Below are 42,452 nucleotides of genomic sequence, written 5' to 3'. Positions count from 1 at the left end.
CTCGGTCGCGGTGCTGGTCGCCGCCGTCGTCATCGCTACCACCGGGTGGCTTCGCGCGGACGCGGTCGTCTCCCTGCTCATCGGTGCCCTGATCCTGCCGCGCACCATCAAGCTGCTGCGTGAGACCACCGAGGTCCTGCTGGAGTCCACCCCGCGCGGGCTGGACCTGGATTCAGTGCGCGAGCACCTGCTGGCCTTGCCGCACGTGCGGGGGGTGCACGACCTGCACGCCAGCCAGATCACCTCCGGCCTGCCCGTGCTGTCCGCGCGCACGTCGTCCTCGACGACGGCTGCTTCCACGACGGGCACACCCCGCAGATGCTCGACGCCCTGCAGGCCTGCGCGGCCGAGCACTTCCCGGTCAGCATCGAGCACTCCACCTTCCAGCTCGAGCCGGCAGACCACGCCGGACACGAAGGCGCGAACCATCACTGATGTTCGCCTCTAGCGGACAGGCCGGGGATCACCGAGCCGCCTCTGGCCGAGGTGACCGGTGCCGCCTGGCTGGGCTCGGTGACGGGTCCGTCAGTACTGCCTCGGCCAATCTAGCCGCTACCCAGATGTAGCAAACTACCTAGCAGGTCGACGGTTCAACTTCAGGGCCCTCGCCTCCGCGAGCCACCTCAAGATCCCCCAGACCGCCAAGGTCGCCCAGATGAGCCAGATACTCGCCTCCACGGCCTGAGTTTTCTGTACCGGACGGGCGGCTAGCGGCCCGCGAACCGCGTGTCGCGGGCCGCCAGTGCGTCTTCGACCGCCTAAAGCGGTACCGTCCCGGGGTATACATTCAGCATCAAGCAGGACCTGACCAGCTCGCCCGGCGACTTTAAGCATCCGCTCCATCACCGCATGTCCGTCCCAATACACGTGGGAGTGAGGGTCTGTCGGAGTATTTGAACAGTTCGCGTTTCGAGAACCGTAGTTCAAGCTGCGAGAGCGGGGCGTGAAGCCACTCTCACGTGTGCCAGGCAAAGGACCAATCATCGTCAGCCAAAGTGGGTTACCGCCCACATCACACGCGCCAGATGCCTGCCGTCGGCGCGCGGCAGTCTCCTCGCACACGGGACGCCACTTTGGCCTAGATCAGGACAAACAGACAACGACGCCCGTACTGACGTGGCCGAGGCAGGAACGAGTAAGAAGGGCCCTTGGGGATGGGCACAGAAGGTGAAGTTCGAGCTCAATCCTCAGTCACGAGACGGCTGGACGAGAACATCATCGGCATAATGAGGGGCTGGGTGGCCGAGAAGAGAGCAGAGCTCGCCTCTCCACTGAATGACTACTACATCCTGACTTTTGCTACCCTCTTCTTGGTGGTCGTCGGATTGGTGATGGTACTTTCCGCCTCCAGCGTAGAGTCTTTTCGCAAGTACGGATCGTCCTTCACTGAGTTCTTCGGGCAGGCGCAGTTGTGTGCTGTGGGGCTCATCGCTCTGGTTGTATGTTCGAGAATTTCTCCAGGGGCCTGGCGACGATTTACCGTGCCCATCTTCCTACTCTCCGCTGCACTGAATATGCTGGTGTTTGTACCAGGGCTAGGTGTCTCTGTGGGGGGTAATCAGAACTGGCTCGCGGTGGGACCCGTGCAGGGTCAACCCTCCGAGCTCGCGAAGTTGGCGATGATTCTGATGGTGGCATTGACGGTGGCCCGCAGGGAGAAGGGCATCCGAAGTTTCAAGGTCTTGATGGCCGCAACGGCTCCCGCCACAGCATCGACCATCGGCATCGTGATCATGCAGCGCGACTTGGGGACAGCGATGGTCATGCTGATCGTGCTCGGCGCCGTGCTGTGGGTAGGCGGCGTCCCAGTGAGGTTCTTCGGCTTAGCCGCCGTGAGCGGCGCTTGTCTGACCCTGGTCATGGTGCTGACGAGTCCCAACCGCATGCGTCGGGTCGAGTACTGGCTATCTGGCGGAGGCTCGTCGACCGACATCCAGGGGACAGCGTGGCAGGCCATTCAAGGTAAGTACGCACTGGCGACCGGGGGCATCTTTGGGATCGGCCTTGGTGCCAGTCGAGAAAAGTGGCAGTGGCTACCTGCAGCGAAGGACGACTTCATCTTTGCCGTCACCGGCGAGGAATTGGGTCTACTCGGGACCGTCCCGATCCTGCTTCTCTTCTTCGCAATCGCCATTTCGGGCGCTAGATTGGCTCGCCGAGCTACGGACCTGGGCTCCAGACTCACCATCATCGGTATAGTAACGTGGATCATTGCGCAGGCCAGCGTCAACATCGCGGTAGTCCTCGGACTCCTGCCCGTGCTGGGCGTGACGCTGCCGTTCATTTCCATGGGTGGTTCTTCACTTGTCCTCTCTCTTGTCGGAATGGGGATCTTGCTGTCCTTCGCGCGACATGAGCCCGATGCGGCAGAGGCACTCAAAGCGAACCGCAGGTGGAGGGGGACTGCTGCTATCCACGCGGGCCCCCGGCAGCCACGTCAGAACGACTCGACGATCGAGATTGCCACGTCGTCGACCCTGGCGGGAACGGCCGAAGAAGGTTGAGTCTGTGGTCGGCTAGATCGACTTCGCGCAACCGGTGGACATGTTCCAGCCAGTTCCTCGACCGTGCCACCACCGCCGAGGCTTGGCGGACACGGTGGGGGCTCGTCTTGGCTCGTCACGGTTTTTGAGCCCGAATGTCTTGCCGGCGGCGGGCGATGGCCACTTGCGGCTTCTCACCCCTAGGGTCCTGTGAGCCACTCCAGACCATCGGCCGTGGCTGAACAGCCTCTCCCACTGATGCGCTCGTTCGTGTTAGTGAGTCAACGCATCACTCAGATCCCGCCGTGGCGATACCTGACCATTCGGGCCGAATGCCGGCGCCGTCGCTGACGGGCTAGCGGAAGATGGTGCACATGTGCAAGGTGGAGTGGTGGACAGCAGACACCCAGTGAGGAGTGGCGCGGCCGCCCGACCGAAGGACTTGGTGGCGTGGTTGGCCACCGATCCAAACCTGGACGAGCTGCGCTCCGCCTTCCCGCAGGAGTGGAAGACCGTCCAAGCCCAGACCCATGCTCTCGTCTCCGCCGGGGACGTCGAGGCGTTGCGATCGCACTTGAAGGCTGCGCAGAAGCCGACCAGCTTCTCACCGGACCGGTGGGCGCCTCGCGACTTCCTGGTCAAGGCGGAGGTGCGCCGGCACATGACCCTGCGCGCGGTGCAGCAGGCCATCCTCTCGGCGACCACAGGTGTCACCGAAGGCCGGGTCCGGTTCACCCTCGTCAACGGCTGGCTGATGCAGAAGCTGCTCTTCCGCCGCGACCTCGAGCGCAAGCCCGTCTCCTTGCCGGCCTTCCGAGCCATGTGGCCGCTGCTGGGCCAGCGCCAGCTCCTGATGCCCCTGGTACGCCCCAAGGGCGTGTACTGCTTCTACTCCGCCGCGCTGCTCAAGGAGCTCGCCCGGCTGATCGGCGATCGCTCCTGCGTGGAGATCGCCGCCGGCGACGGCACCCTGACCCGCTTCCTGCGCCACTACGGCGTGGACATCACCGCCACCGACGACTACAGCTGGTCCAAGGCCGTCGACTACCCCGCCGACGTCGTGCGCCAGGACGCCCGGACCGCGCTGCGCACCCACCGCCCGCAGGTGGTCCTGTGCTCCTGGCCCCCGACCGACAACGACTTCGAACGTCACGTCTTCACCACCCCCAGCGTCGAGCTCTACGTGGTGTTGAGCAGCACCGCGGAGATCAGCGCAGGTGCGTGGGCGGACTACCGCAAGCAGGACACCTTCGAGCTGAGCACCGACGCCCGGCTCAGCCGGCTGCTCCTGCCCCCGGAGACCTCCCCGGCCGTGCACGTCTTCCGCCGCCACCACCGTGCCTGATCAGCGTGCTGTCCTGCCGAACCGTGGTGGGTCAGCTCGGCCGTGGCCGGATCAGGGAGCGCCCTGGTCACAGCAGGCAGTTCTAGCAGCGATCATTGTGAGGTGAAGGCGTTGCCGGAACGAAGCCCGTCTTCCGCCGCCTCGGCCCCGAGCTCTGTGATGCGCTCCAGCACGTTGATGGCCACGGGAACGCTGGTTTCACGTGTGCTGGGTTTCGCGCGCAGCGCGGTACAGGGCGCAGCCATCGGCGGCACCACCCAGGTCGGCGCACAGACTTTCGACGTCGCCAACAAGGCACCGAACACCTTCTACATCCTCATTGCAGGCGGGATGCTCAACGCCGTCCTGGTCCCGCAGATTGTCCGAGCCTTGAGGATGCCCGATGGGGGGAAGGAGTTCGTTGACCGGCTCGTGACCCTTGCTCTGGTGGTTATGGCTCTTGCGACCGTTCTGCTGACGGCGGCGGCACCGCTCGTCGCCCGGCTCTACGCCAGCAGATTCCCCGACGACTGGCTCGCACTGACCGCGACGATGGCCTTCTGGTGCCTTCCGCAGATCTTCTTCTACGGTTTGTACACGGTGCTCGGCCAGGTACTCAACGCCAAGGGAAGCTTCGGGCCGTACATGTGGGCGCCAGTACTCAACAATGTCATCGCCATCGCGGGATTGACTACTTTCCGTGTTCTCGTCCCCAACGCCCGGAGCATGACCGCCGATGACTGGACGCCGCCCATGGTCGCCCTCCTCGCGGGAACGGCGACGTTAGGGATCATCGGACAAGGGCTGGTGCTCTTCTGGCCGCTGCGCCGAAGCGGTTTCCGTTATCGGCCGCGGTGGGGTTTTCGTGGCTTCGGACTGCGCAGCGCGGGCCGCGTGGCTGGCTGGACCTTCGCCGGAGTGATGGTCACACAACTCGTCTTCGTCGCGACCTCGAACACCACGAGCAACGCTGGACGGCAGCTGGCCGAGTTGGGCTTGAACGGGGCAACGGGCGCTTCCTACACCTACGCCTATCTCCTGTTCATGCTGCCGCACTCCCTCGTCGCGGTCTCGCTCGTGACGGCACTTTTCACACGTCTCAGCACCAACGCCGCCTTGGGCGATGTGACCGCTGTACGCCGTGACTTCTCCTCGGGGGCTCGCACTGTCGTGGTTGCGGGAGCGCTGGCTACATCCACCTTCGTTGCACTGGGGCCTTGGATCGGAGCAGCTATGGTCCCTGATGGCCGACCGATCGGGGAGGTCCTGAGAGTCATGGCCCTCGGTCTCGTACCGTTCAGCGTCAACTATCTCGTTGCGAGGGTTTTCTACGCCTACGAAGACGCAAGGACACCCTTCATCGTCTCAGCCGTCAATGCCACCGTCATGGCCCTCGGCAACCTGCTTTGCTGGCTTGCCGTTCCTCCGGAGTGGACCGTTGTCGGTATCGGGGTCTCCATGACCGTGGCGAATTCCGCCTCATTCACACTGGCGGTGGTGCTGCTGCGCAGGCGGCTGCGCCATCTCGATGGCGAGGGCATTGATGGTTACCTGCTCCTACGCACAGGGGTGAGGGTCCTCATCATCGGCGTCGCGGCTGGCACGCTAGCCTTCTCGGGCGCCCACGAAGCGGGGGAGTTCACAAGTCAGCTGACGAACCTCGGCATAGTGCTCGGCGGCGGCACCATGGTGCTGACAGTGTTCGCGATATTGTGCCGGTTGATGCGCGTGAAGGAGTTGTCGGATGCAGTTGTTCCGTCGCTGAGGCGAATCACGCGGTTGGTACGCGGGTAGAGCGTCTGCTTTGCGCCGCCCGGTTGCTAGTCGTCGCCGGAAGGCCCGACTCGCGATTTTGGCCTCGGCTGTACGCCTCATCGTCGCTCGGTGAAGGCTAACGATGGGCACTGGCCGAGCACGTGAACCGGTGCAGGCGTCTATCCCTCGTCATCGCGTTCATGCGTCAAAGACGTCAGTCGTCGCAGACAGTGCTCGAGCAACGGTTCGGGGAAGCCGTCGGCGAGCCGGTAGAAGACGATGCGGCCTTCCTTGCGCCTGCTGACCAGACCGGCGGTACGTAAGACCCGAAGGGCGTACCCAGCAGCGTCCTCGGTGATGTTGAGGGCGAGGGCAGTGTCGCCAACGCACAGTTCCTGAACCTCGTCGAGGGCGTACAGCACCCGTGCCCGGGTGGGGTCGGCGAGCAGGCCCAGGATTGCGGTGAGGCGCTCCACATCCGCAGCGGCTGGCACACGCTCTTGGGCCCGCTCGACACGGTGTGCGTCGACAGGATGGGCGTGGTCCGTCACGTGGGACATGCAACCACTGCTTCGGGTTGCCCGCACGTGCGTACGGGTATGAGATCCAAGAGCACTAGCCGCGGCGAACGCGACCTGGTCGAGGAGGTGGAGGCGGGTATGCAGTCCTTCGTCGGGGTGCTGGCGGTCCTCGCGGTGGCTCTGCTGGGGATAGGCACGTTGTATGCCGTGGCTCGGCTGACGGCGGTGGCGCCGGACCCGGTACGCAGCCTGCCCTTCTTGTCCGGGCACGACCCGCTCGAGCATGCCCTCTCGCGGTTCCACGTCCGCTGGTACCCGGTCACGCTGATCTTCCTGGCCTTCGACGTCGAGATGCTGTTCATGTACCCCTGGGCCGTCGTCGTGGCCCAGATGGGCTCGGGCGCGGTGATCGAGATGTTCGTGTTCCTGGGCGTCCTGCTGGCCGGAGTCGCTTGGGCCTGGCGCGAAGGAGCACTCCGGTGGGTCTGAACGAGCTTCTCGGCAGGTGGGCCGTCCGACGGGCCCATGTCCTGGTCATCGAGGTCCCCGGCGCGGCCGGGGTCCGGATGGCGGTGGAGCGGGGACTGACCGCACGCTCGTGGGTGCAGGCGACTTCGCCGGCCGAGGCGGACGTGCTGGCGGTCTGCGGTAGCGCCGGTCCACGGATGAGCGTCGTCATTGCGGCCGTCTGGGACCAGATGCCCGGACCCCGTACCCGGGTCGACGTGGTGGGCTCCGCCGGGGTGCCCGCCGCGCTCAATGCGGCCGCCGTCGCACTGCTGGACAGCGACGCGCAGCGCAGCGACGCCACCTCCCGCCTCGGCTCGTGGACCGACACGGACGACGAGAGAGATGCAGGCGACGAAAACGACGACGACCACCAGAGAGACGAGAGCAACGGGAACGACGGGAACGACGGGAACGACGGGGAGGCGTCACACGGCGACATGGACATAGGCGAAGACCACGGCCACATGGACATGGGCGAGGACCACGGCGACATGGCTATGGACATGCCGATGCCCGGTGGGATCGGCTTGGCTGAAGGCGGTCAGGACCGTGACGGCCTGGAGATGGACGTCCTGCACGTCCCGCTAGGACCGGTCCTGCCGCACTGGCCGCCGGGCCTGGTGTTGACGTGCACGCTGCAGGGCGATGTCGTCGTGCAGGCGACCGCTGAGATCGTCGACCCGGTCGCGGGCCGGGGTCTACCGGTGACGGGTGACGCCCGCCGTGACGTCCTCGTCGATCGCTGCGATGACGTGGCCCGGTTGCTGGCTGTCGCCGGTTGGGGCTCCGCGGCTGCGCAGGCGCGCCAGTTGCGGGATGACGCCCTCGATGGAGTTGCACTGCCGGTGTGTGCGGCGGGCGTGGCCCGGTTGACGCGTCGCGTCACCCGTTCCCGGGTTCTGGGGTGGTCCTTGCGTGGGCTGTGCACGGCTACCCGAGCCCCGGGTCAGGACAGCTCTGCTGCGGGCTCGGACGTGCTTGCTGTGGAGTTGCCCGACCGGCTGCGCGGTTGGCTGGAGGAGGCCGCGGCCGCAGCTGCCGCGCCGACAGGGTCGCTCGCCGGGGTGGGCCTCACCGACGTAGCGTTCACCGACGCGATCCCACCCGTTGCCTTGCCACAGCTGGTGACGGGACTGGACCTGGCCGCGGTGCGCCTGATCGTCGCCGGCACGGGGGTCGTGGCCGACCTCACGGCCTCGGCCGCAGGCGCGCGGGCGAGGTGGCGGCGGACGTGGTGACGGTCTCGGTCGCTTGGGCCCCGCTGGCGCTGCTTCTGGTGGTGGCCGCCGCCTGGTGGGCGGCCTGTCTGGACGCGGTGGTCTCCGGTGGCCGTTGGGGGGCCCCGGCAGCGGAGGCCGCACGGTTGCTGCGGCAACGTCGACGGACGCTGCTGGCGGCTGACCGTCTGCTGTGGCGTTTGGGGGGCGGTGGGTTGCTGGTGGCGGCTCTGCTGATGGTGGCGGTCATTCCGCTGGGGCGTTGGACACTGTCCGACCTGGGGGTCGGGGTCGTCTGGTTCAACGCGATGGACGTGCTGGTGTGGGCGCTGGTGTGGATGGCCGGCTGGGGTGCGAACAGCACACACGCCCTGGTCGGGGGGTACCGATTCCTGGCTCAGGCGCTGGCGTATGAGCTGCCGCTGATGTTCGCGCTGACCGCTCCGGCGGTCGGTGCTGGCAGTCTGCGGGTCGCTGATGTGATCGCCGCCCAGCACGGGCTGTGGTTCGTGGTGTGGATGCCGGTGGCGTTCGTCGTGTTCTGCGCCTGCGTTGTGGCGTTCTCGGTGCAGGGCCCGTTCGCCGCCGCGGCCGCAGCCGACATTGGCGGTGGGGTGCTGGCCGAGGTGTCGGGTGTGGACCGGCTGCTGCTGCTGGCGGGGCGCTACGCCCTGCTGGCCGCGGGGTCGGCGTTCGCGGTGGTCGCCTTCTTTGGTGGGGGGGACGGGCCGTGGCTGCCGGACTGGGTCTGGACCCTGGTCAAGACCTTCGCGGTGCTGTCGGTGCTGGTGCTGGTGCGCCGGCGGGTGCCGCTGTTGCGCCCGGACCGCCTCGTTGAGGTTGGCTGGGTACTCGTCCTGCCCCTGACCCTGCTGCAACTGCTCGTGGTGTCCGTCGTCGTGGTCGTGAGGTGAACTGGTGACCGGTGTGGTGCAGACGGTGCTGTTCTGGGGGCTGGGTGCGGTGGCGGTCGCCGCTGGTGTCGTGGTCTTCCGTACGGATTCGATGGCGCGGGCGACCTACGCCCTGGCGGCGTCGTTCGTGGCGGTCGGCGCGCAGGTGCTGTTCCTGCACCTGGACTACGTCGGGGTGATCGTCGTGCTGATGATGGTCATGGAGATGGCCGTCATGGCCGTCTACATGGTGATGTTCATGGGGATGAACCCGGCGCTGATGCCGATGAGCATGGTCCACTCACGCAAGACCTCTCTCGGGGTCGCGGCCGGCGCCTTCATCGTGCTGGCCGGTGGCGCACTGCTCGTGCCCTGGCCTGCCCGACGGGGGGCGCCGGCCGTGGATCTCACCGTGTCGCTGGGTCAGGCGACCATGGGGTCGAAGATGCTGGTGATGCTGGTCGTCAGCCCGGTGCTGTTCTCGACCATCGTCTCCGCCCTGGTGCTGGCCCTGCCGCGCAGCCGCTACGACCGCCTCGGTGACGACCTGCGCAGACGGCCGGCCGAGGACCCGCAGCCGGGGGGTGTGGGCCGGTGACGTTGCAGGCAGTCCTGGTCATCGCCGCGGCGCTGTTCGCGGTGGGGTTGTACGGGGCGATCTCCCAGCAGGTCCTCGTCATGGTGATGATGGGCCTCGAGCTCATGATCAACGCCGTGATCCTGGCCGCAGCAGGACTGTGGTGGTTCCTGGCCCCCACCCCGGACGGGCACGTGCTGCTGCTGGTCGTGATCGCCGCGATGACGGTGGAGATGGCGATGGGCTTCGCCGTGGCCACGGTGCTGCACCGCTCCCGAGGCTCGGACATGACCGACATGAGCACGGACCTGAAGCAGTGACCGGCTCGCTGAGTGCAGCTGCCGGGGCGGCTGCGGCAGGGAGTGCGGTCCTGGGGGCAACGGGCGCTGACTGGGTCCTGTGGGCCCTGGTCCTGCTGCCCGCGGTCACCGGCGCTGGTCTGGGCCTGGTCTCGCTGAGCGGCCCCGCAGTTCGAGACGACCAGCCCGAGGACGAGCGCCCGCCTGCGGGTCAGCGGTGGGCGCCGGTCGTCACGGTTGCAGTACTGGGCGCGGAGTGCGTGCTGGCCGGTGTGGCGGCGGCCGGGCGGCCGCGCGTCTCCGCCGCCTTCCTGCCCTTCGCGCGCTTTGGTCTTGCTGTCGACGGCCTCGCCGCACTTATCCTTCCAGCGGTCGTCGGCATCGCACTGCTGGTGATGGTCTTCGCCGCCGCCGACGTGCGTGAGGCAAGGGCCCGGTTCTGCGCCTTGATGCTGGTGTTCGTTGCGGCCGTGGTGATGACCGTGACGGCGACGACGCTACCGACGCTGCTGCTGGCCTGGGAGGTGATGGGGGCCGCCTCCTTCGCCCTGATCGGGTTCGCCTGGTGGCAGGAGCACCGGGTCAAGGCTGGGGTGACGGCGTTCGTCACGACCCGTCTGGGCGACCTCGGCCTGTACGTGGCCGCCGGTGCCGCAGTGGCCGGCGGCGCGGGCCTGGACCTGGGCGACCTGGCCGCGGCCAGCTCGGGGTGGCGGCACATGGTGGCCGCCGGGATCCTGCTCGCCGCGCTCGGCAAGGCCGCGCAGCTGCCGTTCTCGTTCTGGCTGTCACGGGCCATGGTCGGCCCGAGCCCGGTCAGCGCTCTGCTGCACTCCGCGGCGATGGTGGCCATGGGCGGCTACCTGCTGCTGCGGGTGCAACCGCTGTTGGCGGTGACGGGCTGGGCCGCGACGACGGCCGCCTGGTGCGGCGCGGCGACCGCCGTGCTGCTCGGGGTGGTCGCGGTGGCTCAGCGCGACCTCAAGCAGCTCCTGGCCGCCTCCACCGCCGCCCAGCTCGGGTTCGTCGTGCTGGGCGCAGGGGTCGGTGCGGTCGCCGGCGGTGCTGCGCAGCTGGTCGCACATGCGGCGGTGAAGTCGCTGCTGTTCCTGGCCGCCGGGGCCTGGCTGTCGGCGTTGGGCACCAAGCAGCTGCCCGCCCTACAGGGGGTCGCCCGCCGCTGGCCGGTGGTCGGGGTCTGCGCCGGGGTGGCAGCACTGGCGCTGGGCGGGGTCGTGCCGTTGTCGCTGTGGGCGACCAAGGACGAGGTGCTGGCCGCCGCACTGGCCACCTCCGGGTGGCTGTACGCGACGGGACTGCTCGCCGCGGTCCTCTCCGCCGGCTACGCCGGCAAGGTCCTCGTCCTGGTGTGGCGCTCGGCCACGCGAGACGCCACCGATCCCGAGGACACCGATCCCGACGCCACCGGCCCTGAGGCCGGCTTCGACACCGAACAACCCGGGACCCGTCGGATCGGGTGGCTGGAGACACTGCCGCTGATCGTCTTGGCGGTCCCCGCGGCGCTGCTGGGTGTGCTGGCCCTGCCACCGGTGCGCTCAGGTGTTGATCGCCTGCTCGGACAGCCACCGGCTCCCGCCCCGGGCCCGGTCGAGCTGCTCGTCTCCGCCGTGCTCGCGGTGGTCACCGTGCTGGGTGTGGTGCTGCTCACCACCCGCGGCAGTGGGGTCCCCGAGCCCGGGTGGGCCCGCAACTGGCTGGGCCTGCACCGGCTGGCCCTGGCGGGCGTCGTCGACCCCACCGACCGGCTGGCACGAGTGCTGGCCCGCGCCGACGACAAGGTGCTGGCCCGGGGGGTCGAGCGCGTCGCAGCCCTAGCGCTGCAGACCGCCACCCTCCTGCAGCGAGTGGACGTGGACGTCCTCGACGCCGGGGTCGTGCGCGTCGCCGCCGGGGTGCGCCGCCTCGCAGGGCTGGCCCGCCGACCGCAGACCGGGTTGCTGCACCACTACTACATCCAAGCCGTCGCGGTCCTCGCCGCCGGTGCCGTGCTGCTCGTACTCGTGGGGTGAGCGTGCTCTCCATCGTCGTCTTCCTACCCTTGGTGGTCGCGTGCTTCCTGGTGGCGGTCCGCGTCCCGGACACCGCAGCACGCTGGATCTGGTGTGCCCTGAGCGCGGCCGAAGTCCTGCTGATCGCCGGGATGTGGCTGGGCCGCCCGGCCGACCCGAGCACGAGCCTGGACTTCGAGCAGCGTGTGGGCTGGATCTCGACGGTCGCCAGCAGCTACCACGTCGGCCTGGACGGGTTGTCGTGGCCGCTGGTCGCCCTGACGGTCGTGGTCTTCGCCTCCTGCTCGGTGTACGCCCTGAACGAGGGGAACCGGCCACGCCTGCACGCGGCACTGTTCTGCTTCCTGCAGACCACCTGCCTCGGAGTCTTCGCCGCCCAGGACCTGCTGTTGTTCTTCGTCTTCTTCGACCTGTCGATTGTCGGGATGTACTTCGCCATCGCCGGCTGGGGACACGGGCAGGCGGCGCGCTCGGCGCTGATGTTCTTCCTCTACACGTTCCTGGGTTCGCTGGCGCTGCTGGTGGGCTTCATCGGCCTGTACCTGGCTGCGACACCGCACACCTTCGACATCGTCGAGCTGTCGCGGACGGCACCGCTGCAGGGCAGCGGATCGGTCGGGGTCCTGGTGCTGGGCGCGATCCTGCTCGGATTGGCGGTCAAGACACCGACGTTCCCCTTCCACACCTGGCTGCCGCCGGCACACACCGACGCGCCCGCAGTCGGCTCGGCCGTGCTGGCCGGGGTCCTGCTGAAGATGGGCACCTACGGTTTCGTGCGGATCGCGATGCCGTTGCTGCCGGATGCCTGGCGCGACTGGGCCTGGGTCGTCCTGGCCGTCGGCATCGTCTCGGTGCTGTACGGAGCGCTCGTGGCGCTGGCCCAGACGAACCTGAAACGGATGATCGCCTATACCTCGGTGAATCACATGGGCTACGTCGTCGTGGCCGTCGGGGCCGCCGGTGTCCTCACCGGCTCCGCGGAGCAGGCCCGGCAGGTCGCCATCGTCGGAGCGGTGACGCAGATGGTCAGCCATGGCCTGATCACCGCGGCACTCTTCCTGCTCGCCGGCGTCGTGCACGAACGGACGGGGACCTACGACATGGGCTCCTTCGGGGGGCTGGCCCGACCGGCGCCGCGCTACGCCGCCTTGTTCGCAATCGCCGCGTTCGCCTCCCTGGGCCTGCCCGGCTTCAGCGGTTTCATCGCCGAGTTCCAGGTCTTCACCGGCGCCATCGCCACCGCCCCCATCTCGGCCCTCGCCGTGCTGGGCATCCTCATCACCGCCGCCCTCTTCCTGCGCGCCCTGCAACGGCTGCTCACCGGCGAGACCGTGGGCCGCTCGGTGGGCTTCCGCGACCTCGGCGCGGTGGAGATGTGCGCCATCGGCCCCCTTCTCATCCTCGCCCTGGCCATCGGGGTCCTTCCCGCCCCGCTGCTCGACGTCATCACCCCCACGGCAGGCCAGCTCGTCGACCTGGTGGGGCGGTGAGCCCACCGTGATCACAGCGCTCACCTCGGCGATGACCATGACCAATGAGGACCCGCTGGCCCTGCTGCCGGAGATCTGCCTGCTCGCCGGTGCCCTGCTGAGCCTGCTGGCCGGGTCGTTCCTGCCCCGGCAGCGGCAGTGGGTGGCCCGCCTGATCGCCGTCGCCGCCCTGTTGGGCAGTGCGGCCGCTTCGGTCGTGGCGCTGGCCGGGCCGGCGCGGACGGTGTACACCTCCACCTACGCCGTGGACGACGCCACCGGAGCCGTCCGGCTCATCGTCATCGCCGCCACCCTGCTCGTCATCGCCCTCGGCGTGAGCGAGGTGTCCGGCACCGCACGCGAGAGCGAGACGTACTGCCTGCTGCTGCTGTCCGCGCTGGGCACGGTCGTCCTCGCCGGAGCCCACGACCTGCTGGTCCTGGCCGTCGCGTTCCTGCTCGCCTCCATCCCGCTGTACGGGCTGATCGGGTTGGCCCGCACCAGTGCTGCAGCGGAGGCGGTGCTGAAGACCTACCTGCTGGGCGCACTGACCAACATCTTGTTGCTGCTAGGCGTTGCACTGCTGGCCGCCCTGGCAGGCGCAACGACCTATGGCGGTCTCACCACCGAACTCGCCGACTCGCCTGCGCCGGCTGTGGCCGTTGGGGTCGTTGCCGTCCTCGGGGGCCTGCTGTTCAAGGCGGGAGGGGTCCCCGCGCACTTCTGGGTGCCCGACGCGGCGCAGGGGGGCACCGTGACAGCAGCGGCCTTCGCCACGACGGTGCCGAAGATCGGCGCCCTTATCGCCATCTACCGACTACTAGAGGCACTGCCTCGGGGCGGTGCGGCGGGTCTGGACTGGCCCCTGCTGATCGCGGTGCTCGCAGCGTTGAGCATGACGCTGGGGAACCTGGCCGCGTTCGGACAGGACGACCCTCGACGGTTGCTCGGATGGTCCACGGTGAGTCAGGTCGGGTACCTGCTCATGCCCGTCGCCGTCGCCGGACGCACCGACGAAGCCCTGCCGGCGCTGCTGCTGTACCTCGCCGGCTACGCCGTGACCAACCTCGGCGCCTTCGCCGTGACCGCCGCCCTCCCCGAGCGGAGGACGCTGGCCTCCTACCGGGGCCTTGCCCGGCAGCAGCCGGTACTAGCGGGGGCGCTGCTGGTGTGCTTGCTCAGCCTGGTCGGCACACCACCCACCGCGGTGTTCACGGGCAAGGTCGCCGCCTTCACCGCCGCCTGGGACGGTGGACTGGCCTGGTTGGTCGTCGTGGCCGCGCTGAACACCGCCGCCAGCCTGTTCTACTACCTGCGCTGGATCGCCCCCGTGTTTCGCCCCGACGCTGAAACTGATGGAAAGTCTCGTTCCCGCGGTGACGCCTCTTCCTTCCCAGGCTTTAGTGCGCCGCGATCGCCGGTGACCGGCGGTACGACCAGGGCTAGCGCTGTCGTGGCGGCGGTGATCGTCCTCACCTTCGCGGTGACAGTCCTTCCCCTCGCCAATCATTTCGACCTGCAGCTCACGCGCTGATGTCCGCAGGCTCGTAACGCCGCGTGTCTCACCAGGTCGCCTTGACGGCAACCAATTCGAGACACGGAGGGAGTGCTGGCCTTAGGCATCACCGTCGGCGACGGGTGGCACTCTTTGGCGCCATCTGACGGTCGAGCGAGCTCGACCGCTCACAGGTATCTGCACACCAGAACCGGGTCGCAGTCCGCGGGCTCAACCGAGGTAGCGGCGTCGCGGAGCTGAGCAACGGTGGCGCGCAGGGCCTGGAGTTCGGCGATCTGGCGGTCCAGGCCAGCGAGGCGGTCCTCGAGGAGTTCGTGCACGTGCTGGCAGGGTGCGGAGCCGCTGTCACGGATGTCGAGGACCTCACGGATCTGAGCCAGGCTCAGCCCCGCGGTGCGGCTGCGGCGGATGAAGTTCAACCGGGCCACCACGTCCGGGTCGTAGTCGCGGTAGCCGCTGGCGGTGCGGTTCGGGGCGGGTAGGAGCCCGGCCTCTTCGTAGAAGCGCAGCGTCTTGGTGGTCGTGCTGCTGGCCTCGGCGAGCTCACCGATGCGCATCCTGCCTCCTAGAGCGCGTCCCGAACATCTCGTCTTGACCTTCCCCTGCACTGGAAGGTCCAGTCTCCTCGTCAGAGACGGACAACGCGAGGAGAAGCTGCGACATGACCCAGCACGATAAGGACAAGGAGGAGGACTACGACGTCGATCTCGCGGTGATTGGCTCCGGTGGGGCGGCGATGAGCGCCGCCATCGCGACCAGCCTGACCGGGCGCAGCGTGGTCCTCATCGAGCGCGGCGTGCTGGGCGGTACCTGCGTCAACGTGGGCTGTGTCCCGTCCAAGACGCTGCTGGCCGCGGCTGGTGCCCGCCACGAGGCGCTGACCAACCCCTTCGGTGGTGCCCCGACCTCAGCTGGTCCGGTGGACTTCGGTGCCCTAGTGGGGCAGAAGGATGCGCTGATCGAGTCCATGCGGGGCGCGAAGTACGCCGACGTGGCTGCTGCGTACGGCTTCAAGATCCGCCCCGGCCAGGCCACCTTCGTCGATGCGTCGACCTTGGCCGTGGACGGGGTGCCGCTGCGGGCGCGGGCCTACCTGATCGCCACCGGCTCCACCCCCGACGTGCCCGACGTGACCGGTCTGGGTGAGGTGGATTGGCTGACCTCGACCACGGCGATGGAGCTGCAGGAACTGCCGGAGTCGTTGGTGGTCATTGGTGGCGGCTACGTCGGCTTGGAGCAGGCGCAGCTCTTCTCCCACCTGGGGGCCAAGGTCAGCGTGGTGGGGCGCCTGGCGCCCCGCGCCGAGCCCGAGCTGGCCGCTGGTCTAGCCCAGATCTTCGAGGACGACGGCATCACCGTGGTGCAAGAGCACGCCCGCGCGGTCGCGATGGAGGGCGAGGAAGTGATGGTGACCACGACCTCCGGGGCCCAGGTGCGCGGTGCACGGCTGCTGGTGGCGACCGGACGCGGTGCCCGCACCGACGGTCTGGGTGTGCAGGCTGCGGGTGTCGAAGTCGACGAGCGCGGCTTCGTTCTCGTCGATGAGGCCCAACGCACGTCGAACCCGCTCATCTACGCCGCCGGTGACGTCTCAGGCGCCCCGCAGTACGTCTACGTCGCGGCCGCCGGCGGCCGGGTCGCAGCCCTGAACGCCTTGTCGCAGATACCTCCCGCCCCGGGGGACGCAGACACGGCGAACCCACCCGCGCGCCCTGCGCGCGTCGACTACACCGGGCTGCCCGCCGTGGTCTTCACCCGCCCCCAGCTGGCCTCGGCGGGTCTGAGCGAGCAGGAGGTCCTGGCCCTCGGCAACGGCTGCGAGTGTCGGGTCCTAGACCTGGCCGATGTCCCCCGGGCGCTGGTCCAGCACGACACCCGCGGCGTGGTGAAGATCGTGGCTGATCCCGCCAGCAGGAAGGTCCTGGGCGTGCACGCCCTAGCTGACGGGGCGGGAGAGATGCTGCTGGCCGCCACCTACGCCATCAAGGCCGGCATGACCGTCGACGACCTCGCCGACACCTGGGCGCCGTACCTGACGATGGCTGAGAGTCTGCGCATCACCGCGGGACTCTTCCGCAACCAGATGCCGACCTCCTGCTGCGCCTAACGCTCTGCTCCCCACGCCATGAAACCCGCGGCATCGAGGTGCACCCACGTGCCTCCTCACTAGTCATGGCATCACCGGGATCAGTGGTGAACAATCTGCCCCAGCCGCTGGCCACCGCGGTGCTCTCCGTGGGCTCCAACAGCTCTGGCCGGCCACTGCCCCAGGACGAGCGGTCGAGGCTGGCGGCGTAGGGGCGCTCTCCAGCGCGTCGACCTTCAGGCCCTCGCATGAAGGGCATCTCGACCAAAGTGGCGTCTTTCGCCTGCACCGAGCGCGAGGACTACTCTACTGCTTAGTAGGAGAAGGGCCCGCCGAGTCGAGGGAGCAGCACCGGTGCGGAATCTTTGTACGCGATGGCCCTGCTCGCCCACCCGGTCCCCACAAGCCGGATTGCTTGCCTTCACCGACGGCGGGAAGACCTGGCGGGTCAGCAACGCCAACGCCGGTCACTCCTTCACGGGTACCATCTTGGTCGGCTTCACGAATCTCAACCGCATCCTTGTTCCTAACGGGGCCGATGGCCTCACCTCCAGTAGCAACGGGAGACGAACCCTCACTCCGCTTGGCGGCCCCCCTGGTGTCACGGCTGCAGCTTGGAACCTAGTGAACGTTCGAGAGATGATCGCCGTCGGATTGAAGATGTCTCCCAAAACACCGGCGGTGGTATCAGTTGGCAGAAAATCGCCGCGTCTCAAGGCACCGGCGTTACCACCATTGTCGCCGCAGACGGGAACGCCGCCTTCGCCGGCGCCCTCCAGGGCGGACAAACCCGCACCTACCGATCCCCCGACGTTGGTGCCACCTGGCGACCGACGAGCTGACGACGTCCTCCCCGCAGCGGTCGATGCTCAGTAAACGAAAGCCCGCCCGAAGCCCGAGCGGTTCAAGCGGCGACTGGAAACATCTTCTGCGCCCGCTCGCGGTCACCGCCCTACTGCTTGCCGCCGCGACCCTCCTCTTGGTCACCCTTGTGCTGCGCCTGAATGTGGCCCCCGGCCCTCCGACGGTCGCGGTGCTCGTAGGCCAGTCACCCGAACCGAGCAGCTCCGCCTCGCCCGCTCAAGTAGAGGCCGTGCATCAAGCCCTTCACAGCCTCGGCGACCAGTGTCGACTGGGCAAGATCGATCGGTCGGCTGCGTCGATCAACCGCAACGTCGACACCCTTCTGACCTTCACCCGACGCTACCCCGAGGGCCGATTTTCAATCGATGACGAAACCGGCTCTGCCCTATCCTTGCTTTTCGTCGCCCGAGACACTCTCCGCCCCTGTGACTCAGTCGAAGCAGCTCGAGTAGATCTAGCCCTTCCGTCGAAATTTCGCGATTCTGGTGCCAACCGCTGAACACTACTGGCGGGCGGTGGCGGTGCTTTGCGCGGCCTTGGTCCGATGGTGGTGTCCTTCGGCGGCTGTTCAGCGGGTGCCCGTGCATGGATGGGTCGTCGGCGAGCTGTCCCTTCAGCGTCCGGTACGTGCGTCCTTCCCCCCACGAAGTCTCATGAATGTCGATGGTGGTTCGTGTTCCGCCCTTCCGCCGGTCCCCTCGAACGTCTCAGGTTCCCGGCCGTACTACGCCGCGTTCGACACCCGCGCCGCAATCGCTACCTGGGCAGATCAGCAGGCGCGCCGCTGGACGTGCCAGCCCATGCTGCGCGACGCTGATCATCGAGCATGGGGAAGCTCGCCAGGTAGCTCAACAGGACGGCGACGAGGCCGCTTAGCGCTACGACGCCCGAGGTCAGGGCCAGCGGCCACCGGACGAGGCCGGCAGCCGTCAGTGCCGCTGCGTGCCCCGACCACACGCCAAGTGTGGCTACACCTGCCAACACGGACGGCCGGTGGGGAACGTGGTGCCGACGCAGGAGGGCAATGGTCACATCGGCGACGAGTGCGCCGAAGGATGCGCCGAGCACTCCCCACAGTGCCGGACCCAGGTCATCGCTCACCGCCAGGCTGAGACCCGAGAGCGGGATCACGATGCGGCTGACGCTTCCGGTTGGCACCTGAGGTCGACGCCAAAGCATCAGGAGTGGAACCACGAAGAGCACGGTCGTGATGAGGAATCGTCCGAGACCGAGGATGGCGCTTGCCTCACCTGCTGCATGTCCCGGTGACGCCTCCGGTAGCCGGGTGTAGGTGCTCGTCAGAGCGGGTGACGCGAACTCCGAGGTGTAGATCAAGAAGAAGGCCATCAGGGCGACGGCGAGGAGCAGGGAAACCGTGGCGGCCGCATGCGTTGCGGGGGTGTTGCTGGAGCTCGCCCGCCAGGGACTTGTCACGAGGAGTAGTGCACCCACCAGGAGAACGAGGTGGGGTGGACTGAGCAGGGCGTCTAAGCCGACCTCGACTCCCCAGGCGCTGTGCCACGCCATGTCGGCTGCCCCTCCGCCACCGAAGATGACGGCGCCGAGCACTCCCCCGCCGTACCCGGCGGGTGGTGACCAGTGCCAGGTCGCCACCGTCGCGCCTCGCCTCATGCGGGCCGACGGCGACATGGCAGAAGTCTCACTCGCGTCACGGGGCCGGGGCCTGGTCGGGCGGCTGAGCCAGACCAACCAGATGACGTTGGCCAGCAAGCCGCTGTACAACGCCGCATGCCATGGCGTGAAGAAGGACTCCAGGTCGGGGAGGTGCGTGTGCGCCCAGCCGTCGGCGAACAGGGAGACCACGATCCAGGCGCCGGCCACGAGGGACACCCCGTCACGGCGGTGAGGGGACGTGCCGCGAGCGGGCGCACCGTCCTGACGGCCACTCCTCACTCGGAGACCGCCGCAGCATCGCGAGCCGAGCTTCGTCCACATGACCGACTCCCGCCCGGAACCCTCTACCATTGACTACCCTGGGAGGGTATACCTGACAGAACGAACGGGCCACACATCGCAGCTCCACAACTGCAGAGGCGGACGCGTGAACGAGAAGAAGCTCCGGTACCGGTACCGGCCAGCGTGGCACAAGCGGATCGGGGTCGCCGTCCTCGCTGTCGGCCTGTACACGATCTTCGCCAACGACCTGATGCGCCTCACCAGGAACGTCCAACTGCTGCCGGGCGGCCACAGCGAGTTGTACCTGCTCGCGGGCATCGTCGTCACCGTGGGCAGTCTCTGGTGGTTTGGATGGTTCGATTCCCGGTCCGGCACGTGAGGTTGGCCTTCAGAATCTCGCCTTTGCGCCATCGTTTCCAGCAACGTCGGGGCGGGCGAGCTCACGCTCAGCGGCGCCAGCAGCGGACGCGCCCGCGAGTCAGGTCGCTGGTGGAGGATGCGCGGTGCGCCGGCCTATCAGAGCGAGAGCTGCCAGTTGCTGATGAGGCCCTGCAGTCGTGACATCAAGACGACCCACAGGCCGCTCACCTGGATCACGCCCAGGAGGATGAGCAGGCAGCCTCCCAGTCTCATGATGAACAGCTTTCTCCGACGGGCCCAAGCGAAAGCGTCCATCGCCCGCTCGAAGGATAGGGCCGCCAAGAGGAAGGGGATGCCGATGCCCAGGCTGTAGGCGGCGGAGAGCACCGCACCTCGCCCCGGACTCCCGGTACTCGTCGCCAGGGCCAGGACTGCGGCGAGGGTGGGTCCGATGCACGGCGTCCAGCCGAGGCCGAATAGGACCCCGAGCAGCGGCGCTCCGGCGAGTCCGGAAGCGGGGCGGTAGCGGAGTCGGACGGTGGCGTTGACGAAGGGCACGCGCCACAAGATGCCGGTGAACATTAGGCCCATGACGATGGTGAGCCCACCCAGGATCCGCACGAGCAGTTGCTGGTAGGTGAGGAGGAAGGATCCGACGGCACCGAAGAAGGCTCCGTAGCTGGTGAAGACCACGGCGAACCCACCGACGAAGAGCGCCGCGCCCAACAGCAGTCGGCGACTAGTCCCCCGCAGCGGTGCACCCGGGCCGTGAGCCACCCGTGGCACCCGCCCCATAACGCGGAGAGCTCTCCCTACCCCGGGGACTTCGGCGGGCACGTACCTCAGGGAGCCAGTGGTCGACGCTGTTGCTGAAGCCGCCGCGGCCGGGGTGCCTAGCTGGCCGTCGGTGCCCACCATTCCGGCGACGTAGGAGAGGTAGCCGGGGACCAGCGGAAGGCAGCAGGGCGAGAAGAACGAGAGTGCGCCGGCTATCATCGCGAGGACGATCGCCAGCAGCATGGGCCCAGACGTGACGACACTGTTGATCGTCTCACTGACAGCGGCAGACACTTGTGAACGACTCCTCCACCGACTGCGGTCGCAACCGACTACGATGATGGATAGTAGGCCTGGCTGGCGCATCTGACCACCACGGGCGAGGACGTGACAGGGAGCTGGAAGTGAGCGAACTGGGCGGCGGTGGCCCACGACTCGGCCGTCTGGAGGCCACGGTCATGGACTGCGTGTGGGACGTGGAGGGCACGCTCTCCGTGCGAGAGGTGATGGACCTCCTGCGGCGTGATCGTCAGATCGCCTACACGACGGTGATGACCGTCATGGAGAACCTCCACCGCAAGGGCCTGCTGCGGCGGGAGTTGCGCGGGCGCGCTTACCACTACCGCAGTGTGCGCTCCCGGGAGGAGCACACGACGCAGGTGATCAGTCAGGTGCTGGCGTTCAGCCGCGACCGCACCGCCACATTGCTGCACTTCGTCGATCAGATGGACCCCGACGAGGTGACTCGTCTGCGTGATGCGTTGACGTCCCCGGACCCCGACACGGCGAGCCAGCCACGACCTCCGTCGTCACCGTCGCCACCTGAGCAGGACTGAGACGTGGCCATCGCCTTGGCGCTCGTGATCTACGCCGTCAGCATCGCCACACTGGGCCCCCGCCTCATCCAGTCTAGTACCTGGCTGGCGCGGTCCCCACGGCTCGCCGTCTGCGCCTGGCAGTCGCTGAGCGCTTCTCTCCTGCTATCCGTAGTTCTCGCGGCGGCTGTCGTGGCCTTCCCCGGAGGCGGCCTCGCCGGAGGCTTGGCCGACGTGCTGCACACCTGCCTCGCCGTGCTGCGGCTGCAGTACGGCGCGGTGACCAGCTCGGCAGCCAGCACGGCGGCGTTCGCCGTCATGGTGGCCGTCATCGCCCGCACGACCTACTGCGTGCTCGAGGTGGCGGTGACGTCCACCCGGCAGCGCCGGGCTCAGATGCAGGCCCTGGCGCTGCTCGCGCGACCTGCTGCTGACACGGCCCGCTCCATGCTCGTCGTGGAGCACGAAAGAGCTTTGGCCTACTGCCTGCCCGGGCGCAGAGGCGCCGTCGTCGTCACGACGGCGGCCGTGGAGGCCCTCGAGCCGGCCGAGCTGGCTGCGGTGCTCGGTCACGAGCACGCCCACCTCCGAGGACACCATCACCTGGTCATCGGCTTCAGCGCCGCTCTGCACCGCGCCTTCCCCTGGGTGTCCGCGTTGCGGCTGGCGCACCGCGAGACGCAGGACCTGGTCGAATTGCTCGCCGACGATGCCGCAGTCCGGCGACACTCACCAGCTCACCTGGCCGCGGCCCTGGTGCGCCTGGCCGAGGCTCAGACGCCGCGCGCGACCCTGGGCATCGGTGGACGACTGGCGCTAGCCAGGGTGCGCCGCTTGCAGAGGGCCCGTCAGCCGTTGCGCCGGCCTCAACGACTGGGACTGCTCCTGCTCATCACTGCTGTCCTGATCACGCCCGCTGCCGCCGCCGTGCAGCCAGCCGCAGCTGCGACCGCCACTGATCACTGCGTCCTGGCCTCAGCCCCCCGCTGAGCATCAACCACCGGCGGGGGACCACCCGTGCGTCGGCGTCTACCGGAGCGCAGCACCGCCGACACGAGCGCAGACACCATGTTCCACTTCGTGCCTCAGCGCTGAGTACCTGCTTGCCTGACTGCCCAGCAGCTTTGAACATCGTCTACTATGTTGCCTCGTAGATGAGGCCCGCGCCTGGAGGAGTGGCAGCAGACAACATGAGCAGCTCACGGCGCACTTCCCGCGCGGACGCACCCTCCGACGTACCAGGACCTGCAACGATGCCGTCCTCAGACTGCCTGACGGATCCGGACCAGACGCAGGTACCTCCTACGCCCGGCGAGAACGCGGACCGCACCGGACGTTGACGCTGATCGGGGTTTGTCTCTTCCTCGTTCTGATGGCCTCTGCGAGCTGGGCCTACTGGCAGACGCGTTCACGGTCCACGGTCGGAGTGTCAGCGCCGTTGACGACTGCCTCCGGGCCGGTCAGCGAGATCAACCCTGGGCAACGCGGGCGGCCCGTGACTCTGTCGGGAACGACACTCACCGACGAGAGCGTGAACCTCGACACCCTGCGCGGCAACGTGGTGGTCTTGAACGTCTGGGGCTCCTGGTGCGCACCGTGCCGTCAGGAGGCTCCCGTGCTGGCGCAGCAGTCGGATGGGCTCAAGGACCAGGGCGTGCGCTTCCTCGGGATCAACGTGCAGGACAACCGGCCAGCCGCACAGGCCTTCGAGCGCCGCTACGGCATCTCCTACCCCAGCATCGAAGACACTGATGGGCGAGCGCTGTTGAGTGTCGCCGCGTTCGTGCCGGCACGAGCAGTACCGGTGACTCTCGTCCTGGACGGCCAGGGTCGCGTTGCAGGCCGGGTCGTCGGGATCGTCGATGCCGCGACCCTGTCAGGCCTCATCGAGTCAGCCAGGGACGGCCTTCCTGAGTCGACGACATCCGCCTGACCGGCTATCCACCCACCTACGCCTCGACGGCGTCATGCGACTGACCTGATCGACGACGACCGCCCCGTCCTCGTCGCGGCCGCCCACCGCTGCGCCACCACCCCGCTGGAGACGACCCGATGATCGACGAGCACCTTGCCGGGACGAGCAACCTGTTGCTCTACTCCGCGATGGCGAGCTACCTGCTGTCTCTGATCGCCTACGCAGCTGATCTCGCCGGCGGTGGACGGGAGGCGAAGGCACAGCAGGGTCGCGGCCACACAGCAGCCCAGCTCACAACCTCCCAGCGCAGGGGCGCTCAGGAGCACGCCTCGCCGACGGGCAGCGCGACGACGACGACGCTGACGGCGCCGGCACCTCCTCGTCGTCGTCGCGCGGCCGCCGTCGGCACTGCCCTCTTCGTCCTCGCTGCACTCCTGCACACGGGTTCTGTGCTCACCCGCGCGCTGTCAGTCCACCGCGTCCCCTGGGGCAACATGTTCGAGTTCGCCCTGACCGGGTCCCTGGTGGTGGCCCTCGGCTACCTGGTCGCCTTGGCCCGAGCTCAGCGCGCCGGGCTCGGCGGTGGCCGAGATGCCCGCTACCTCGGCACCTTCGTCGCGGGCCCGGTGCTGTTGACCTTGGGCTTGGCGCTGCAGAGGTTCTACGTCGAGGCCGCGCAGCTGGTACCGGCCCTGGACAGCTACTGGCTGGTCATCCACGTCTTCGTCGCGATCCTGGCCTCGGCTCTGTCCACCCTGGGCTTCTCCGCCACGATCCTGCAGCTGCTGCAGACCCGTCAGCAGAGGAAGGACGACAGCGGCCAGAGCCGAGGGGCCACCTTCATGCAGGCTTTGCCGCGGCCTGCGGAGCTGGAGCAGACGGCTTTCCGGCTCAACGCCATCGGGTTCGTCATGTGGACGTTCACCCTCATCGCCGGCGCCGTCTGGGCGCAAGTCGCTTGGAACCGGTACTGGAACTGGGACTCCAAGGAGGTGTGGACCTTCATCATCTGGGTGGTGTACGCCTGCTACCTGCACGCTCGCGCCACCCGGGGCTGGAGCGGGCACCGCGCGGCCTGGTTGTCCCTGCTGGGCTACGCCTGCGTCCTGTTCAACTACCTGATCGTGAACGTCTTCTTCCCCGGACTGCACTCCTATGCGGGCGTGTGATCTGTCGATGCTTCCCCTCGTCACGCCCCCACGCATCGCTCGACGCGCGCAGCAGGGACCACAACGCTGCGCGTCACTACGGTGGTGTGCGGCCTGTAGTTGGAGGTACGACGGGACGACGACTCTGGGCCCCACCAGCGGCAGGGCGGTCACGGACCGCAGTGCACGGGCGGAACTGACACCCGTGCAGGTACCCGACACGACCTGGCGGGGCAGCTGTGGAGCCTGATCGCCGCCCCAGGGCAAGGGCAGCTCCTCTGAAGACTCTGGAGCTGCTCGGCTTCTGCTGGCGGTCACTGACCAGCATGCGCACTGCGTTGCTCCTGCTCATGCTGCTGGCTGTGGCGGCCGTGCCCGGCTCGCTCTTCCCCCAAGTGAACGTCGACCCCTCGCGAGTCGCGCAGTACATTGCCGTGCATGGGACGGCCGCCCCGTGGCTGCAGCGCTTCCAGGTCTTTCACGTGTACTCGTCCGTGTGGTTCTCCGCGGTGTACCTCCTGCTCTTCATCTCCCTCATCGGGTGCGTTCTGCCCCGCGTGCGCCGGCACTGGATAGCGTTGCGCTCGGCTCCCCCGAGCACACCGCGCAACCTGTCCCGGTTGCCAGAGCATCGCGAGTTCTTCGCCGCGGGCGCTGCGGACGCGGTCGCCGCCGTTGTGCACACCCACCTGCGGCGGCACCGCTTCCGGGTCATCTTGAGCACCCCAGGTGATTCCTCAAGCTCGACCGGTGGGGGTCGCGCCAGCAGCAGCACTCCGGTGCTGACGCTGGCCGCAGAACGAGGTCACCTCCGTGAGAGCGGCAACCTGGTCTTCCACCTCTCGTTGGTCGGTCTTCTCCTCGCTCTGGCCGCAGGCTCGTTGTACTCCTACTCCGGTCAGAAGCTCCTTGTGGAGGGGCAGTCGTTCACCGGTTCAGCACCCGGATTCGACAGCTTCACTTCTGGTGCGTGGGCGGACATCGCCGACCTGCCACCCTTCGCCTTGATGCTTCAGCGCATGGACGTCTCCTTCGAAACACAGCAGCGGTCTCAGATGGGCCAGCCCCGGCGCTTCGCGGCGGACGTGCTCCTGACTGCCGATGCTGCCGGGAACGAGAAGAAGGAGCGAATCGAGGTCAACCATCCAGCCAAGGTCGGAGCCACGCAAGTCTCGCTGTCAGGCAACGGCTACGCCCCGGTCATCGCGCTGCGCGACGGCTCAGGTCAGCTCGTGCAGGAGGGCCCGGTTCCCTTCCTGCCTCAGACGTCCAACTACGACTCCACCGGCGTCGTCAAGGTGCCGGATGCTGTCCGCGCTGACGGAACCCCTGAGCAGCTGGGGCTGCAGGGGGTGTTCCTGCCCAGCGCTACGCTCGACCCGTCTGGGCGCCCGGTGTCCGGCTTCCCCGATCTCGGCAATCCCGTCCTCGTGATGTCCGTGTACACCGGTGACCTGGGGCTGGGCTCCGGTGTTCCGCAGAGTGTCTACGAGCTCGACACCACGCGGTTGCGTCAGGTCGATGATGGCCAGGGGCGCCCGTACGTGTTGCAGCTGCGTCCCGGCGAGACGGCCGTTCTGCCTGACGGCGCGGGCACGGTGACGATGGAATCGGTGAAGCGCTTCGCCTCTCTCGACGTGCGCTCCACACCGGGTCAGCGGGCTGCGCTGATCTTCGCCTTGCTGGCGGCTGCGGGATTGGCGTTGTCGCTGTTCATTCCCCGTCGCCGGGTCTGGGCCCGCATCACCGGTGCCGTGGGGACCAGCGAGCACTGCCGGGTGGAGGTCGCCGGGCTCTCGCGGGGAAGCGACAGCGCCCTAGCTGACGAGGTGGACCGGGTCTGCGCCGCGATACCAACCGTTGCGCCAACCGCAGAGCTCGCCCTTCTGCCCTCTCCGCTCCCCCAGCAGACGCCGCGGTGACCCGCGAGACGACACAGCAGCCGCCTGCTAGGGCAGCCGGCGGTCTGGCAACGGCCGGGGTGCCCCTGCCCGCCGACGGTAGCGACGTCAACCTCACAGGTGCTCTGACCACGCCGGCCACCCTTGCCAGGTCCACCACCCATGCATCTGGCTATCGAAACGTGCCCAGAATCAGTGGCCTGCCATCATGCGCGATACGCCTCGCGGCGTCGGGGGTCTGCGCCGAAAGTCCCGCTATGGGTGACCCCGTTGTCGTCTTGTCAGTCCTCAGAGCCCAGGCCGGCAGAGGGCGCCGTGTCCGCCTCCTCTATTCTGGTCACCTCGGCCTTCGCCTTCCACGACGTGAGCACAGCCTGGACGATGTAGCGCTGGCGCGCCGAGTACCGCGGGTGACAGGCCGTCAAGGTCAGCAGACGCTCCTGCGGCTGTGCGCCCGGGCGCTCGGGCACTGGTGCGATCACATCGATCCGGTCGGGGGTGACCACGAGACTGGAGCGAACGGTGTAGGTCAACAGCGCCTGCTCAGTCTCGACCTGCACCACGTCATCTACGCGCAGTTCGTCGATGCGGAAGAAGGGTCGGCCGTAGGTGACGCGGTGCCCAGCGATCGCAAGATTGCCCACCGCTCCGGGCAATGCTGTCCCGACGTAGTGACCTACCCCAGATTTCAGCGTCTGGGTGTCGGTGCCTTCCAGCAGCGGCTGCACGTAGTCGCTACCGAACGCGGGAATGCGCACCAGCGCGAAGGCGGCACCCACTTCCGGCGGCGACGCAACGACAGGGGGCGCCTGCATCCCGGCGGGCTTCCCCTCGGTAGCCGAGCGTGGACCGCTAGGAACCGCGGGCAAGGGGCTCTCGGTAACCGCGGGGTCCTTCCAGCGTTGCTCGAGCCGCTCGCTCGCCCGATCACTCTGCGCCCGCGCCGTCACGTCAGTCCACCACACCTGCCACACGACGAACAGGAGAACCAGTGCCCCCGCTGTCACCAGGCACTCCCCCAGGACGGAGACGATTCGTGCCGAGGACCTCATGGCGTCCAGACCCCCGTCCAGACGAGCCACGGAGAGCGACGTGGCCGCAGCGAGGAGAGGGCACGATCGAGTTCCTGTCCCCGGGCAAGCGCTCCGCTCCTACACCGCCCGCCGTCAAGGTCCATGTGCGAAGTCTCCCATCTAGGAGGAGCTGGCCGCAGCGCTTGCTCGCGCCCACGGGGCGTGCGATCGCGGCTGCGGGGGCGGGGATGTTGCTGGACACGGCATTCCCCTCGCGTGGCTGGTGGGCTATGGCCCCCTTGGCTCTGGCCGCCTTCTTCCTGATCCTCCGCGGGCGGCGTGCACGGGGCGCAGCGGCGCTGGGCCTCTGCTTCGGCCTCGGCTTCTTCGTGCCGCACCTGGCGTGGTCGGGAACCTACGTCGGGGCAGTGCCCTGGTTGGCGCTGTCGGTCCTGGAAGCTGGCTTCATCGCCGCTCTGGCGGCGCTCATCGCCGTCGCTGATCGCCCCATCGCTCGAGCCGGTGGCGCGGTGTTGCGATCGCTCGCCGTGGCCGGACTGTGGGTGCTGCAGGAGGCAGTACGTTCCCGTGCGCCCTTCGGTGGCTTCCCCTGGGGACGCCTGGCCTTCTCCCAGAGCGAGTCGCCCCTGGTGGGTCTGGCCTCGATCGGCGGGGCGCCGCTGGTCTCCTTCGCCGTCGCCCTAGCGGGCGCGGCGATCGCCGCGTCCATCAGCGAACTCAATCCTGTTCTGCGCCGGCGACGCCGGGCTCGCCTCGTCGCAGTCGGTGCAGCCACTTCGCACAGGAGCCCCATTGCGCCCATCGGCGGTGCAGCAGCGGTGAGCAGTAAGCCGTCCCGGACCGCACGAGGCTTGCTGGTCAGCCTGATCCTGGTCACCGTCACCCTGGGCGCCGGAGAATTCATACCCCGTCCCAGTGCAGGAGCCGACGTCGTGAACGTTGCCGCGGTACAGGGCAACGTTCCTCGCCCCGGTCTGGACTTCAACGCCGAGCGGCGAGCGGTGCTCGACAACCATGCTGCGGCCACCCAGGACTTGGCCGCTGCGGTGGCGGCCGGGCAGCGTGAGCAACCGGACCTAGTGCTGTGGCCGGAGAACGCCAGCGATGTCGATCCCCTGCGCGATGACGCTGCAGCGGCCACCATCGACGCGGCGGCCTCCGCCGTGAGCGTCCCCTTGCTGGTGGGAGCCGTCTTGCAGGAGCCCACCGACCGGCTCAGCAACGCCGGGCTGGTCTGGGTGCCCGGGCGCGGCGTTGTCCAGCGCTACATCAAGCAGCGCCCCGTTCCCTTCGGAGAGTACGTGCCCTACCGCAGCTTCTTCCGCCGCCTCAGCGACAAGGTCGACTTGGTCCGCCGCGACTTCGTCGCCGGCACCGGAACCCAGCCACTGGTCATGGGTAACGCCCGCATCGGTGACCTCATCTGCTTCGAGGTGGCCTTCGACGATCTGACCCGTGACTCCGTCCGCGCCGGCGCGAACCTGCTGGTGGTACAGACCAACAACGCCACCTTTGGTCGCAGCGATGAGAGTGTTCAACAGCTCGCGATGTCGCGTCTGCGGGCAGTGGAGTACGGGCGGGCCGTCGCGCACATCTCCACCGTCGGTGTCAGCGCGCTCATCCTCCCCGACGGCACGTCCGTGGCTACCTCGGCGTTGTTCACCCAGAAGGTCCTGCAGAGCGACCTACCGCTGCGGGACGAGCAGACCATCGCCACCCGCTTCGGTGACCGCATCGAAGAGGGCTTAGTAGGCGTTGGCCTCTTGGCTGCCGCATACGGTCTACTCGCTGCGGCGTTCGGCGCTCCGGCCCACCTAGTTCCCCGCAAGCATCGGCGACGCACAACCTGACCACCGCCTGCGGCGATCCCGGTAGTTTCCTCACGAGAGCGTGTGACCATGGACATGAGCTATCTACCCAGCCCCACCCGCGGAGTTTGGGCCCTAGGCCCTCTGCCGGTGCGGGCCTACGCCCTGTGCATCCTGCTGGGCATCTTGGTCGCCATCGCGCTGGTCAAGCGTCGCTGGAGTGCCCGTGGTGGTGCTTCGACGCAGGTCGTCGACATCAGCGTGATCGCCGTGGTCGGTGGCATCGTGGGGGCACGCGTCTACCACGTCCTCACCGACCCGGAGCTCTACTTCGCTCCTGGGCGCGACCCGTGGGACGCGGTGAAGATCTGGGACGGGGGCCTGGGAATTCCGGGAGGTCTGATGGGTGGTGCCCTCGCGGCATGGTGGGCGTGCCGTCGGGCCGGTATTCCTTTGAGTGCTTACGCCGATACGGCCGCGCCGGGCGTCGCCCTCGCACAGGCTTTCGGCCGGTGGGGTAACTGGTTCAACAACGAGTTGTACGGCAGTCCCACCACGCTCCCCTGGAAACTGAAGGTGTACGAGTGGGCTGACGGGCGGGCCGTCACCACCACCGACGGTGAGACCGTGGTCTTGGGGTACTTCCATCCGACCTTCCTGTACGAATCTTTGTGGAACGTGGGCTTGGCAGCCACCCTGCTGCTGATCGATCGTCGTCGGCAGTTGTCACGCGGTCACCTCTTCGCGACGTACGTAGCAGGTTACGCACTGGGACGGCTGTGGATCGAGGCCTTGCGCAGCGACTTCGCCAACACGATCTTCGGCCTGCGGGTCAACACTTGGGTGAGTCTGTTGGCTCTTGCCGTGTCGCTGACCGTCCTGGTGCTGGGTCGGCGCACGGCATCCCAACAGGATGAGCAACGCACCTGACCAACGCCTGATTCAGCCCCCGACCGTCGGAGCGGCTCGAGAGCCGGTGCGGCGGCCACTGCCGATCACGCCCCGCCCACGAGTGGGCGTCGCGCTCATCAGCGAATCGTGTGGTCGTCGAGCACTCGAGGCGTGGGCGAGCACGTGCGCATGAGGTGACCGTCCCCGACGTGCTGCCACGCTGGTAGCGGCGACGGGTGGTCGGCAACGCCGCTGTCCACGGCCAGTCACCGCGATCGCTGCCACCGACGCGAGGGGGGGCGATTCCGTCAGCGCAGCAGCGACCTCGAGTGCCACTCAGCAGCCCCCTATGTGATCACTTCTCACGGTCCCCGTGCCGACCAGCACGGCCCCGTTCGCACCTGGCCACGGCTGTGCCCCCGACAGCGAACCCCCTGCAATCGCCAGGGGCTGAATCCGTCGTGGTCGTTGGAGTCGCGGGAGACCTGAAGGGACGGGGGCACCGCCGCTACACCTCAGGCGAAGGTCAAGGAGGACGACCGTGGTCTTGCTCAGATGAGCCGCTCCCGTCCCGCTTGTGCGGTCGACACACCTCACACCTCATACGACATGACCGTCATCATGCCCTGCTCGCCGTGGTAGGCGTTGTGGCAATGCAACAGCCACTGACCGGGGTTGTCTGCGTCCAGGTCGATCGAGACAGACTGCATGGGCAGCACGTTGACGGTGTCTTTGCGCGGGCCCCTGGCAGCCGCCCCGTTGACGGCACTGAGGGCGAAGGTGTGCCCGTGCAGGTGCATGGGATGGAACATCATCGTCTCGTTGATCAGAGTCAATCGCACGCGCTCCCCCTGCGACACGGGCAGTGCGGCGTAGTCCGGATACGCCCGTCCATTCAGCGTCCACGCTCGCCCACCGTCGACCATCTGCAGGCGCACCTGCATCTGCCGATCCGGGGTGTCGGTGCGTAGCATGACCGCCTGCGTGGGCTGGAGGTCGGCGTAGCTGAGAAGTCTCCCGGTGAGCTCCGCGGGTCGCACCTGCGGTGGGGGTGTGCTTCCGGAGGCGGTCCGCAGCAGCGCCACCGCGGAGGGGTCGTCCTTGCCTTCGGCGACCGCGACGATCGGGAACACGCCGTCACCGGCCTCCACGAGCAGGTCGTAGCGCTCCCCCATGCCGAGCATCACCGCATCGACCGTCACCGGCTCAACAGGAAACCCATCGCTGTGCGTGACCGTCAGGCGATGCCCCCCGATCGCGACGCGGTACGCCGTATCTGCGCCGGCGTTGATCAACCGCACGCGCAGCCGTTGACCGACGCGGCTGGAGACGACGAAGGGATCACTGGGCAGGCGCCCGTTGATGAGGTGCGCAGGGTAAGAGACGTCACCGGTGTCAGAGCCCAGCGGTTGCGCTGCGTTCACCACCCCGGACGTGCTTCCCGTGGTAGTCGCTCCGGAGGCGTCCATGCCAGCCATGCCTTCCATGCCGGGCGGGCTCTCGGAGCCCATCGTGCTGCTCGTCAAGCTCATCCCGTCGGCACGCGATCGCGCCAGGATGTCGTCCGGCGCATCGCCGAGCCCATCCGTCCAGTCGTCGAGGACCAGGGTGACGTCCGCCTCGTACGGCGCGTCCTCGTCGGGATCCTCGACAATGAGTGGCGCGTACAGGCCGGTGTCGAGCTGCACGCCGACGTGGGGGTGGAACCAGTAGGTGCCCGCATCTGGAACGACGAAGGAGTAGGCGAACGAGTCGCCGGCGGCGACGGGTGCCATGGTGACCGAGGGAACGCCGTCCATGTCGTTGCGCAGAGCAAGCCCGTGCCAGTGCACACTGGTGGGCCGAGGCAAGTCGTTGAGAAGGTTCACGCGCAATTCATCGCCGACGTTGACGCGGATCTCACTACCGGGAACCTGGTCGGCGAAAGCCCACGTGGAGACCAGCTGCCCCCCCAGGTCGATGGTTCGGGGACTGGCTCGCAGCTGCCGGTGAACGACGCGACCGCTCCGTGACCGCGCCGCCTCGCGCGTCGCGATGGCGCCGGTGAGACTCCTTGGTTGCGGGTCGCGGCTTCGATCGGCGATCCACAGTCCCGTCCCGGCACCGACCAGAGCCACCGCGCCCGTTCCCAGCACACGCCGACGCGATGGCTTCTCGGCGTGCGTCGCGTCCGCTTCGAGATGCTCAGACTGTGGGCACATCGTTGACCTCGTCATGGTTGTCGGAAGTACTTGGCGAGTGTGGAGAGTGAGGCCGCGGGACGGTGGGTTGCTCTTGCCGGCCGTCACGCGGCCTCATGTCCTCAACCTCGATGGTCAGTCGAATCCGACGTGCACGTGGTCCTGGTGGACGTGATCGGTGAAGGATCCGGCACCGATCTTCTGCGGCCCGCCGACCTCTCTGGAGACCTGCAAGGCGGCCTGCATGACTGACCTCCAGGCGCTGGTGGAGTGATCAATGACGGGCACGTCATCGATGGACCAGATGTCCACCGCGCGGCCCCGTGTGTGGTTGGAGACGCGGTCGGTGGCGAAGACGTTGATCGGATGGCCACTTCTGATGACCTGGACGTGCAGCTTCCACCGTTGGGCCAGCGCCAGGAGTGCTTCGCTGACCCGGTCATCGATCGCTCCCGACAGCAGATCTGCACGGGCAGCGCCCGGCAGCAGAATTCCCGGGTGAGCGAGGACGCTCATCGCCGCCGGCGAGGGCGTCCCCGCGACCGCTGCCGGGCTGGAAACTGGTATCACCTCCGTGACCGCCCATGCCTTCGCTTGGCGTTGCAAGCGGACATCGAAGGTGGAGGAGAGAGTCTCGACGTCGCGGCGCCCGACGGCGACACGGTACTGGTTCGCCACGAGCATGACGCTGGCGTCGGTCAACGAAGCCGTCAGGCCACCGTACTGCGGATACACCACTTCCAGAGCCGAGGCCTCGCCTCGGGGCAGCATCGCTTGTAGGGTTCCGGCAGGACGAGCGTCCATCCCTCGCGCCGCCAGACGCGCCGCCAGGTCCGGCGCAGACGCTTCACCCCCCTTAATGCCCGGATCGGCTGACAGGGCGGTCTGCAGGTAGTCGACAGCGGCCTGCTTGCAGGCCGGCTCGACCTCCCCTTCCATCACGACGTACTCCGCGACCGTTGGCAACCGCACTTCCGGGGTCGGTGTCGGTGACGGCGCCAGCGTTGGCGAAGACGTAGCCGTCGAGGCAGCGTCAGCAGAGGACCCGGTAGCTGATGACTCACCGCCGCGGGTGCACGCCGCGGTCACCGAGCTCAGCACCATCAACGTCCCTACGAGCAGCCCGCGCCGAGACGGTGACCGGTCCCCGACTGGCGCACCAGCGCTCAGTGCCCGCAGATGCTGGGCTTGGCCCGTCTCGGCACCGGCGCCCGTTGCTTCGAGCCGCCTACTGTCATCGGAAGCTGTCATGCGTGCGTGATCCTTGTGTCTCGTGATGCTTGCCGAATGCATGCGGTGGGGTGCAGGTGAGTGGAGGACCGCTCACCTGCGTCCCGTCGCGGTTTCACCTCGAGGGCCGTCGTCCTCAGCCCGGGAGGTCGGGCTACCCACCACGGGCCCGATGTGCGAGGGCGGCGACCCACCGTCAGCACCCGCCTGGTCCGGCAGTGGGCCGAGCCTACGTCGGTACTCCAAGATGCGACGCCCGTCGCGAACACGTTCTGCAGTGCGTTTCCATCCGAGGTGTTCGTACAGGCCGGCCGCCCCTCTGCGAGGCCCCGAGGTGCAGCGCACGGCGGCCTCCTGCGGGGGGAGGTCGTCGGTGACGAGCGCGATGACCGTCGCGCCGTCTTCCCTGGCACTGCGCTCAGCCGCGTCGAGCAGGGTCGCGGCACAGCCGAGACCGCGCGCTGATTCGACGGTCACCACAGCGTGCACGACCGCCTCGACGACCTGGCTTGAAGTGTCCGTGGTAGCCACAGCTGCCTGCGCTCCGGTGATCCGTCTGGTGGCTGTGGTGATGATGCGGCGCACGTACCGCAGAGTGCGGGTGCGAAGGAAGTGAAGGAGGAGCCGGGGCCGGCCGGCCAGGGCAAGGGTTGCGCTGGCGGCCATCGACAGACCTTGGGATCGGATGACGCCCTCGACGAAGTCGCGCTGGCGGGTGGCCACCAAGGCGTAGGAGACGATGCGCTCGTCGGCATCGACCACGACCGCCGCCCACCCGTGAGGCTGCTGGACGAATGCGCGGTGCCAGCGCGTGACGAACGCCAGGCCGAGCCGGGGAAAGAAGCCCTCAGACAGGTAACGCAATTGCAGCTCGGCGGTGGCGCGCGCGTCGGTCGACGTCATCAGACGTGCACGCAGACCCCGCCCGTACCAGAGCTCCTCAGGCAGGTGATCATCGCGACCAGCGAGCAGCCGGTCATCACTTCCCGTTGGACGCCCAAGCATGCTGTCACTGGTGCACCTCGTCAGCGCACCGTCAGCGGACGGCGTGTCGAGGTGGTCACCCCCTCGTGACGCTCGCCTCGAACGGGCTTCAGACGGGACGCGTGTGAGTACTCCGTTGCCGCTGGCCTCAGCACTGACGGGGGGCCCGTCCCCAGCGTCGGTGCCGGTGGCTCCCTCCGAGATTGCGGCGTGGGCCGCGGTGTCGGCGGCCGGATCTGCGTCGCGCGCCGTGCTGGTGGCGGGGGCCCCGGACGGGTTCACGTGGTTCAGCGCGCGTGAGGGGCTGCTCACCGACCCGGCGCCGGCTCGTGGGGGGGATTGGTGTGGCGTCGTCCGGGCCAACTGGGCGACGCGCTTCGCGGGGTCGTCCACGCGGGCCGAGGCGGGAGGCGCGTTGTTCGGGAAGTCCGGCATGTGCTGGCTCCTAGCGGGGAGATGAGTGGATTCCGTCATCGAGCCCGCCGCCGCGTGGTGGACAGCCTGGTCAGCGCAGCGCGTGGCTGCACAGCTGTCTCTGTGCCGGCCCCGGCGCGAGGATGAGCGCCGATACCCGGCGGAAGATCGCGCACAGCGGGGAGCCGGCGGAGGCGGCAGGAACTCATGATCGGACGAGCGGCTTGACAGGACGTCAAGAAGCACCGGTGCGGCATTGCTCCGGTGCGCTACGGGGACTGGGTCAGTCCGCGTCGTAGCCCGCGATCACACCCGATGGATGCACAAGACGATGTGGCGGCGCCTCAGCCACGCCGTGCGCCGCTGCCCGTGAGATAGCGACGGCGAGCCGCGGAGGTGGCGCAACGTCAGCCAGCTGATGAGCCACGACGCCCCGAGGTTCACCTTCTGCCCGCCTCGGCTGCGCACAGACCGCCTCAACACCCGCACGAGCTGGTTCTCGCGGGGTCCCGCGTCTTCGCGGATGTGGTGGTGTGCCGAAGCTGAGGACTCCGAGGACCCGCGGGGCTCTACGTTCGCAGCGCTGTAGACCTGCGCAGAGAGGTGACCTGGCAGACCTGAGGTGTCAGCCACCCGGTGGGCGGCGCCGCCGAAAGCCATGGCCAGGACGCCGAGGAGGACGGCCAAGAAGACGACTGTCGAGGAGGCCCTGGACGAGAAGGCAGCGCCACCCCGCACAAGCGCGGGCTGGGAGCTGCCGAGCATCGTCACCACCCCCTCTCCAATCCTCTGCCACCACAATCGGCTGCAACCAGTGTCAGATCGCCTCACTCACCGTAGGGCCTGAGGTCTTCGTGAGTGGGTAGACGCCCCCGGCGACGTCGTGACGACGCCGCAGTGCGCCACCCACAGCAGCGGCACGACGCCGGCAGCCACGTAGGGCACACCGTCACTCGACGATCTGTGGCCGCTAGCTGCGTCCTCGAAGAATCCAAGCCCCTGATCACCGCGGGGCGGTGAGCACGGTGGAGGACAAGCTCGCCGTGCTCGCGGTCGGCCGCGGAGCCGCAGATGTGCGCGCGACACCTGATGCAGGCATCCCCACCACCATCGCCACAGCGTCCGCACCGCTCTGAGCACCGCGCCCCTATCGGGCCAGACAGCAGATGCGACCGACAGAACCTCCCGACGAGGGCCCCACCAAGGCGCAGCGCGACAAGACCCCACAGGTCCAGGCCTGCCGATCGGTGCCCTGCATGCCCACAGGGTAACCCGGCGGGGGTATGTGCGCCGCGCGGTGAATGGCCACAGCGCAGCCCCCCGCACTGACAGGGCCGGCACATCCCCCTTCCGCGCCAAAGTCGCCTTTGCCCGCGAACGGACCGACGGCGACGGCGACGGCGACGGCGAGGAGGAAGATCGCAGCACCCAGCCCTCCACTCCTCAGCCGAGCGTGGTCGCCGCCCTCATCGCGGATCACTCGCGCAGTTGAGCTCGCTCAGGACGCATCACGTCCTTCTGCCCCGTCCTTACGCGCCCACCCCCCTCCTCGTCCTGCGAGAAGAAGTGGTGGAAGGTGAGCTGCTAGAGGTGTCCTCCGCAGCGCGCGACGGCCCGCAGGAGAGTGCGATCTTGAGGAATGCTGCCACCGTCAGGCCGGTTGGGCGGGAGGTACCACCCCCGGGTACTTGCTGACGCCGGGTGAGTTGCCGTAGAAAGGTCGTGAGGGTGAAGGAGACGGCGGTGATCGGGTACGGCACCAACAAGGACGACGTGCTGAAGCGTCTGCGCCGGATCGAAGGGCAGGTTCGTGGACTGCAACGGATGGTGGAAGAGGAGACGTACTGCATCGATGTGCTGACGCAGGTAGCGGCGGCCACCAGAGCTCTCCAGGCGGTCGCCCTGTCACTGTTGGGCGATCACCTCGCTCACTGCGTTGCCGACGCGGCACGCCAGGGTGGTGAGGTGGCGGACGAGAAGGTGGCAGAGGCCTCCGCAGCCATCGCCCGCCTCGTTCGCTCCTGATGTGAGCCCACGGTCAGAGTTCGACTGCTCACCGGTTCCCCCGAGAAGCGTCACCATCATTGTCCAAAAAGTGACGACGAGGACGCCCGTCCCGTAGACCGCCCACGTGCAATGCGACCAGCGCAGGGTCCCGACTCCTCCATGCGGGCCTGAGGACCGCAGCGTCTCGCGCCCACTCATACCGCGAAAGGAACGTCGACCTCATGACCGAAGACCTGAAGATCACTGCCGCCCCTACTGACGCCACCGTTGCGAGCAACTCCGGCTGTGCCTGCTGCGCTCCGAGCGCTGCCACGAGCGAGCCCGCTTCGTCCGCCTCGTCGGAAGATGTCATCGTGGTACCGCAGGGCTCAACGAAGCCGGTGACGCAGGCGTATGACATCGCCGGCATGACGTGCGGGCACTGCGTCGGCGCGGTCACGGACGAGCTGCGCGCTCTCAGCAGTGTGAGCGACGTCCACATCGATCTCGTCGCCGGTGGAACGTCCACCGCCGTGATCACTTCGACGTCTGCCGTGCCAGACGCCGACGTCGCTGCCGCCGTGGACGAAGCCGGCTACCAACTGATCGGACGCAGCGCCTGATCAGCCCGCACTGAAGCCTGCTGCTCCCGAGCGGCACCGTCCTCCGGCGACTGGTGGCTCTCGCACATCGACACCGTGCTGGGCGCACCTGACTCTCAGAGAGCCTGACCATGACCGAAGCCAGCACCGGTGACTCACCTCACGTCTTGCCCGGCAGCCACTCGTCGGTCGAGCTGATGATCGGTGGCATGACGTGTGCCTCCTGCGCAGCACGCATCGAGAAGAAGCTGAACCGCATGCCAGGCGTGCAGGCGTCCGTCAACTACGCCACGGAGAAGGCGCATGTTCGGCTCCCGGCGGGAACAGACGCCGCGGCCGCCATCGCCGTGGTACGAGCCACGGGGTACACGGCCGACCTGCCTCCTGCCCCTGTACGCAAGACACCGCGTCAGGAAACCAGTACGGGCGTGATGGAGCAGGACAGCGACAGTCGAAGTCTGCAGGACCTTGACAGCGACGGCGCGTCCGTAAAGACCGCGACGCTTCGCACACGGCTGTCCATCGCGACCGCTCTGACGGTGCCCGTCGTGGCCTTGGCGATGGTCCCGGCGCTGCAATTCACCAACTGGCAGTGGCTGTCGCTGACGCTGGCGGCTCCGGTAGCGGTGTGGGGTGCGTGGCCGTTCCACCGGGCGGCGTGGGTCAACGCTCGCCACGGCGCAGCCAGCATGGACACCCTCATCAGCGTTGGCGTCCTCGCCGCCTTCACCTGGTCGCTGTACGCCTTGTTCTTCGGCCAGGCAGGCATGCCTGGCATGCGGATGCACTTCTCTGTGCTGCCTGGGCGAGGGGGTCAGGAGATCTACCTCGAAGTCGCTGCAGCGGTCACGGTGTTCATCCTCACTGGTCGCTACATGGAGGCGCGAGCCAAGCGCCGCAGTGGTGCGGCGCTACGGGCGTTGCTGCAGCTGGGCGTCAAGGACGTCACCGTCGTCCGCGAAGGGATGGAACATCGCATCCGGATCGAGGACCTCGCCGTCGACGACATCTTCGTCACCCGTCCTGGTGAGAAGGTCGCCACTGACGGCGTGGTCATCGACGGCTCGGGAGCTGTTGACGCGAGTCTGCTGACCGGGGAGTCCGTGCCGGTGGAGGTCGGCGTCGGTGACGCCGTGACCGGGTCGACGATCAACGCGGGCGGCCGACTGCTGGTCAGGGCCAGCCGGGTCGGGAAGGACACTCAGCTGGCTCAGGTGGCCCGACTGGTGGAAGACGCACAATCGGGCAAGGCTGCGGTACAACGCCTAGCCGACCGCGTCTCAGGGGTGTTCGTCCCCATCGTCTTGGTCTTGGCCATCGTGACGCTGACAGGCTGGCTGCTGGCTGGGCACTCCGCGGAGGCGGCCTTCACCGCCGCCGTCGCGGTCTTGATCATCGCATGCCCGTGCGCGCTGGGGCTGGCCACTCCGACGGCACTGCTGGTCGGCACCGGCCGCGGCGCCCAGCTGGGGTTGCTGATCAAGGGGCCGGAAGTCCTGGAGTCGACACGCCGCATCGACACCGTGGTGCTCGACAAGACAGGAACCGTCACCACCGGACGCATGTCCTTGCTCGAGATCCACCCCGCAGCAGGAGTCGACGAGGGCCAACTGCTCCGGCTGGCCGGCGCCGTGGAACACGCTTCGGAACACCCGATCGCGACGGCGATTGCGGCAGCTGCCACCGACTGGTTGCGCACCTGGGACGGCGAGGAGCAACTGCCGCCCGTCACGTCCTTCGCCGCCAGCAGTGGCTGGGGTGTCAGTGGTGTCGTCGAAGGACACGCTGTCGCAGCCGGGCGCGCGTCCTGGCTGACGGAGCAGTGGGCCCAGGGCCTGGACCGCGATCTGCTGGCGGCCCTGAGCGCAGCCGAACAGGCCGGACGCACGGCCATCGCCGTCGGCTGGGACGGTCGTGCACGGGGGGTGCTGGTCGTAGCCGACACCCTCAAGCCGACCAGTGCGGCAGCTGTCGCGCAGCTGCGCCGTCTCGGGCTGCGAGCCGTTCTTCTGACCGGCGACAACTCCCGCGCAGCGCACGCGGTCGCGGCGGCAGTGGGGATCGACGAGGTCATCGCCGAGGTGTTGCCGGAAGGGAAGGTCGACGCCGTGCGGGCCCTGCAAGACCAAGGTCGAGTCGTTGCGATGGTCGGTGATGGGGTCAACGACGCCGCCGCACTGGCCGCCGCCGATCTTGGTATCGCCATGGGCACCGGCACGGACGTCGCGATCGAAGCCAGCGACTTGACCGTGATGCGAGGTGACCTGATGGCTGCCGTCGACGCGCTGCGCCTGGCCCGATCGACACTGTCCACGATCAAGGTCAACTTGTTCTGGGCGTTCGCCTACAACGTGGCAGCGTTGCCTCTCGCCATCGCCGGCCTGCTCAACCCCCTGCTGGCGGGCGCAGCCATGGCGGCCTCCTCGATCTTCGTCGTCTCCAACAGTCTCCGGCTGCGTCGCTTCAAGGCCTCCCCGGTCGCAGCTCCGGCTGATCATCTCCGGCCATCTCCTCAACCGTCGCTGCGTTGAGGCCCACCCTCCCGCCACAGCCGCCCCCAGCTGACCTTTAACGCAGGTCGCAGCTGAGCTGGTTCCCCGTGAGATCGTCCTGCGTCCTGCTCCCTCGGTGGCCGCCCGTGGTGGCACGGACGTGTGCCTGCAGCCAGCCTTTCATGGTCGGGATCGGCGACGGCAGCGTTGTGAACGGGTGCGCCTGCCGACCTCAGCGCTACCTACAGTGCTTCACCGGTGCGGCCGAAGACAGGAAGGATGATGCAGCACCGCCGGGCAGATCAGCCCTGACCGCACTGGACGTGAGCTGACATGACCTTCCGCCGCCGCTTGCTCCTGCTTGCGGGCTCGACACTGGGCGTCGGGTGCTTGGCTCTGAGCGCGGTCAGCGCCAGCGCCGCAACGGTGGGGGCGACGGTCATGACGGCGAAGGGGTCCGAGAGTGGCCAGTTGGTCCCTCCCATCACGGCTGAGCTCCCGACCTCCGGGGAGGTTCAAGCGGCCCAGCGAGCGGTCGAGGCCTCGGCCGCGGCCGCAGCCGCCTCTCAAACACAGCTGAAGGTGGGGCAAGCGCGCCTCGACGCGGTGGCCGAGCAGGCCAACAGTGCACTGGAGGCCTACCAGCAAGCGGTGGAGGCCCGTCAAGCCGCGCAACGACAAGAGGTCCGAGAGCAGACGCGCCTGAATGAAGCGGACACTGACCTCGACCGAGGCAAGAAGGAGCTGGGGCGCTGGGTGTCGTGGACCTACCGCGGCGGCTCGGTCGTGCAGCAGTACGGCGGGCTCATCGGCTTCCTGCAACATGGCGGAACGGCTGACGCCGCGCAGGCCCTTGTCTCCGCCGATCGCATCGGTGCCCACCGCAGCAGCGCCGTCACCGATTTCGCGTACATTCAGCAGGTGCAGGCCGACGCCGTCGTGAGCACCGCCGAAGCTGGGGCGAAGGTTCAAGTCCGAAACAGGAGGCCACCGCTTTGAAGCGGCGGTCAGACGCGCTGGTCACTGAGCAGAAGGAGCGAGTGGCCTCGCTCACGAACCTTCAGAGGAGCACTGCGGTGACGGCTGCCGGTGACGCCGCGCGGGCGCGGTCCCTCGCGAACGCCCGCGCCTCCGCTGGCGCCGCCCTCGCAGACGCGACGAAGCGCGCCGCCCAGGAGACGGCCGCGGATCGGGCCACGACTGCCGCGCACCCGCGGATCGCAGACGTCCCCTCACCGGTGTGGACGTCCCCGGTCACCGGAAGCTGCCGGGGAAGCAGCACCGCCGGTTACCCCAACGGGCTGATCCCCCGCAGCGCCCTGTGTCCCCTGTGGGGGGCCTCGAACCACGTGCTCCGCTCCGATGCCACCGCCGCGTTCAACCGGCTCAGTCAGGCCTCCGCGCAGGAGTTCAGCTCGCCGATTTGCGTCACCGACTCCTACCGGACGCTGGCCGCGCAGATCGACGTGAAACAGAGCAAACCCGCCCTCGCCGCTATCGCCGGTACCAGCCGCCACGGCCTCGGCATCGCCGTTGACCTCGGCTGCGGGGTGGAGAGCGCCGGCTCGGCGCAGTTCACCTGGCTGAAACGCAATGCCGCACTGTACGGCTGGCTGCACCCCGCTTGGGCCGAGCGGCAGAACGGGCCCTTCGAACCTTGGCACTGGGAGTACACCGGCTGACATGTCAGAGCAGTGCGGAACCAGACAGCGACCTTGGTCACAGCTACCCCTGAAGCCTGGTTGCCGCGCTCGAGCGGTCGTTGCGGCGCCCAGGGTGGCCGACCACATCCTGTGGCACTCACCGCACTGACGCTGGCAAGGCGGCGAAGGTACGGCCTCCGTCGGTGGAGGTCACCACGGTGGTGTCGGTGACGACCTGAACGTGCACATCACCGGTGTCGGCGCTGCTGGCGCTCAACGCCTGAGGAGCTCCCTCGACGCGGCCACGCTCGTCCCAGGTCAGTCCGGCGTCAGTGCTGATGAGGACCTGCCCATCGGGGGTGACGCCGACAGCGGTGTCTTGCGTGCCGCCTGCCCAGGCCACCAGCAATAGCAGAGGTGCAGCGGGGATCGCCGACCACGTCTGGCCGGCGTCGCTGGAGCGGACCGGGCCGTCTTGACTGGTCGCCAGCAGCACCGCGCCGTCGGGTGAGGAGGTCAGCGCGAACGGTTGCACCGGTGCGCTCAAGCTCGTCCAGGTGGCGCCGTCGCTGCTGGTGCGCAACGTGCCGTCGTAACCGAGGACGGCGCGGGAAGACGCGGCGAGGGCGTGGAAGTCCGAGAGTCCCTGGCGCGAGAGTTGCGTCCAGGTGCGCCCTGCGTCGCGGGACTCGATCAGCCCGACCGGGTCGGGCAGGTTGCTGCCGGCACCAGGATGACCGGAGGCGTAGTAGTGCGCCGGGCCGGCGATGGTGAAGCCCATGAGGTCGTTGACCGGTCCGATGCGCTTCGG

34 protein-coding genes and 1 pseudogene are annotated in these 42,452 nt (G+C 68.1%); 26 read left to right on the top strand and 9 right to left on the bottom strand.

Annotated elements, in window-relative coordinates:
* The 4 genes and pseudogenes from F1544_RS16540 to murJ all read left to right on the top strand — a co-directional run.
* Window positions 1–435 (top strand): annotated as a pseudogene (locus F1544_RS16540) (cation diffusion facilitator family transporter); the annotation flags it as partial.
* 803 nt (window positions 436–1,238) lie between these two features.
* On the top strand, window positions 1,239–2,504 hold the full coding sequence (gene ftsW, locus F1544_RS16535; protein ID WP_167587207.1) for a putative lipid II flippase FtsW: 1,266 nt from the start codon (window positions 1,239–1,241) through the stop codon (window positions 2,502–2,504).
* Between the two features lie 433 nt (window positions 2,505–2,937).
* Entirely contained in the window at window positions 2,938–3,828 is an 891-nt protein-coding gene (locus tag F1544_RS16530) for an SAM-dependent methyltransferase (RefSeq protein ID WP_167587205.1), read from the top strand.
* A gap of 102 nt (window positions 3,829–3,930) precedes the next feature.
* Window positions 3,931–5,601: a murein biosynthesis integral membrane protein MurJ gene (gene murJ / locus F1544_RS16525; RefSeq protein WP_167587203.1), complete on the top strand. Its 1,671-nt coding sequence runs from the start codon at window positions 3,931–3,933 to the stop codon at window positions 5,599–5,601.
* Window positions 5,602–5,741: 140 nt separating this feature from the next.
* Here murJ and F1544_RS16520 read toward each other — a convergent pair whose 3' ends face one another.
* On the bottom strand, window positions 5,742–6,113 hold the full coding sequence (locus tag F1544_RS16520) for an ArsR/SmtB family transcription factor (protein WP_208972041.1): 372 nt from the start codon (window positions 6,111–6,113) through the stop codon (window positions 5,742–5,744).
* Window positions 6,114–6,221: 108 nt separating this feature from the next.
* On the opposite strand from F1544_RS16520, the gene F1544_RS16515 reads away from it, so the two are divergent.
* The 8 genes from F1544_RS16515 to F1544_RS16480 all read left to right on the top strand — a co-directional run bounded on the left by F1544_RS16515 (window position 6,222) and on the right by F1544_RS16480 (window position 14,612).
* Window positions 6,222–6,572 (top strand): NADH-quinone oxidoreductase subunit A, encoded by a 351-nt coding sequence (locus tag F1544_RS16515; protein ID WP_167587200.1) that lies wholly within the window; start codon window positions 6,222–6,224, stop codon window positions 6,570–6,572.
* Window positions 6,563–7,831: a hypothetical protein gene (locus F1544_RS16510; RefSeq protein WP_167587198.1), complete on the top strand. Its 1,269-nt coding sequence runs from the start codon at window positions 6,563–6,565 to the stop codon at window positions 7,829–7,831. Before F1544_RS16515 ends, F1544_RS16510 begins: the two co-directional genes overlap by 10 nt.
* On the top strand, window positions 7,813–8,724 hold the full coding sequence (locus F1544_RS16505) for a complex I subunit 1 family protein (protein ID WP_167587196.1): 912 nt from the start codon (window positions 7,813–7,815) through the stop codon (window positions 8,722–8,724). Before F1544_RS16510 ends, F1544_RS16505 begins: the two co-directional genes overlap by 19 nt.
* 13 nt (window positions 8,725–8,737) lie before the next feature.
* Window positions 8,738–9,301: an NADH-quinone oxidoreductase subunit J gene (locus F1544_RS16500; RefSeq protein ID WP_167587223.1), complete on the top strand. Its 564-nt coding sequence runs from the start codon at window positions 8,738–8,740 to the stop codon at window positions 9,299–9,301.
* On the top strand, window positions 9,298–9,600 hold the full coding sequence (locus F1544_RS16495; RefSeq protein WP_167587194.1) for an NADH-quinone oxidoreductase subunit NuoK: 303 nt from the start codon (window positions 9,298–9,300) through the stop codon (window positions 9,598–9,600). Before F1544_RS16500 ends, F1544_RS16495 begins: the two co-directional genes overlap by 4 nt.
* Window positions 9,601–9,677: 77 nt before the next feature.
* Complete coding sequence (locus F1544_RS26505) at window positions 9,678–11,609, top strand: NADH-quinone oxidoreductase subunit 5 family protein (RefSeq protein ID WP_167587221.1); 1,932 nt, start codon at window positions 9,678–9,680, stop codon at window positions 11,607–11,609.
* 2 nt (window positions 11,610–11,611) lie between these two features.
* Window positions 11,612–13,099 carry a complex I subunit 4 family protein gene (locus F1544_RS16485; RefSeq protein ID WP_167587219.1) on the top strand — a complete coding sequence of 496 codons (1,488 nt, stop codon included), beginning with the start codon at window positions 11,612–11,614 and terminating at the stop codon, window positions 13,097–13,099.
* A 31-nt stretch (window positions 13,100–13,130) separates the two neighbouring features.
* Window positions 13,131–14,612 carry an NADH-quinone oxidoreductase subunit N gene (locus tag F1544_RS16480; protein ID WP_167587217.1) on the top strand — a complete coding sequence of 494 codons (1,482 nt, stop codon included), beginning with the start codon at window positions 13,131–13,133 and terminating at the stop codon, window positions 14,610–14,612.
* A gap of 149 nt (window positions 14,613–14,761) precedes the next feature.
* Here F1544_RS16480 and F1544_RS16475 read toward each other — a convergent pair whose 3' ends face one another.
* The gene (locus F1544_RS16475; RefSeq protein WP_167587192.1) at window positions 14,762–15,151 is read right to left on the bottom strand and encodes a heavy metal-responsive transcriptional regulator; all 390 of its coding nucleotides are present in this window, start codon (window positions 15,149–15,151) and stop codon (window positions 14,762–14,764) included.
* A gap of 104 nt (window positions 15,152–15,255) precedes the next feature.
* Between F1544_RS16475 and merA the strand changes: the two genes are divergently transcribed.
* Window positions 15,256–16,701, top strand: coding sequence for a mercury(II) reductase (merA, locus tag F1544_RS16470; RefSeq protein ID WP_167587191.1), 1,446 nt, complete (start codon window positions 15,256–15,258; stop codon window positions 16,699–16,701).
* Between the two features lie 1,599 nt (window positions 16,702–18,300).
* Here the strand turns inward: merA and F1544_RS16465 are convergent.
* Window positions 18,301–19,395, bottom strand: a complete 1,095-nt coding sequence (locus F1544_RS16465; RefSeq protein WP_167587189.1) for a hypothetical protein — start codon at window positions 19,393–19,395, stop codon at window positions 18,301–18,303.
* A gap of 211 nt (window positions 19,396–19,606) precedes the next feature.
* Between F1544_RS16465 and F1544_RS16460 the strand changes: the two genes are divergently transcribed.
* Complete coding sequence (locus F1544_RS16460; protein WP_167587188.1) at window positions 19,607–19,840, top strand: hypothetical protein; 234 nt, start codon at window positions 19,607–19,609, stop codon at window positions 19,838–19,840.
* A 137-nt stretch (window positions 19,841–19,977) separates the two neighbouring features.
* On the opposite strand, the gene F1544_RS16455 is transcribed toward F1544_RS16460, so the two are convergent.
* Entirely contained in the window at window positions 19,978–20,892 is a 915-nt protein-coding gene (locus F1544_RS16455; protein ID WP_208972035.1) for a cytochrome c biogenesis CcdA family protein, read from the bottom strand.
* 110 nt (window positions 20,893–21,002) lie between these two features.
* On the opposite strand from F1544_RS16455, the gene F1544_RS16450 reads away from it, so the two are divergent.
* From F1544_RS16450 to resB, 5 genes are all read left to right on the top strand, one after another.
* On the top strand, window positions 21,003–21,434 hold the full coding sequence (locus F1544_RS16450) for a BlaI/MecI/CopY family transcriptional regulator (RefSeq protein WP_208972034.1): 432 nt from the start codon (window positions 21,003–21,005) through the stop codon (window positions 21,432–21,434).
* A gap of 3 nt (window positions 21,435–21,437) precedes the next feature.
* Entirely contained in the window at window positions 21,438–22,403 is a 966-nt protein-coding gene (locus F1544_RS24730; protein WP_167587186.1) for a M56 family metallopeptidase, read from the top strand.
* A 382-nt stretch (window positions 22,404–22,785) separates the two neighbouring features.
* Window positions 22,786–23,346: a TlpA family protein disulfide reductase gene (locus F1544_RS16440; protein ID WP_244308832.1), complete on the top strand. Its 561-nt coding sequence runs from the start codon at window positions 22,786–22,788 to the stop codon at window positions 23,344–23,346.
* Between the two features lie 119 nt (window positions 23,347–23,465).
* Window positions 23,466–24,497: a c-type cytochrome biogenesis protein CcsB gene (gene ccsB, locus F1544_RS16435; protein WP_167587182.1), complete on the top strand. Its 1,032-nt coding sequence runs from the start codon at window positions 23,466–23,468 to the stop codon at window positions 24,495–24,497.
* 305 nt (window positions 24,498–24,802) lie between these two features.
* Complete coding sequence (gene resB / locus F1544_RS16430; protein ID WP_167587181.1) at window positions 24,803–26,398, top strand: cytochrome c biogenesis protein ResB; 1,596 nt, start codon at window positions 24,803–24,805, stop codon at window positions 26,396–26,398.
* Window positions 26,399–26,658: 260 nt separating this feature from the next.
* Here the strand turns inward: resB and F1544_RS16425 are convergent, their stop codons facing one another.
* Window positions 26,659–27,429, bottom strand: coding sequence for a class E sortase (locus F1544_RS16425; protein WP_167587212.1), 771 nt, complete (start codon window positions 27,427–27,429; stop codon window positions 26,659–26,661).
* Between the two features lie 209 nt (window positions 27,430–27,638).
* On the opposite strand from F1544_RS16425, the gene lnt reads away from it, so the two are divergent.
* Entirely contained in the window at window positions 27,639–29,261 is a 1,623-nt protein-coding gene (gene lnt, locus F1544_RS16420; RefSeq protein ID WP_167587179.1) for an apolipoprotein N-acyltransferase, read from the top strand.
* A gap of 48 nt (window positions 29,262–29,309) precedes the next feature.
* Complete coding sequence (lgt, locus tag F1544_RS16415; protein ID WP_167587177.1) at window positions 29,310–30,149, top strand: prolipoprotein diacylglyceryl transferase; 840 nt, start codon at window positions 29,310–29,312, stop codon at window positions 30,147–30,149.
* Window positions 30,150–30,703: 554 nt separating this feature from the next.
* Here lgt and F1544_RS16410 read toward each other — a convergent pair.
* From F1544_RS16410 to F1544_RS16400, 3 genes are all read right to left on the bottom strand, one after another.
* On the bottom strand, window positions 30,704–32,245 hold the full coding sequence (locus F1544_RS16410; protein WP_208972033.1) for a multicopper oxidase family protein: 1,542 nt from the start codon (window positions 32,243–32,245) through the stop codon (window positions 30,704–30,706).
* A 180-nt stretch (window positions 32,246–32,425) separates the two neighbouring features.
* The gene (locus tag F1544_RS16405) at window positions 32,426–33,232 is read right to left on the bottom strand and encodes a hypothetical protein (protein WP_167587174.1); all 807 of its coding nucleotides are present in this window, start codon (window positions 33,230–33,232) and stop codon (window positions 32,426–32,428) included.
* A 381-nt stretch (window positions 33,233–33,613) separates the two neighbouring features.
* A complete protein-coding gene (locus F1544_RS16400; RefSeq protein WP_167587172.1) occupies window positions 33,614–34,423 on the bottom strand; it encodes a GNAT family N-acetyltransferase in 810 nt (269 codons plus the stop codon).
* A 2,238-nt stretch (window positions 34,424–36,661) separates the two neighbouring features.
* On the opposite strand from F1544_RS16400, the gene F1544_RS16395 reads away from it, so the two are divergent.
* From F1544_RS16395 to F1544_RS16375, 5 genes are all read left to right on the top strand, one after another.
* Window positions 36,662–36,943 (top strand): metal-sensitive transcriptional regulator, encoded by a 282-nt coding sequence (locus tag F1544_RS16395; protein WP_167587210.1) that lies wholly within the window; start codon window positions 36,662–36,664, stop codon window positions 36,941–36,943.
* A gap of 203 nt (window positions 36,944–37,146) precedes the next feature.
* On the top strand, window positions 37,147–37,527 hold the full coding sequence (locus F1544_RS24725) for a heavy-metal-associated domain-containing protein (RefSeq protein ID WP_167587170.1): 381 nt from the start codon (window positions 37,147–37,149) through the stop codon (window positions 37,525–37,527).
* 110 nt (window positions 37,528–37,637) lie between these two features.
* Window positions 37,638–40,037 carry a heavy metal translocating P-type ATPase gene (locus F1544_RS16385; RefSeq protein ID WP_208972032.1) on the top strand — a complete coding sequence of 800 codons (2,400 nt, stop codon included), beginning with the start codon at window positions 37,638–37,640 and terminating at the stop codon, window positions 40,035–40,037.
* A 294-nt stretch (window positions 40,038–40,331) separates the two neighbouring features.
* Window positions 40,332–40,997 carry a hypothetical protein gene (locus F1544_RS16380; RefSeq protein ID WP_167587168.1) on the top strand — a complete coding sequence of 222 codons (666 nt, stop codon included), beginning with the start codon at window positions 40,332–40,334 and terminating at the stop codon, window positions 40,995–40,997.
* A 77-nt stretch (window positions 40,998–41,074) separates the two neighbouring features.
* Window positions 41,075–41,680: a M15 family metallopeptidase gene (locus F1544_RS16375; protein ID WP_167587165.1), complete on the top strand. Its 606-nt coding sequence runs from the start codon at window positions 41,075–41,077 to the stop codon at window positions 41,678–41,680.
* A gap of 118 nt (window positions 41,681–41,798) precedes the next feature.
* On the opposite strand, the gene F1544_RS16370 is transcribed toward F1544_RS16375, so the two are convergent.
* On the bottom strand, window positions 41,799–42,452 hold a 654-nt coding region (locus tag F1544_RS16370; protein WP_167587164.1), incomplete at its 5' end, for a F510_1955 family glycosylhydrolase.

It is taken from the genome of Kineococcus rubinsiae, from assembly GCF_011839805.1.
GTDB classification, from domain to species: Bacteria; Actinomycetota; Actinomycetes; order Actinomycetales; family Kineococcaceae; genus Kineococcus; species Kineococcus rubinsiae.
Note: the sequence above shows the minus strand (reverse complement) of the source record. Positions and strands in the feature narration are given on the sequence as shown.

Bases quoted from the DNA above. Each gene is read 5' to 3' on its own strand.
- resB (WP_167587181.1), top strand. From the start codon at position 24,803: ATGCGCACTGCGTTGCTCCTGCTCATGCTGCTGGCTGTGGCGGCCGTG.
- F1544_RS16380 (WP_167587168.1), top strand. From the start codon at position 40,332: ATGACCTTCCGCCGCCGCTTGCTCCTGCTTGCGGGCTCGACACTGGGC.
- lnt (WP_167587179.1), top strand. From the start codon at position 27,639: ATGTTGCTGGACACGGCATTCCCCTCGCGTGGCTGGTGGGCTATGGCC.
- lgt (WP_167587177.1), top strand. From the start codon at position 29,310: ATGGACATGAGCTATCTACCCAGCCCCACCCGCGGAGTTTGGGCCCTA.
- merA (WP_167587191.1), top strand. From the start codon at position 15,256: ATGACCCAGCACGATAAGGACAAGGAGGAGGACTACGACGTCGATCTC.
- F1544_RS24725 (WP_167587170.1), top strand. From the start codon at position 37,147: ATGACCGAAGACCTGAAGATCACTGCCGCCCCTACTGACGCCACCGTT.
- F1544_RS16515 (WP_167587200.1), top strand. From the start codon at position 6,222: ATGCAGTCCTTCGTCGGGGTGCTGGCGGTCCTCGCGGTGGCTCTGCTG.
- F1544_RS16400 (WP_167587172.1), bottom strand. From the start codon at position 34,423: ATGACGTCGACCGACGCGCGCGCCACCGCCGAGCTGCAATTGCGTTAC.
- F1544_RS16475 (WP_167587192.1), bottom strand. From the start codon at position 15,151: ATGCGCATCGGTGAGCTCGCCGAGGCCAGCAGCACGACCACCAAGACG.
- F1544_RS16440 (WP_244308832.1), top strand. From the start codon at position 22,786: ATGGCCTCTGCGAGCTGGGCCTACTGGCAGACGCGTTCACGGTCCACG.
- F1544_RS16480 (WP_167587217.1), top strand. From the start codon at position 13,131: ATGACCATGACCAATGAGGACCCGCTGGCCCTGCTGCCGGAGATCTGC.
- F1544_RS16425 (WP_167587212.1), bottom strand. From the start codon at position 27,429: ATGAGGTCCTCGGCACGAATCGTCTCCGTCCTGGGGGAGTGCCTGGTG.
- F1544_RS16385 (WP_208972032.1), top strand. From the start codon at position 37,638: ATGACCGAAGCCAGCACCGGTGACTCACCTCACGTCTTGCCCGGCAGC.
- ccsB (WP_167587182.1), top strand. From the start codon at position 23,466: ATGATCGACGAGCACCTTGCCGGGACGAGCAACCTGTTGCTCTACTCC.